At 38.5% G+C, this 46,075-nt stretch carries 37 protein-coding genes and 2 pseudogenes (1 of these 39 cut by a window edge); 6 read left to right on the plus strand and 33 right to left on the minus strand.

All coding sequences use genetic code 11. The features are described from left to right. The 3 genes from B1R93_RS12590 to B1R93_RS12600 all read right to left on the minus strand — a co-directional run. Positions 1-272 carry the beginning of an N-acetylmuramoyl-L-alanine amidase gene (locus B1R93_RS12590; RefSeq protein WP_165763804.1) on the minus strand. 1,474 nt of this gene lie to the left of the window's left edge, so only the first 272 of its 1,746 coding nucleotides appear in the window; the start codon lies at positions 270-272; its stop codon lies beyond the left edge, outside the window. Positions 273-408: 136 nt separating this feature from the next. After that, positions 409-2,310 carry an S-layer homology domain-containing protein gene (locus B1R93_RS12595; RefSeq protein WP_088104298.1) on the minus strand — a complete coding sequence of 634 codons (1,902 nt, stop codon included), beginning with the start codon at positions 2,308-2,310 and terminating at the stop codon, positions 409-411. 131 nt (positions 2,311-2,441) lie between these two features. Continuing rightward, positions 2,442-4,682: a phosphodiester glycosidase family protein gene (locus B1R93_RS12600; RefSeq protein ID WP_088104299.1), complete on the minus strand. Its 2,241-nt coding sequence runs from the start codon at positions 4,680-4,682 to the stop codon at positions 2,442-2,444. A 244-nt stretch (positions 4,683-4,926) separates the two neighbouring features. Between B1R93_RS12600 and B1R93_RS12605 the strand changes: the two genes are divergently transcribed. Then, a complete protein-coding gene (locus tag B1R93_RS12605; RefSeq protein WP_088104300.1) occupies positions 4,927-5,607 on the plus strand; it encodes an S-layer homology domain-containing protein in 681 nt (226 codons plus the stop codon). A 180-nt stretch (positions 5,608-5,787) separates the two neighbouring features. On the opposite strand, the gene B1R93_RS12610 is transcribed toward B1R93_RS12605, so the two are convergent. The 7 genes from B1R93_RS12610 to B1R93_RS12640 form a co-directional block, all read right to left on the minus strand. Then, positions 5,788-9,276, minus strand: coding sequence for a S8 family peptidase (locus tag B1R93_RS12610; protein WP_088104301.1), 3,489 nt, complete (start codon positions 9,274-9,276; stop codon positions 5,788-5,790). Between the two features lie 132 nt (positions 9,277-9,408). After that, positions 9,409-10,107 (minus strand): CpsD/CapB family tyrosine-protein kinase, encoded by a 699-nt coding sequence (locus B1R93_RS12615; RefSeq protein ID WP_088104302.1) that lies wholly within the window; start codon positions 10,105-10,107, stop codon positions 9,409-9,411. Beyond that, positions 10,082-10,813 (minus strand): YveK family protein, encoded by a 732-nt coding sequence (locus B1R93_RS12620; RefSeq protein ID WP_088104303.1) that lies wholly within the window; start codon positions 10,811-10,813, stop codon positions 10,082-10,084. The genes B1R93_RS12615 and B1R93_RS12620 overlap by 26 nt, the downstream gene beginning before the upstream one ends. A 217-nt stretch (positions 10,814-11,030) precedes the next feature. After that, positions 11,031-13,001, minus strand: coding sequence for an S-layer homology domain-containing protein (locus B1R93_RS12625; protein WP_088104304.1), 1,971 nt, complete (start codon positions 12,999-13,001; stop codon positions 11,031-11,033). 146 nt (positions 13,002-13,147) lie between these two features. Continuing rightward, entirely contained in the window at positions 13,148-13,879 is a 732-nt protein-coding gene (locus tag B1R93_RS12630; protein ID WP_088104305.1) for a hypothetical protein, read from the minus strand. Positions 13,880-13,920: 41 nt separating this feature from the next. Next, complete coding sequence (locus tag B1R93_RS12635; protein ID WP_088104306.1) at positions 13,921-14,424, minus strand: VanZ family protein; 504 nt, start codon at positions 14,422-14,424, stop codon at positions 13,921-13,923. Positions 14,425-14,453: 29 nt separating this feature from the next. Further along, entirely contained in the window at positions 14,454-14,996 is a 543-nt protein-coding gene (locus B1R93_RS12640) for a hypothetical protein (RefSeq protein ID WP_088104307.1), read from the minus strand. A 140-nt stretch (positions 14,997-15,136) separates the two neighbouring features. Between B1R93_RS12640 and B1R93_RS12645 the strand changes: the two genes are divergently transcribed. The 4 genes from B1R93_RS12645 (at position 15,137) to B1R93_RS12660 (ending at position 17,558) form a co-directional block, all read left to right on the plus strand. Further along, complete coding sequence (locus B1R93_RS12645; protein ID WP_088104308.1) at positions 15,137-15,532, plus strand: hypothetical protein; 396 nt, start codon at positions 15,137-15,139, stop codon at positions 15,530-15,532. Positions 15,533-15,647: 115 nt separating this feature from the next. After that, positions 15,648-16,478, plus strand: coding sequence for a hypothetical protein (locus B1R93_RS12650; protein WP_088104309.1), 831 nt, complete (start codon positions 15,648-15,650; stop codon positions 16,476-16,478). Positions 16,479-16,579: 101 nt separating this feature from the next. Further along, entirely contained in the window at positions 16,580-16,849 is a 270-nt protein-coding gene (locus B1R93_RS12655) for a helix-turn-helix domain-containing protein (protein WP_088104310.1), read from the plus strand. A gap of 187 nt (positions 16,850-17,036) precedes the next feature. Next, positions 17,037-17,558 (plus strand): competence protein ComK, encoded by a 522-nt coding sequence (locus B1R93_RS12660; RefSeq protein ID WP_088104311.1) that lies wholly within the window; start codon positions 17,037-17,039, stop codon positions 17,556-17,558. A gap of 315 nt (positions 17,559-17,873) precedes the next feature. Here the strand turns inward: B1R93_RS12660 and cysQ are convergent, their stop codons facing one another. The 6 genes and pseudogenes from cysQ to B1R93_RS22725 all read right to left on the minus strand — a co-directional run bounded on the left by cysQ (position 17,874) and on the right by B1R93_RS22725 (position 25,844). Continuing rightward, positions 17,874-18,674, minus strand: a complete 801-nt coding sequence (cysQ, locus tag B1R93_RS12665) for a 3'(2'),5'-bisphosphate nucleotidase CysQ (protein WP_088104312.1) — start codon at positions 18,672-18,674, stop codon at positions 17,874-17,876. A gap of 105 nt (positions 18,675-18,779) precedes the next feature. Next, positions 18,780-21,299, minus strand: coding sequence for an EAL domain-containing protein (locus tag B1R93_RS12670; RefSeq protein WP_088104313.1), 2,520 nt, complete (start codon positions 21,297-21,299; stop codon positions 18,780-18,782). Between the two features lie 285 nt (positions 21,300-21,584). Beyond that, positions 21,585-22,355: an alpha/beta fold hydrolase gene (locus B1R93_RS12675; protein ID WP_245308278.1), complete on the minus strand. Its 771-nt coding sequence runs from the start codon at positions 22,353-22,355 to the stop codon at positions 21,585-21,587. Positions 22,356-22,786: 431 nt separating this feature from the next. After that, positions 22,787-24,514 (minus strand): glycoside hydrolase family 35 protein, encoded by a 1,728-nt coding sequence (locus B1R93_RS12680; RefSeq protein ID WP_088104315.1) that lies wholly within the window; start codon positions 24,512-24,514, stop codon positions 22,787-22,789. A gap of 23 nt (positions 24,515-24,537) precedes the next feature. Beyond that, positions 24,538-25,656, minus strand: a pseudogene (locus B1R93_RS12685) (glycoside hydrolase family 88 protein). Positions 25,657-25,706: 50 nt separating this feature from the next. After that, positions 25,707-25,844, minus strand: coding sequence for a DUF2264 domain-containing protein (locus tag B1R93_RS22725; RefSeq protein ID WP_133058644.1), 138 nt, complete (start codon positions 25,842-25,844; stop codon positions 25,707-25,709). A 502-nt stretch (positions 25,845-26,346) separates the two neighbouring features. Here B1R93_RS22725 and B1R93_RS12690 point away from each other — a divergent pair. Beyond that, on the plus strand, positions 26,347-27,348 hold the full coding sequence (locus B1R93_RS12690; RefSeq protein ID WP_342587524.1) for a LacI family DNA-binding transcriptional regulator: 1,002 nt from the start codon (positions 26,347-26,349) through the stop codon (positions 27,346-27,348). A 175-nt stretch (positions 27,349-27,523) separates the two neighbouring features. Here the strand turns inward: B1R93_RS12690 and B1R93_RS22730 are convergent, their stop codons facing one another. From B1R93_RS22730 to B1R93_RS23210, 17 genes and pseudogenes are all read right to left on the minus strand, one after another. Next, on the minus strand, positions 27,524-27,700 hold the full coding sequence (locus B1R93_RS22730) for a beta galactosidase jelly roll domain-containing protein (RefSeq protein ID WP_133058645.1): 177 nt from the start codon (positions 27,698-27,700) through the stop codon (positions 27,524-27,526). 133 nt (positions 27,701-27,833) lie between these two features. After that, positions 27,834-28,595: an IS21-like element helper ATPase IstB gene (istB, locus tag B1R93_RS12695; protein ID WP_088102892.1), complete on the minus strand. Its 762-nt coding sequence runs from the start codon at positions 28,593-28,595 to the stop codon at positions 27,834-27,836. Next, on the minus strand, positions 28,592-29,851 hold the full coding sequence (gene istA, locus B1R93_RS12700) for an IS21 family transposase (protein WP_088102891.1): 1,260 nt from the start codon (positions 29,849-29,851) through the stop codon (positions 28,592-28,594). Before istA ends, istB begins: the two co-directional genes overlap by 4 nt. A 174-nt stretch (positions 29,852-30,025) precedes the next feature. Continuing rightward, entirely contained in the window at positions 30,026-31,048 is a 1,023-nt protein-coding gene (locus B1R93_RS12705) for a GDP-mannose 4,6-dehydratase (protein WP_088104318.1), read from the minus strand. Then, positions 31,023-32,399 (minus strand): UDP-glucose dehydrogenase family protein, encoded by a 1,377-nt coding sequence (locus B1R93_RS12710; protein ID WP_088104319.1) that lies wholly within the window; start codon positions 32,397-32,399, stop codon positions 31,023-31,025. The genes B1R93_RS12705 and B1R93_RS12710 overlap by 26 nt, the downstream gene beginning before the upstream one ends. Before the next feature lie 241 nt (positions 32,400-32,640). Beyond that, a pseudogene (locus B1R93_RS12715) lies at positions 32,641-33,717 on the minus strand (homoserine dehydrogenase); the annotation flags it as partial. Positions 33,718-34,052: 335 nt separating this feature from the next. After that, a complete protein-coding gene (locus tag B1R93_RS12720) occupies positions 34,053-35,627 on the minus strand; it encodes an asparagine synthase-related protein (RefSeq protein WP_088104320.1) in 1,575 nt (524 codons plus the stop codon). Between the two features lie 102 nt (positions 35,628-35,729). Continuing rightward, complete coding sequence (locus tag B1R93_RS12725) at positions 35,730-37,052, minus strand: glycosyltransferase family 39 protein (protein WP_088104321.1); 1,323 nt, start codon at positions 37,050-37,052, stop codon at positions 35,730-35,732. Further along, positions 37,053-38,417 carry an oligosaccharide flippase family protein gene (locus B1R93_RS12730; protein WP_165763805.1) on the minus strand — a complete coding sequence of 455 codons (1,365 nt, stop codon included), beginning with the start codon at positions 38,415-38,417 and terminating at the stop codon, positions 37,053-37,055. A 162-nt stretch (positions 38,418-38,579) separates the two neighbouring features. After that, the gene (locus B1R93_RS12735; protein WP_088104323.1) at positions 38,580-39,671 is read right to left on the minus strand and encodes a glycosyltransferase family 4 protein; all 1,092 of its coding nucleotides are present in this window, start codon (positions 39,669-39,671) and stop codon (positions 38,580-38,582) included. A gap of 12 nt (positions 39,672-39,683) precedes the next feature. Beyond that, the gene (locus B1R93_RS12740; protein WP_088104324.1) at positions 39,684-40,571 is read right to left on the minus strand and encodes an NAD-dependent epimerase/dehydratase family protein; all 888 of its coding nucleotides are present in this window, start codon (positions 40,569-40,571) and stop codon (positions 39,684-39,686) included. 18 nt (positions 40,572-40,589) lie between these two features. Continuing rightward, the gene (locus B1R93_RS12745; protein WP_088104325.1) at positions 40,590-41,228 is read right to left on the minus strand and encodes a sugar transferase; all 639 of its coding nucleotides are present in this window, start codon (positions 41,226-41,228) and stop codon (positions 40,590-40,592) included. Then, positions 41,212-41,562, minus strand: coding sequence for an LbetaH domain-containing protein (locus tag B1R93_RS12750; RefSeq protein WP_088104326.1), 351 nt, complete (start codon positions 41,560-41,562; stop codon positions 41,212-41,214). Before B1R93_RS12750 ends, B1R93_RS12745 begins: the two co-directional genes overlap by 17 nt. Then, complete coding sequence (locus B1R93_RS12755; protein ID WP_088104327.1) at positions 41,517-41,768, minus strand: PglD-related sugar-binding protein; 252 nt, start codon at positions 41,766-41,768, stop codon at positions 41,517-41,519. The genes B1R93_RS12750 and B1R93_RS12755 overlap by 46 nt, the downstream gene beginning before the upstream one ends. Positions 41,769-42,547: 779 nt before the next feature. Beyond that, a complete protein-coding gene (gene galU / locus B1R93_RS12760; protein ID WP_088104328.1) occupies positions 42,548-43,429 on the minus strand; it encodes a UTP--glucose-1-phosphate uridylyltransferase GalU in 882 nt (293 codons plus the stop codon). Between the two features lie 74 nt (positions 43,430-43,503). Next, entirely contained in the window at positions 43,504-45,336 is a 1,833-nt protein-coding gene (locus tag B1R93_RS12765; protein ID WP_088104329.1) for a polysaccharide biosynthesis protein, read from the minus strand. 465 nt (positions 45,337-45,801) lie between these two features. After that, positions 45,802-46,075 (minus strand): CpsB/CapC family capsule biosynthesis tyrosine phosphatase (locus tag B1R93_RS23210; RefSeq protein ID WP_342587525.1); only part of this gene is annotated, 274 nt, incomplete at its 5' end.

The raw sequence follows: 46,075 nt of genomic DNA on the forward strand, positions 1-46,075 counted from the left end.
GTTGACTTTAGCTGTATGTAATCACTATGCACATACCCTTTGCGGCCTTGGTAATCGATTTCATACCAAATTCCTTTAGTTGCTTGAATTTGAACAGTAGCGCCTTGTTTCAATGACCCAATTCGTTCACTTTCAATAGAATCGGACGCCCGAACAGTAAGAGATGTCGCCTTGACAACCCCTTGCTTCGCATTGGCATGAGCAACCCCGCCGACTGTAACGATGAGGCAGATAACCAAAAAGAGCGAACTCACTAGTTTCATCGCTTTCATACTTAGCATCTCTCCTTTCCCTCACATGTCAATTTCATTATGAAAATTACCTAGACATCCCCCTAGTGGTGGGATTTGGATCGAAAAATGAGTAAGAAGGAGGAGGTAGTTGCTGTACTACCTCCTATGCTTCTAGTTATTTAACAAATTGAACTTCACGAACGTAATCGCCATGAACGTACGCAAATTCATGATCCTTATGATCCGATAAAATCTTGTACCATGTTCCATCTGCTTGTTTTGTTTCCTCAACAATAACAACATAGTAACCTGAACCAGGATAACGATATTGTGGTGCTAGTTTCGTGTTTGGCTGTGGACGGGCATTCAAGGATTCCGTCGTTCTTGCCACCTTGTAAACACCATGATCCTTTTTCCCTAAAAAGGCATCCGCTCGATACATATGACCAGCAATCTTCTGACCCCATAACGGATCAGAGGCATAGTTAATATTCATACCATGGCTCTTATTTCCTAATACTGCTCCACGGTACTGAGCACCCTCAGGCGTTAAGTAACGCTCATTCATTGAGCGAGCAACTCCCATAATCGAATCTTCAAAACTCTCATAATTATAGGCGTTGCCAAGTGGATCACTATCATACGCACGGTAGCCAAATAGATTTTTACGTTGAATCGCAATTTCACTTAACCCATAACTACTTTCGTGAATGGCTTTTGCAAAAAGGTAAAGCGCATTGATGCCATATGTTTCTTGAGCTTTAATGAATACATGACCGAGCTCTCGTAACGGGCTTTCATCCTTGACGACTTTTCCATTGATTTTGGTTTCTACTGATAAAATATAACGGTTTAAATCGTCTGCCGTATAGTTCGTCTTTGAACGCAATGGAAGATAATTAAAATATTGAAAGGCTTGTCCGACATTTTGGCCCGATGCATTCTTAAAATCACGACCATTTAAGCTGTAATATTTTTGTCCAGGCTGCATAAAGGTTGGCGCATAACCATACAAATATGTACCTGAAGTGTTTTTCAATGGGTCAAACACACGATGAACAAGAACTCCATTTGAATTTTCATAATGTGATTTCCCTTGCATTAAAGGCGTTGGGATTAATAGTGCATCCTGTTGGCGAATATAGCCTGTTTGGTCAGCGTAACGAACATGAACCCAGTTTTCATCAGAGCTTATGTATTCTAGCTCCGTACCAGGTGCAACATACGTTTGCTGCGTTGTTTTATTTTCCGCTCGGATGGTAACGGTATATTGTCCAACTGGAGGATTAGCCGCTACCATACCATCCTTCATTTTTAATAGCTTTAATCCCTGGTAGATTAATTGATTTGAGCCTTGATTCGCAGCAGCTTCTGCATATGTCATATAGTAGTTTGGTTGATACGAAACCGACCCATTTTGAGATACAGAGGCCACACGATAAAGCTCTGTCGTTTCGCCGCCTGTGGAAATAACATGAAGCATTCTTTCTATGAATGCCGCTGCATGGGCACGGGTTGCATCATTTCTTGGTCCGAAATTAACTTTGCCACCACCAAGCGGAATCCCGCGAATAATCCCAAAATAGACATTATGAGCAACCGCTAAGCGAAAGCTTGGATTAATCAAATCTAAATCATTAAAGTTTAAAGCAACAGAAGTTCGGGTAATTCCTTTATACGTGAGGGCACGATCTATCATGACTGCCATTTCTTGTCTCGAAATCTGTGCTTCCGGTTTGTAAACATTACCTGGATACCCACCAACGATACCTGCACTCACCGCTCGACTAATATCGTAAAAATGCGGATGAGTCTCTGGAACGTCATCAAAGCTTGAAGACCCTCCTGGTAAATTAAGCGCACGCCCTAAGAATGTTGCAAACTGCGCACGTGTAACAGAATCATCAGGGCCATAACGACCTGGGCCGTAGCCTCGCAGAATCCCTTTTTCTATCGCTGATCTCATTTCTGTTTCAAGGCTGTGTCCAGTCAAATCATCACTTTGAGCAAACGCACTTGAATGATAGGATGGGAAAATTGTGCCTAAGATGATTAAGATAATAAGCAAACTTCTCACAAAAATACCCCTTTCGTTTCCAGTCAGCAATTTTAGATAAAACCGCTGGGAAACATTAAAAATGATGTCGAAATTTCTGAAGTACTTTTATTCTATCAAAGGTCCTTCCCCCCGACTAGGAGGAAATTATGTCATTGTTGACGTGCGCGGTCTAAAAAGGCAGAAAACTCCGCACGCGTCGTCACCTTATTCAAACCATACGTCCCATCAGGTAGCCCGTTAGCAAGCTGATTACTCTTTAACGCATCGATTGCCTTAAATGCCCAATGTGATGGCTTTACATCAGGAAATGGATTATCAGTAGAGCCTGTTAAACGATAGGCTCGCTGTAAAATTACTGCCATCTCTGCACGCGTCAGCTTCTCTTGTGGAGAAAACGTATCACTTGTTTTACCAGTCATAATCCCAGCCTTTTCAACTGCAACGATTGCGTCATAGTAGAATGAGTCTTGCTTAACATCCTTGAGCGCTGTCTTCTGCCCATTTGCCGATAAATTCAAAGCTCGAGCAATCATAATCGCTGTTTGTTCACGGGTAATCGAATCATTTGGCTTAAACGTTCCATCATTAAACCCACTAATTACATTCAAATCATTTAAATTGAGAATCGACTCATAACCCCAGAAGCTAGCCTTTACATCCGAAAAGCGTTGAACCTGATAGCTCTGTTGATAGATTGCTTCAATTTGGTCAAAGTAAACCTGACCTTTTCCTTGCTTTGAAGCAACTGACTGAGCAATGTAAACTTGTTCTAGCTTAATTGGTGTTGGGAGATTACTAGGAAGCTTTGCTCTGACGTATTTCCAGCCAGTCCAATTAAATGCGTGCTCTTGTGTAAAATTAATCGTATGCCGTTGACCCGAACCGTCCATAATCGTTCCGCGTAACCAATGTTCACGTCCATCACCAAATGCCCAAAGGCCAAGCTCCTGTGGCATTCCTAGAATTTCCCGCGCTGGACTTGCCTTTAAATAAGCAGCAGCCGTGCCAGTTTCACCCTTCGTATAATCATAAGTAAGCTTAAGAGCTCCCTCTCCTAAACGAGCCGTCCCCTTTGATTCTGAAAGCGAAACCTCTGCCCGTGCAGCAGTTGCCTGCCAGCCAGTCATTCGATCAAGTGAGGAAATCATTAGCATTGGGTCGTTGATTTCTAGCTTTTTCGGCTTTTCCGTCGAAATGACTTGCAGCGTTGTGGGAACTCCACGTTCGACCCCATCGGATGGTCGATTTATGAGCGTAGCATTTTGATAATATGGCAAACGGGCGACCATCGTCGTTGAGCCGCCACCATCTAAATTAATTGCATTGTGAACGCCTAACGAAATTAAATAGTTTGCAAAGTCCTGTAACGTTGCCCCGTTGCTATATCCTGATTGTCTGCCATCCAACGTAACAAGATACACGCGTGAGCCATCCTTTGACACCCCAATCGCTGTACGCGGATGAGCCGTCGTTGCAAACGAGCTTGTTAGATTCATAGAAATCGACTGGGCACCATTACGCACAAGTGTCGGCCCTGTCGCAAGCATAAACTGGGCATCCTTCCATTCATTATTAATCGAGGCTTGAACCGAAATCGATTCTCCCTCTTTTACGGATAAAAACTGATCAGAGAGCGTTTTCCCTTGAATAGAGAGAACAAAGCCGTTCTCCGGTATCGTTGAATTACCTGCTTGTCCTAATCTCGTCACCTTTGTAACAGTACCTGTTAGCTGTGAACCGAACTTAAATGAATCAGAGCCACTTTCTGCAACGACGACAATTTCAGTTCCCCATTGATTCGTATTTGTTGTTGTACGGTTCTCAGAAGGTGTATAAAGAACAATTTTATCCGTTTCTCTCGTACTATTAACTGAATCAACATTATACGTGGCCCCGTTATGTGTAAAAGAGATAACCGGATTCACATCTGCTACAACCGGCTGACCATCTCGGTTTAGTCCAAACGCTGCTTTATGAAACACAGGACCATCTGCATCCTTAGAGGTCACACCAAAATGTAAAATCTCATTGTTGCGTACAATCATGTTCATCGGCACAAACCCGCCATTAATGGCACCGACGACATAATGATTATCATACGTATTCGCGAATGCCTGGGCGGTCGTAGTCTGTAGCCTTCCTAAAGGAGTCGGATGATAGAGCTCAAGTGATACACTTGGCTTCGAATAGGCAACATCAAGCACTTGAATGGCCCGCTGTGTTGTCCCATTTTGATATGTCTCTTGTATGAGTGACACACCGTCAGCGATTTCCTCCTTTTGTGAACTTAGCTTTGAACCAAAACCACTGTACCCTAACGCCTGTAATGGCGATGACAACAACAAAACCCCAACCAACAATAACGTCGTGACAAATCTATTTTTTTTCAACCATATTCACTCCACCTGTTATTCTCTAAGATTGCGATTCTTTTTTTCACTTATTCTTTTATAATTCTACAAGATCACCTACCAGTTGAAAAGGAATAATGGAAAAGATTATCATAATATGTTGGAATTCGTACTTTATACTTAGATTGTGGGAAATCTAGCTAAAATACTATCGTTATCAAGGAGATTGTATTATAGTTACTAGTAGAGTAATTTGCTATTTTTTACATAATAGGAGGGTGTTATGACGTTAAGAAAAAGAATGACATATGCAGCAGCTGTTAGTATGGCAGCCTTGCTTCTGTCGACTCCCGCTTTTGCAGAAACAGAGGAAACTGAAGCAATGGAAGAGGATATCGTGGAGGAGAACTTAGAAGAGGAGCCTCTCGTCCGCGATGAGTTTCAAGATGTTTCACCTGACTACTTTGCATATGGTGCGATTTATTATTTATTCGATTTAGGAATTATTAAAGGAAAGACCGGGCAAACTTTCGAACCGAATAGCAAGCTAACCCGTGCCGAAGCCGCTCATTTAATAAGCAGCACATTAGGCTTAAAAGCTTCTAGCACATATGAATTAAAAGCAAAGGATGTCTCGAAGAAAAGCTGGGCCTATGATTCTCTACGTGCTGTCGAAGAGCAAGGCTTGATGATCGGAAATGAAGGCAACATCCGCCCAGCAGATTCAATTACCCGGGCAGAAGTGAGTGTTCTGTTGCACCGGGCCTTCTCATACGCACAGCCGACTCGCTTCTATTCGTTCGAAGATGTTAAACGTTCTTCGTGGGCATACGATTCTGTAAATATTTTAGCTGCAAACGGCATCACCACTGAGGCTGGCGGTTTATTTCGACCAAAAGCTTTAACAACACGAGGTGAATTTTCATTATTTCTAGCCCGTTCACTTAGTGATGAATTTAAATAATCAATAATTCGAACCCTTCATTTGAAATGAGGGGTTTTTTTGTGAGCAGAATGCGTTGTTTTTTTAATTTCTTCGGTGATTTTTCACCTATTCCGGTGAATTGCCTGCGGTCAATCCATAGACTGGCGAACCCACGATTAAAAAGACCTGCTCCTACACAGGAACAGGTCTTCCTCAAGCTTATTTCGTTACTTGCACTTTATACGGATGAAGGCTTGTGTTTCCATTACTATCTTGAATATCTACTGTGTACGTTCCCTTTTTCAGCTTCACGGTCATGTGCTCACCATCACCGCTACCGTAATGATCGACCCTTTGTATAGCCTCACCTTCGCTATTGCGAATCGTTACAACACCGTCTAAATCTGATGGAAGGGAAAGCTGAACCGTGTATTCCCCTGCTTCCTTTACAACAAGGCGATGGCTGTTGGTCACTTTCTTACTAGAAGAGGCAACTGGTAAGAATCCGGTTGTCTCCCACATCCCCGTTCCAGATTGGATAAAGCCGCGTGGTTCATCACGGTCTGGATCAATCGTCGAGACATCAAGACGATATGGGGCAAATGACGTTGGCCCTGTTAGAAACGGCTCATTTGCAACGACAATAAAGTAGCCGGCACCTTTTTTCGCGCGGAACGAGCCACGTAATTCAGTCTCGGTTAGCTCCATTGGCATGTGAATCGACACGTTCGACTCCTCTTTCTCTGAAAGCTCGCGATCTCCATCCGTGTCCTCAACAATTAACAACAGTGGAACCGTCTGAGCAAAGAGCTCTTCTGGCAATCCTTGCTTTTGACGATTCGTAGCCTGAAGACTTTCGTAGTGAAATCCAATGAGCTCGTCCTGCTTTGCTGGTTCAACATAGTAAAAGTCTGAACTGCCTGTCATGGCTAGATTCCCGTTAATCGCATAGCTTGGAACTGGCTTCGCATTGTTAAAGCTATCGTTTTTCCAATAGGAATCTTCTGGGTTAGCTTTTACGGACGATAACTCCAATTCATATTCATCCAATGAAGGCTGTCCGTATCCTACTTGATTTGAGGTTAAAAAGATGTACGTTTCCCCTTCCTCAAGACCTAAATATAATTCAGTTTTGTTTACGTTAGAATCATAATACGAATAACCACCACTGAAAGTAATCGGTTGTAATGCTTGCTCTTCGGTTTCCTCATCGATTTCAACTTTGAATACATCAACAAATGGATTCAAGGTAGCTGTTGTATTCCAGTCAAGATGATAGATACCATTCACCTCTGGCGTGAAGTGAAAAACATCCTGGTCCCCTGTATATTGAAATCCTGCTCTGAATGGCTCATCTAGCTCCAATGGCTGGCTAGCAAAAATGATTTCCTCTGCTAAAAACGGATCAACATAAAAACCAGCCCCACCTAGTAACATATCTAAAATTAATTGTTGATGCTCTCTTCCTGCTTCACGATAATCTTCAAAAATATCTTCAACTGCTACATCTTCATCAGCTGGCATATCAACATCAGAATACATCGGGAATCCGTCCTCATCCTTTGAAGGAACCGCCCCTTTTACAGATAATGTGTAAGGGATATGCGATGATTTTGGTTGAACCTCTTCCATTTCCTCAAAATAAAGCATATAGGGATCAAACCAAATATCCTCAGCCGTAGTCAGCTCAATGAGATACTCTGTTTCCGGCATCGTTTCGAACACAAAGGTTTTTGGTACCCCGATTGCTGTTGAGTAATCACTAAACATCGGCATCGCCCCAAAGCCATCATCCTCATAATCGAACGAAAAATCAGCTGGTATATCTGCATATCCATGAGCATGTTCATCTGCTAAATACACATGAATGCCAACATTTATCCCTGGCAAAGCAGACACATCGACCTGAACGCTCTCTCCTTCTTTAGATGTATACCTGAAATAATCGCTATCCCCGCTTTCTCCAGCTAGATAGAGGTTTTCGTCAAGTTCATCTGCTGTTGAAAAAGGAAGCTCCTCGATTTCAACGGGTTGATTCTTTGTAATTGAATCTTCTTTATAATCCTGCTCCTTTGACAGATTTAAAGTAAACGTATGCTTTCCATCCTCGCGGTAATGCTCATTTGGATCCTTTACTGTTACCTTAATACTGCCTGCTTCTTCAACTCTCATTAAATACCCTTCCGCTCTTCCTATCGATGCGTCATTTACAAGAACAGGGTCATCTTGGCCATTTTCATTTTCAAACTGCAGCTCAAACATAAGATCATATGAAGGAGTTCCTGTCAGTTCAAACTGAACGAAATCTCCCGCTTCAACAACAACTTCGTATTGAAATGCTTCGCCTACCTTAGTAAACGCGTCAGCTGCCTTCGCTTCCTGCTCGTCATTCCAAGAAAGTTTTTTTGAAGTTGTTTCCTGCGTAAACTCCGGTAATTTTTTTACATCATACTCTAACGCTTTAACAGGATCGACCATGCCGTACCCCGAGGTTAAATCATAATGACCTGCATTGGATGCGGTCTGCTGAATGATGTATTTCACTTCATATGGTGTTAAATTCGGGTGCTTTGATAAAAGCAATGAAGCAACACCCGCGACGATAGGACTCGACATCGACGTACCGGATAACTTATCAAATGTCGCATGCTTATCAACTGAAAATAGCGGAGCATAAACACTATCACCAGGTGCTACAACGTCAATTGTCGGTCCATAATTCGAGAAAAAGGCCCGTTCATCTTTTTCATTCGTTGCCCCTACACTAATCACACCAGGATAGGCGGCCGGATAAGACGTTATCGACGCTGAGGCATCATTTCCTGCTGCTGCAACAATGACAATTCCTGCTTCAATCGCTTTCTGTACAGCATGCTCAATAATATCGGAAGGGCTGTAGGAGCCTAGACTCAAATTGATGATATCTACGTCCTGCTCTACTGCTTGTAAAATTCCTTCTGCGATATCGTAATCAAACACAAACATGTCGCGATTAAACACATCGATAGAAACAATCCTTGCTTCTGGATTCACCCCGTAACCACCAATGCCGTTCCCCTTTTCCCCGGCAATAATCCCGGCAACATGAGTACCATGCGCATCAGCTAATGGGCGCTTAAGTGGGTCACGTGAATTAACCTCTGTCTTAATTTGATTTTTCAACTCTGGATGATGACGATTCACTCCAGTATCAACAACACCAACTGTGACTTCATGGTCACCAGCAAGCTGCAACGCCTTTTCAATGTTTAACACATCCAAATGATACATAGCAGAAACCTTTGGATCGGCTGTTGCATACAGCTCAAACGGCACACTTGCCTGAACCGATTTGACTTCCTTCATCGCTGCATAGTTTTTTGCCACATCCTTTATTGAGGTATCCTCATGGATCGTGACAACATCATAGCCTAATTCGGCAATTCGCTTCTTTAAGACCGTTCCAGCTTGTTGATGAGCTTTCGCTGAAATCGGAGAAGAATAACGAACCACAAGGGTATCTTCACTCGACATTCGCTTCTCCTGTCCCAACACATTTGCAGAAAGTCGATCGTCTTCTTGCAAATCAAGCTTATCAAGAATTCGACTTTCTGCTTCTTTCCGAACCTCTTCGGAATCTAGCATCGCAAAACCTGTTTGCATAAACGTAGAACCAATCAATAGAATACTAAGTACAAAAATCATGACTTTCGTTATGTAGACTCTCACAAAATACCTCCTTCATTAAATACCAACAATCCCATTATAAAGGAAAAAATATGAAATTAATAGAGGTGGGTCTGACTACGATAAAAAAGGCCTAGTAGCATCATGCGCACGCTACTAGGCAAGTCAGTCTATCTATTTTTCTGTCGTTCCATAGTAATAGTAGTAATTGTCATTCGTTTTTTCTTTGCTATTTAACACAGCACCGACGATTTTTGCTTTTGCTTGTGAGAGCAGCTCCTTTGCCTTTACAGCACCTTGGCGATCGGTTTTGCCACTGCTAACCACGAGAACCGACCCATCACAGAGATTGGCAAGAATCTGTGCATCGGCCACCGCTAATACGGGTGGCGTATCAAAGAGGACATAATCATAGTGTCCAAGAAGTTCAGCAACAAACTCTTCCATCGCTCGAGAGCTTAATAGCTCTGACGGATTCGGTGGAATGGGTCCACTCGTAATCACATCAAGCTCAGGAACTAACGTCTTCTTAATTGCATCTTCAAGCTTAGCCTGACCCGTAAGGACATTTGTTAAGCCTACTCGATTTTCTACACGAAACGTATATTGAACAGTTGGCTTACGCATATCAGCATCAACTAAAACAACAGAATAGCCTTGCTGAGCTAGAACAACGGCTAGATTGGCAACCGTCGTAGATTTCCCTTCCGCAGGACCACTCGATGTTAACACAATACTTTTTATCGCATCAGCTGAAAACTGAAGGTTCGTACGAAGGGTACGATATTGCTCAGAAATCGGTGACTTTGGACTATGGTGGGTAATCAGATTACGAGTATTCCCTATATTAGCTTGCCGACTTTGTTTGGCCATTGCTGTCACGTCCTTTACCTAAATCACTGTCATCCATTTTTGAAATACTACCGATAACTGGAAGCTCAAGAAGCTTCTCAATATCCTCTTCAGTTCGAATTGTTTGGTCAAGATACTCAAGTAAAAATGCTAAACCAACAGCACCCATTAATCCAACGACAAACGCAATGGCCATATTCAGAATCGGGTTTGGCTTAATTGGACTAGGATTTTCCGGTAGCTCTGCATGCGATAACACTACAACATTGTCGACTCGTAGCAAATTCGAGATTTCTCGCTGAAAGACCGCAGCTGTCGTATTTGCAATATTTGTAGCAAGAGCAGGGTTAGCATCTTCTACACGAATCGTTACGACTTGAGATTGACCTTCCTGAGTAACATTAAGTTGATTATTTAATTCATTGGGAGTCTTCTTCAACTCTAGCTCGCTAATGACTTGGTCCAAAATATATGGACTTTTCAAGATAACATTGTAGGTTTGAATGTACTTAGAATCGACATCAAAACCGACCGATTGTAGGGCAGATGCCGCACCTGCCGCCTGCTGACTTACTAGAATTTGTGTCGATGCTTGATAGATTGGAGTAAGAAGGAAAAAACTAACCGCTCCACTCGCACCAACAGCAACTATACTTATTAAGACAATCATGACGATTCTCTTTTTTAACGTATCAACTATTTCTCGTAAGCTAATTGTTTCTTCCATGTATTTAGATCCCCCATGATGGCTGATTTCTATGTTTCATAGGAAGTATACCACATTTTTTTGACAAATTGTGACCGAATCATCGTAAGTTCGTGTTTCTCGCAACGTAATATCTTCCAATCTTTTTACAAATTGTACCACGTTAAAAATATAAGGTATTCACCAAAAAAAAAGGGCAAGCTCTAGCAAATAGAGCTTGCACCAGAAGCCTTACAAATTATAGAAGGTCACCCTTCTTAAGGAGGCGTTGAATCATCGCCGCAACTTCAGCACGTTGAGTATCGCCCTTTGCATCAAATGATCCGTTTGCACGTCCCTCAATGATACCAGCTTGAACTGCTTCTTCAACAGCATCAGTTGCCCAGTTCGCAATCGCTGACTTATCAGAGAATTGATTTAATGATTTAGAAGAATCAAGCGCGCCTTCACGAAGCTCAAATAGCTCAAGAGCACGAGATACGATCGTTGCTGCTTCTTCACGAGTAATTGGTGCATTCGGAGCAAATGTTCCATTTTGACGACCAACAATCAATCCAGCTTCAACAGCAGGAAGAAGAGCACTCACATACCACTCGCTACCTTGAACATCATTGAATTGGTTCGTATAAGCACCAGCTTCAGGTAAGCTTAAGCTACGAGTTAGCATAGCCGCGAATTCTGCACGAGTTGTTACACGCCTAGGCTTCACTTCACCATCTTGGAAGCCTTCAATTACGTCACGGATTGAAAGATCGTTAATTGCATCCTTAGACCAGTGATTTCCTAAGTCAGGGAACACAACCGGCTCGCGCTCAACAACCACATAGTTACTAAAGTTAAAAGTACCAAACGTTACAACTTTCTCTTCAGCCTTTGTTGGAACAGCAACAGGCTCACCATCAACGTTGTATACAACTAGGTTTTTCACGTTCGTTACATTATTGACAGGGATAGAACGGAATACGTAGCTATTAAATGCTTTTACTTCTTCAGACTTGTCACCAGCGTGAACAACGAAAGAGAAGTCAACAATGTCAGAACGAACCTTCAAGCCTTTAGGACTAGCTTCTATACGCTTAGTTGCTGCTGCAGCTTCTTCAGTTGATGCAGAAGCAACGGAAACTTCAACCTCAAACTCTTCACCTTCAGCAAGATCAAGCAATTCACCTAGCTTAGAAGCTGTTAATTCTTTAGCAGAAATACTAACACTACCCTTCGCTACGTCAATATCAACGATAAGGTTATCGTTCGCTGCATTTACTAAAGCTTCCAAAGCTGCCTGTGGAAACTTTAATGAAGAGCTATCTTGAATATTAAAGTTAACACGGTCAGCATTAGCATTATCTGCAATAATTAGTCCTAACTGTCCGCCGTTAACAGTACCGTCGCTAATTGCGCTAGTAGCGTCTGCAGATACACCAGGACGAGTAGGTACAGCTACTTCTGTATCAGGAGCGATTCCACCGCCAACACTACCACTATCAAGTGCTTTGCTAACTGCCTCAATAAAAGCTGCTCTTAGCTCTGATTTTTGAGTTTCAGATAAGCCAACTGCTGTATCTAGTCGTGACTTCATATCAAATAACTCATTAAACGTTAACCCAGTATGAGTCTTAATATTATTTTCAAGAGTAGTATATTTAGAACTGCTTTCTACTACTTGATTAATATTATCTTCCATAAATTTAGAGCTGTCGAAATTCGCCTTACTTAATTCACTTAGTAACTCGGTTATGCTCTTTGACTTCATATGAGCTTCAAACGCTAGGAAGAAATCAAGGAAATCATCAACTGTTACAGTGCCTTCAAAAATCGTATGAAACTCATCGCTATAATCGCTTCTAAAAGTTGTAACAGCCGAGTTTAAAGCCGTCTTCTCTGTTGAATATACAATTTCTGCAACCTTTGTTGCAATTTCACTAGCTTTACCAGTTGTCGTTTTCCCATCAATTGTATCTTCTAAGTCACCTAATACGTTAGACCAGTTTACATCTCCTAATTCACCTTTTAATGAATTAATTGTGTTCTTATGCGTTACATCCATTTGATCATAAATAGAGACTAACTTGTTTACAAAAGAATCAACAGTCACCTCTGACGCCTCAACCACACTTCCCCCAACAGGAACAGTTGCTGCTACTGGTGTAACAACTAATGCTGTTGCGATCATTAGGTTTACAAATTTCTTGCTAAATGGGTACTTTACCAAATCTCTCCACCTCTTTTAATTAGTTTACACTACTAAACTACTAGTATTATGTAATATTCCGACGCTACCATAATACTTTAATATTAAAAGATTAGCAATAAATTTACAATTAAAATCGCCAAATTTACCAAATTTTCTACGTATCCTTACAATCCAGATGCGCTTATTTCGAGCTCCTGTCTTTTTTCTACTTTTCGTTTCTCATACGTGCTCTTAAATTCAACTAACTCATCACCAGAATGGCCATTGTCCCTTAGGTCTTTTTGCAGTTTTTGATATTGTTCGGCAAATTCAGCATCAGATTGAGCTAATAGTTGACTGGCTCTATTACGGTACTTATTTGCATCAATATTCTCTTTGCCATTTTTGATAAAATCACGAATCGCTTCATCAATCAATTGATCAATTTTTACATTTTGCCTAAACTCCATTTGTTGAAATGAATTGGCATATTCATTACGAATTTGTGAAACACTTTTCGTTGATTGCTTTGAATCTGCGTCTCTATCTAAAGAACGTTGGTTGTTTTCCTTTACTCCTCCGTCATTTGTGTTAGGAGAAGTTGAAGATTTACTACTCAAACCATTTGCGGCTGAATTCTCTTCAGTTTCATTTAGGTCTTCGCTGCTAGCAGCATATACGCGGTTCCTATTTTCTAGTTCTTCATTCTCTATACGTTCTGCCGAATCTTCTTCAACAGCATCGCTTTCCTCACCTTGTTCTACCCCATCAGTCGCCACTGAGTCATCATAAGTCTCGTTCTTATCAGCTGATGTTTGTCGGCTTGTCTCCTCCACACGCTGCTGAAAAGAAATACTTCCAATGACAAGTAAAAGCACGAGCGTGACACATCCACCTATCAACCAGCCTTTCTTCATTCTCCACTCTCCTCTTTTATATCATTCTACAATATTTTACATTAGCGCTTCATGCTTCGTCTAGATAAGATCCGTACTTTAATACGGTACAAAATGTGGTAAAAAGCGATCCCAATAATGCCGCCGACTGAATCAAGAATCACATCCTCAATTAACCCTGTTCGTTCTGGATTAAGCGAGTGACGATACTCATCACTCATCGCAAATAGAACGACAAATAGAAATGCGAGCAGCACTTGATAGAATAGACGGATCGAGGTAGCACGAAGAAGTCGACTTGCGAGAAACCCTAGTGTTGCATAGACGACCACATGGGCTCCTTTCCGAATAAAAAATTCAATAAAACCAGCCGTCCCCTTTGTCTCAATGCTGATCAACGACTGAGAATAGGTAAATTCGACCCAACTAAAGAGCCTCTCAACCCAAGACAAATCCCAGCTCGTAAGCATAGGCCGTAAGTCTTGCTGGCTATAAGGCTGAGACGATGCAAACACAATAATCCCTATCCAAGCAATGAATAAACAAGCAGTTACAACAACCTTCATTTTCTTCCCCAAATCATCACCTACATTTTCTAATTCGCCTTTCTTCCACCAAAACTCTGTTCCATCATCATTAACTCATAAAGAAATAAATGCGTCATTTGCTCTACTCGCAATTCAATCTCTAATTCAAACTCAAACGCCTCATCACGGTAGTAGCCGGCTTCTTCCATTCTGTCTTGCAGGCCTACATATTCAACCCAAAACCAATCTCTCAGCTCCTCCTCAGCCTCAAGTGCCTTAGCTTGGTACGTACTAACTAGCTGATAGCTCGTCATATCACCAGGTAACACCCGTTTTACATACTCTTCGCGTGCGGCAAGAAGGAGCTCTCCCATCGTTTCCTCATATTCCACTAAAGCCTCCTGAAATGCTGGTATGAACGCTTCCTTTAGTTCAATTAACGTCGTTTCTCGAGGTGTTGCTTCATGATATTCCCACTGCTTTGGATGGTTTCTTTGAAATTCCCTTGCCTCTTTTGTCGTTTCTGCAAGCTGCTTATGCCAATACCATTGCCCACTTCCAATGACAACGAGGAAAGCAGCAAAGACTAACATCATTATTCTATTTCTCATAGTTGATTGGGCTCCTACACATCTATTCAACCTCTAATCATACAGGAAAAGGAAGATAGATGGAAGAAGAGCTGTGATATGTATTCATTGGGAGGGAAGTGGCGAGGCTTACTACTAGTTTGAAAGCAGGAGGAATGATTATGAAGATTGCTCTATTACTAATGGTGTTAATTCCGATCATAACCGTTAGTATCATTAGTAGTCAGACAAACACGGTGCAAAGGGAAATCACAAACCCTTTTCATCGCGTAAATGAACATCAAACCCGCTCTATTCCCAAAGTGAGTCAAAACCAGAACGAAGAGAGACTAGACGTTGACGGCATCACCTTCTCAACACGTGAAGAGGCGCTCGAATTTGCACTTGAGCACTTTACATTTCAGGAGCTTTTATCTTTTTACGAAAAAGCTCAAGATGGTGTGAACGAAGAAGAAAAACAAGCTATTCATTCCCAACTTGCAGAACGTTTAACGAAGGAAGAAATAGATGCACTGATTACATTCGAAAAAAAAGAAATGAACAAGCTTCAGAAGTAGTTTTATACGAAGAAGATTCAAGTTAATAGTAAATTCCTCACCTCCCTACTCCCCCTTTTCCCTCTCTCAAGTATATATACACGATGAAGGATCGAAAAAAAGGGAGGAATAGAAAATGAAATCAGGAAAAATCGAACAATTTGCCCACCTAAGCCAATTCACAAGCGTGAAGGACTTCAACCAATCAATGAAACGAGCACTTGAGCTGCACGGACATCACTTCACAAAAGGTGAACTCCTTGCTTTACTTCTGCTTACACGCTTTAGCGCCAAATACTACGGGGTATGCAACGCCCGTATTTGTAAGCTCGTCCAAGCCTCGCAATCAGAAAAAGGCGGCGTCTCTCGCTCTACCTTTGAACGCATGCTCCGCAAAGCAAAATCATTCGGCATCCTCACAATCCACAACACCATTCGTGAAAAAGGCGGTCTTTCGCACAGTGTCTACGTCTTCAACCGATTCGATCATCATCCCGCATCTGACAGAGTTACAAGCCAACAATTGACAGACCGCACAGCCGCGAAAAAGCGAGACACACCAACTCCTGAACCCCACTCAAACTCACCTGAAACTAGTCTTCTTAAAACTACTCATTTCAAAAAAGATCTACGTCCAAACACAACCGAACTAGATTATTCCTTCGTTCCTGCATACGTCCCTCAATCGTTTGTTCAAACGTCAAAACCTTTTTTTAATACAGCTAGCGAAATCTGTACTCTTTGGAGTCGTGTCATGATTGCCTACCGCGCGATGAAGTTTGAATGCACGATCGATACCCTCTTACCAACAATCACTAAAGCCTTTAAACATTCGATTTACCGCTACAAGCAAAGCCGCATTAAAACAAGCTTTATTCAATACTTTTACGGGACATTAGCCGCAATGTTTGCAGTCGTCAAACGAAAAGTCACCGCCCAAAAACAGCCTTTACCTAGCTGGCTATAATAAAAACCCGTAAATATCCAAATATCCCCTTTTCCAACACTATAGTTTGTTCTTTCTCCGTTTTACCACTTGGACAATTTAGGTAAAAAGGAGCAAGCCCTTTGAGCATACTTGGACAACTCAATCAAAGTGTTGGGAAAAACATAAAAGCGCGACGACTTCAGAATGGGTTAACGCTTGAAAAGCTGGCCGAAGATGCCGACTTAAGCGTTAATTACATTGGTCAGGTTGAACGCGGAGAAAAAAACATCACCATCTATACCCTCTTTCGAATTGCGAAAGGACTCCATTTAAAAAAGCCCCACGAACTTCTTTTAGAAGCCTCCGAAGACATCTACCCAAATCTACACATGAACAAGGAGAAGGATTAGGGAACGCCGCGGGCACTGAAAAAGGGTCGGTTTCCCTTTTTCAATGCCCTCTCCTAGCGTGACTTTCAAGGGGCTTTTCATTGCCCCCCTTTCCTTCCTCCTCATTTTCCTTAAAAGGAGGTGATACATCGACACTACTGTCCCATCTTGCAACTAAAACTAAAACTAAAAAAGAGAGGCGTATCCTATGAAAAAGATTATTCTTACCGATTACGAAATCAACAAAGACACGATGGCCCTACAACCAGCCACCGATATCGGCTATGAGACAATTGTCGTCGAACGAAACCAAGTCCTCTACGTGAACAAAACGCCCCTTCAGCTAATCGAAGCCGCTTGCTTAGAAGGAGGCGCATCCTACGAGGGGAGACGTGAAGCTGTAAGCTATTTAATTGGCGCAAGAAACAAAGTCCCACTCCCCATCAGTCCCGGCGAGCACATCTATGCCCTTCCGACACACTCACCGAAGCAATTCGAATGCATCTGGTTATTCTACTATCACATTAAAACCTTCAAGCCCGACCCGAAATTCCCCAATCAAACCATCATTATCTTCAAAAGCAACCTCGACCTCACACTAAACGTCTCTTACTCCACTATCGAAAAGCAAATGCAGCGCACCTCTTACTGTATCGTCCGTTACTCGCAAAAGCTCATTCACCTACCACTTGTTGCAGAGCATAATAGCTTAATGACAATAGGCTGGTAAGCGAGTTGGAGAGCAGCGGTTTTTTTCGTTGCTCTCCAATGGAATTTTTTTTAGAAATAACGGATATTTTCCAATCATGGAAGCACACTAAGAAAAAAGGGTGTGAACATGATGAATCCGTTCTATAAAACAACATGGAAACTCATAAGCCAATTCGATAAAAACGGCCATCTGTTTAATAAAACACTAAACTGGATCACCTATCTTCAGCATAGCAGTTCATTTTCATGCAATTGGTTCGTGGTGATGATTGAGCTCGTGTAATCTCAAACAAAAAACCCCCGCCAAATTTGGACGAGGGAGACGATTATACAATTAACGCTTGACGATAAACCAAGGATTCAACAAATTTTCCTTATTATAGAATAGTGGAGTTCCCGAATCAGTCGTCACGACTTGCGCACCAGCCTGTTCAACAATCGCTTGCCCAGCAGCTGTATCCCATTCCATCGTCGGAGCAAAACGTGGATATACATCTGCATGACCTTCTGCAACCATGCATAGCTTTAATGAGCTTCCTGCTGAAATTATATCAACTTCGCCAACCTTCTCTTTTAACTCATTAATATAAGCTTCCGTTTCAGGAGACATATGCGAGCGGCTTGCAATCACCGTTGTTTTTTCCTTCTCAACAGCTAATGGCAGCTTAGACGCAGTACGACTCCACTCGTCGTTAAAACGCGCTTTCGCTTTCTCAAGCTTATAAGCACCAAGACCTTCTTTAGCCGCGAATAGCGTGTCTAAAACCGGTGTATAAATGACACCTAACACCGGGCGCCCGTTATGAACTAACGCAATATTAACGGTAAATTCATCATTACGCTTAATAAATTCCTTCGTCCCATCTAACGGGTCAACAACCCAAAGGTACTCCCAATCCTTTCGCTCATCATAGCTTAGATGATTTCCTTCCTCGCTTAAGATCGGGATTTCTGGATAAAGACGTTCTAACTCGGTTGTGATCGCTTCATGAGAGCGTTTATCCGCTAACGTTAATGGGGAATCGTCCTTTTTACTCTCTACGCCGAAGTCAGGTGAGTTATACACGTCTAAAATACGTTCTCCCGCTTTCATTGAAAGTGCAATGATATCGTCTAACTTGATTTGAGTAAGCATATTTGTACGTCCTTTTTAAAAATTTTCTTTTACACCACTATTGTATAAGAAATGTTCGCTCCTTGTGATCCGTTTCAACCTAAATATCTTAAGTATTACTGATTATTAGAGGAATTGTTCAAACTCCTGCTTACAAAGCGGCTTACTAAACAGAAAGCCTTGCATAAAATAGCATTCATTCTGTATTAAAAACTCTTTTTGGTATTCTTCCTCTACCCCTTCAGCTATAACTTGTAAGCGAAGGCTACGTGAGAGATTGATGATCGCTTCGGGAATTTCAGAATTACTATAGTCATCTCTAATGTCTTGAATAAAGGAGCGATCGATTTTAAGACAATTAATCGGCAACGTTTTTAAGTAGCTTAATGAAGAATACCCCGTTCCAAAATCGTCAATTGAAATAGAAATCCCGAATTCTTGCAAATCTTTTAACGCTTTTATCGTTTCTTTCGTGTTGTAAAGTAACGTACTTTCTGTAATCTCAATTTCAAAAAGCTCCGGTACTAACTGACAGTCAGAAAGAATGTCTTTCACCTGTTTGACCAAGGAGGCAGGATCCTGAAATTGTTTAGCTGAAAAGTTCACAGCAAGATTTAACGGTTCGACTCGGTTCTCATTCCATTTCTTTATTTGCGAACAAGCTTGTCTCATCGTCTTTTCCCATAATGGATAGATTAGCCCCGTTTCCTCTGCAATCGAAATAAATTTCTCAGGTGATACAAACCCAAGCTCCTCATCATTCCATCTCAGCAAAGCTTCTACCCCTGTAAGGGCATCCGTACGGCCATCTACCTTGGGCTGGTAATAGACTTCAATCTCATCATTTTTAATCGCTTTTCTCAACCGTGTTTCCAAACGAAGCTTTTCATTTTTCTCTTTCGTTATTTCCTCATTATAGATGGTGACTTTATTGCCGCCTTGCCTTTTCGCTGCATACATCGCTCCATCAGCACATATCATAAGCGCCTCAATATTCTCTGTATGGTTAGGGTATAAGCTTACCCCACAACTAGCACTGACATTGATTTCATGTTCGTCTAGTAAATAAGGTTGGAAGATCATGGCGATCATAGACTCCGCTAGTCTTTTAATCTCGGCTTCCTTAAGCCCGCTCAGTAAAATAACAAATTCATCCCCACTCTGTCTCGTCACAATACTATTTTCAATGGGCAGACAGTCCTTGATCCGCTCAGAAATTAATTTAATTAAGCGATCCCCTTTCGCATGTCCGAAGGTATCATTAATATCTTTAAAGCGATCGATATCAATAAATAAGATAGCGACCATCTCTCCCGTTATTTGTGCGCTGGCAATTCTTTTATTCAACTCTTCCTGAAAGTACCTTCTATTGAATAACCCTGTTAGCGGATCGTGATAGGCTTGAAATTCAATCACTTCTTGGCTCTGTTTCAAATCAGTAACATAGCTCTGTAACGAGCGTGATAAATCATTTACATTTTCCGCAAGATGACCTAGTTCATCTTTACGTTTTAACGCAATATTCCCACCAAAATTCCCTTGAGCAATCTCATTTACCTTTTCAACGATATAACCAATCGGCCTTGTAATCGAACGTGAGAAAACAAAGCTTGTGAGTAAAACAACCAGTACAAACGGCGCCGTTAACAGGATGTGCCGCAGGAGTTCCCGTTCAAGTTCTTTTTTAAATAAGCCGTAATCGTAGGATAAAGCTATGACATAAGGCTCCTCCGCATCTGCATCGATAGGAACAAATGTTTTTTTAACCGTTTTGCTATTTAGTTCTTCCGTATAGCTCTGTACTTCACCTGTTTGTAAAACCGTTTGAACCATTTCGACATCTCTTGATTGGTTTTGATAGTCATAGGTACCATACATAATCGGTTCGTCTGCTAGCCGAATAAAACTATTTCCGTTGTTATCAAGCGCTTCCGTCTCTTTTCCAAAGTTTTCTGGATTGAAGACGGTCAACTCAAGAACACCATCAAGTTTCGTTCTTAAACGTTCCATAATATTACCTGGGCCAAACCGTTTCTCATACTCCAATACTTTATTATCTCTTAAATATGGATCGATGATATAATTCGTAGATCCATCGTAATAATATCCCCATTTATCGGTATGGTTAGGATTACTTGCCGCAACCTCGATTGGACCTGACCAATAGTTTGGCAATGCCAACCCCTCTTTAACTGTAACTGGCTTTAAAGCGAATAGCTGTTGAAACGCATCATACCAAAATAGCCAATCTTTTGTGGACATATTAATCTCATGCGAATCAGACGATTTCACACCGATAATATCATCATCCGTTTTTGCTAATAATGTAATATGAGAAATCATAAGTTCGTCAGCCAACTGTTCTAGTTGTTCATTTGTCACATCTTCATGGTTTGAAGGCAACGCATTTCTGATCGCAATCGCAGCTGTTCTTAGCTCTCGCGCCAAAATATCTTCTACATATTGTGCACTATTTTTAGAATTTTCAACTTGAGCAGATACTTCCTGAGTAATCAATTCTATTTCTCTTTCATTGTATTCTATCATTTGCTGCTTAGAGCGTACGTAGTGCAATGTACTATTGGCTATTAAAATACATAAAACCAATGACGTAAAAATTAAGGGGAGTTTCTTCTTTATTGACACAGATGACACCTCCGAATACATAAGACAAACTACTTTATCATTTCCCCCTGTTGCTCTTGTCATTCTACCAAAATTAAAGAAAGAATGAAGTTATATGAACAATCATATTATAGCACAATCTACGTCGTTTCTAGCTCTAGCATCGATAGTCATTCTCACACAAAAAAATTCCAATTTTTAAATAAATAACGCAAAAAAACCCTCTGTAATGAACAAATACACGTAGTTCGCTATGTCCATCGTAAAGAGTTTTCCTATTTGGTAAATACAAACAGTACCCTTTTATTATGAATAAACTTTCAAACCGTTACGTTTTCTAAATATTTTATTTTTGTTAAGAAAACGTTGGAAGATCGACATGAACTGTTCATGTTGATGAATATGTGCGACATGTCCAGCATGTTTCAATTCTTTATACTCGACATGTGGGACATACCGTTTCAAATCGAGCAGTGTGCTTTTGTACAATTCATCATATTCTCCCATTACCCATAATATAGGTGTATTCATACCTACTAACGCTGCTTTAGAGTCAAACTCAAGCTGTATTCGCATCGCTTTTTCAAAAACATTCGGATGCACTAAAAGAGCCGAATGAAAGAATATCTCCTCTGAATCTTCAGGTATGAATTCTTTATTCGGATTAAGAACGGTCGCACATCGTCGTAACCATGCTTCATACGGATAATCGTCTTTTTCTTGCAGCACTTGAGTAAGGTTCGTAGAAAATGTAGACGGAACATTACAACAATATCCCCCTACAAACGTCATACTTAATACCATACTAGGATATTTCTTAGCAAAGGCCTGCGCAACGACACAACCAAAACTCAATGCACATAAATGCGCCTTTTCCACTCCAGCTTTCACAAACTTCGCATAAAGCTGATCGAGCAATAAATCTAAAGATAGCAGACCAACAGCCCCTAAATCGTCCGGATCATAAAAGTCATAAGATATGCAATGATAATGAGCGTTTAACGTTTCTACTTCATGCTTAAACACATTCTTATTTCCGACAATCCCATGCAAAAAGATAATCGTTTCTTTTTCCATCACGATACCTCATTCCTTTTTAGGTGGCCTGTCCCTCTTGATATGAACGTTTTATATACTAAAGGTCTCGGAACCTTAGGCCTATCTCCTATATACATAATTCTACACAAGGACGTCATAATCGCAACTAGTTTTTAAGAATGCTAGGGTTTTTTGACTTAAAAGCTCTATGATTAGCAAAAATGGTAGAAGAGTATCCTTTCATAGAAAAGATCGGCGTACTTTTTTCCAGACCTGTTCCGTTAAAATGAGCCTTTATAACGATTTTTGCCTTTCTGTGTTTCATTGGATTTGTCATCGGTGTTTAACGCGCTAATCTACGAAATAGACGTTCTTGCTAAAAGGCAAAAAGGCCAGAGTGAAGTTACACTCGGCCAAATATTAAAAATCTCACTTAACGATTGTGAGTATGATGGTGATGACAGGCACATCTAGGAACACCACTTCGGATCTTCCACCAATCGAATCTCATTTGTCTTCGTCTCCTCGAGCTCGAGCACTGTAATCACGTTCCCCGCTTCCTTTAAAAGCGGACCTGGCAGGTACAGTCGCTTTTGAGGACCGGCTGTGTTCCAGTATCTCCCTAGGTTAAAGCCGTTAATGAACACATTTCCTTTTGTAAATCCTTCTAAATCGACGAATGTATCGTGCTGCTTAGGGGCATCGAACTCACCTTGGAAAAATTTCGGGTAGCGTTCATCCGCGGAATGAGAGAAATCTTCAGGAAGCTGCTCCAATTCAATCAAATGCATTTCCCAATTAAAAAAGTATTGTCCCTCGATCCAAAGATTTTCGGTTACCCCTTTTTTATCAGCTAAATGCTTTCCATAATTCGCTCGTCCCATATTCTCCACTAAAATCTCCAACGTATTTCTATCCTCCGGAAAATCGACCGTTACACTCTTCTCCTCATCATTAATATAAATCGTCTTTACTCGAACGCCATTCACATAGACAAAGGCACGGTCATGAACCGGAGATGTATCGAGTTTCAGCGTTCCTTTTCGGTTAACCTCCGTACGATACAATATATACCCGTACGATTGCCCGACGTCCTCCATGCTTAACGGGGTAATGTGTTCATGAGCTGTACTGATTTCGCCCAACACATCAAATAAACTCACGGACTTATCAAGCGACACCGACCCGTAGTTTCTCGTTTTAACCGTCTCTTCGACGTCCTCCGGCACATCGACAAACCGACTCAGCACCTTTTTTACTTCTCGATATTTTTCGGTCATTTCGCCATGCTCGGTTAAGAGACTGTCATAATCATAGCTCGTAATCGTCGGTTCGTACTTCTCATAGTGATTGGCTCCGTTCATAAATCCAAAATTCGTTCCACCATGAAACATATAAAAATTAACCGAGCTTTTCAATTCCAATATATTCTCAAATACCTTTGCCGCCTCCCTTGGGTCACGAACGGTATGCTTCCCTTCCCAATGGTCAAACCAACCAATCCAAAATTCAGCGACCATTTTTGGCGAACCCGGCTTATAGTTTTCCAACGCTACAAATGCTTCCTCCACTCGCGAACCAAAGTTCAATGTTGTGACCACATCTGGCAACGAGCCTTGTTCGATAAAGATAGGACCATCGGATGTAAACAAAAATGTCTCAAGCTGGTGTTTCGCATATTGCTCTTGGAAAAAACGCAAATAAGCCTGGTCATTTCCGTAAGCTCCGTATTCATTTTCAATTTGCAACGCAATAATCGGTCCGCCATTCTTTAATAAAAAGCGTTTAAGCTTAGGCAGCAGCACATCATAATAGTCCTCAACATACTTTAAAAATGTAGGATGACTGCAGCGCAAAGCGATCTCCTTCTCGGCTAACAGCCATGCCGGCAGCCCACCCATTTCCCACTCCGCACAAATATACGGCGAAGGACGGACGATCACATACAGCCCTAGTTTGTGTGCCGTTTCAATAAACGCTTCAATATCAGCTAAGCCTGAAAAATGGAATTGCCCCTTCTTCGGCTCGTGAACATTCCAAGCGACATACGTTTCAACCGTATTCAACCCTAGCGCCTTTAACTTCTGTAGGCGGTCTTCCCAATATTCTGGTACGGTGCGAAAATAATGAATCGCCCCTGATAAAATTTGAAATGGTTGGTCGTTTAATATAAATTCCCCGTTCTCTACTTTTAGCATAGTTCCCTCCCGATTTTCGCTGTTCACCAAAAAAATTCTGACTTCCCTCTCAACCTAGCAATTCCTTCTACAAAAAAATAATCTCCATAAATAAGAGGAACATCTATGCCCTTTTGCTCCGGATAGTGACTCGTTCCCGCTAAAATCAATCCATCCTCTTTTTCGTTATCCCACGCTCCATAATTTTCATAAAGTGATTTCAAAATCGCATTACCGGCTTTCGCATAAATGCCCGACTCTGTTTGTGACACTTTTTCCGCCAGCAACATTAGGCCTGATCCAGCAATTGCTCCCGCCGAAGAATCACGATAAGGCGTCACATCATCCGGAATGCGAAAATCCCAATGCGGAACAAAATCGTCAGGTAAGTGGGCGATGAAAAAATGAGCGACTTTCTTCGCTGCCTGCAAGTAACGTGCTTCTTTCGTATAGTCAAAGCAAAGCGTTAACCCATATAAAGCCCAAGCCGTTCCCCGAGACCACGCTGAATCTGCGGCATAGCCTTGACCGCCAAGAAACGCTCGGCGCTCGCCCGTTTCCGGGTCAAAATGAACAATATGATGAACCGAGCCATCTTCTTCAATAAAATGCGCTAAAATCACATCGGCATGCCGCATCGCCACCGCTTTATAACGCGGGTCACCAGTCTGTTCAGATGCCCAAAACAATAGTGATAGATTCATCGCACAATCGATAATCGCATAACCTGTGTTTTCATCTCCTTCAAACCACGGATTCCAAGCACGAATATAGTTGCCATTCACATTAAAACGGCCCATTAATAGATTCGCCGCTAATAACGCTCGGCGCCGTGAGTCTTCCTTGCCTAGCAGTTTGTAGCGAGCCACACTCGTAAGCGTCCACATAAATCCGATATCATGATCCAAGTGAATAAAATCGGTTATCACCTGATCCAAGTGGCGCTCACATTCTTCAGCAATGTTCCGAATCGCTTCATCCTTTGTATCCTGATACAACAGCCACAGCTGCCCCGGCCAAAACCCTGCTGTCCACCAATGCGGCGGAGCCAACTCATACGTACCCTCCTTGCTTAGATGAGGAAAGCTCGCCCCGATTGCTTGACTCGTTCACTGTAGCTTTTTCGCAATGTCTCCCCATGCCTCTTCTACCCAGCTAGACATCTCTCCCTCTCCTTTCAAACTGAAATTGCAGCTTTACAGTCATTGATTTGTTATAACCAGTCAACAAGATTACCTTTTTCCTGTTCTGATAGTCGTTCATAAAATACCTCAGGCGCAGGCGCTAACGCATATCCATACACGGCCATTTCGACAATGCGCTGGTCATATCTTGCTCTAATACTCTTCATGAGCCAGGTTCACACCGTTTCTTATTCCGATAAGGACTCGGTCCAAAGCAGAATCATCGCCTCCTCCTGCGATAAGAGGGACCAGTCCCCAAAGCCTTCCGTCCCTCCCTATTAAGTTAGTAAATGTAAATTTTGAGTGTCATTGAAAGCAATGAACCCAAAAGTACAACCTAATTTCACATCAGATTTGGAACACCTTGTAATGAAAGCGCTTTATAGGGATTATAGTAAAACAACAGCCAACTAGAGTCAAGTAAATATTTACTGTTATTCATAGTAAAGTTTAAGTGAATTTCGACAAAACCCTTTTATATGCACATAAATACTGTAAAGATGTACTAGTTTAACGTCCTTTTTACCTCTATAACGATAGTAAAGTATAGTAAAGTACAGTAAACATTACTAACTATTGACTAATAAAAAAAGTTCGTATATTTTTAAGTAAATTAACTAAACAAATATTGGATTTATACATGGAGCGACATGTCGAAGCAAACGGAGTGTGAAAAGCGTGGCCACGATAAAAGACATTGCAGATAAAGTAGGCGTATCAACAACTACCGTATCAAGAGTATTAAACTATGATTCAAGCCTATCGGTTGCCGATGAAACGAAAAAACAAATATTTAAAGTCGCAGAAGAACTTTCCTACCAAAAAAGACGAAAAAAAACACCGGTTTACCGAAGAATCGCGTTCATCCATATCAAAACAGAGGACGAAGAGCTCGATGATGTGTATTACATGGCGATTCGGGTAGGCATTGAAGAACAAGCAGCCAATCATAACATTCAGCTACTCAAATTTTTAAAAGGAGAGTATGATCGGATTCCAAAAGACATTGATGGAATCATTGTCGTAGGAGATACTTTCGAAGAACAAATCAACCTTCTGAGAAACATTACACCGAACATCGTCATTATCGACTCCTACTATGTAGCCGATGATTGCGATGCAGTCTTAATCGACTTTGAACGAGTGACAAGCCAGATCTTAGACTATCTCATTGAAACGGGTCATGAGAAGATCGGATTTCTCGGCGGAGTCCAAACCTTTTTAAACGATCAACCAGCAAGCCAAGAAAAACGCGAAACGCATTTTAGAAGATACATGGCAGAGCGAGGATTATTAAACGAGAACTTCATCTTCGTCCAAAGATTTAACGTCAATTCCGGCTATCAGCTCATGAAAAAGGCAATTTCTGAACTAAAAGACGACCTTCCAACCGCCTTCTTCGTCGGCAATGACCCGATGGCAATCGGTGCCTTACGCGCTTTACAGGAAGAAAACATCGCCGTCCCCGAACGAGTCAGCATCATCGGCATTAACGATATTAGTATATCAAAATACTTATTCCCCTCCCTCAGCACCGTAAGAATCGAAACTGAGCTAATGGGAGAAACTGCCGTCGATTTAATCCTCGAACGACTCACAAACGAACGGAAAATCGCAAAAAAAGTGTACTTGGAGACGAAGCTGATGGTGCGAAGTACGACGAAAGGTTAGAGACGAACTCATATCAAAACTAACGTATAGTAGCCAGCTTGCTTTCACTTAACGCGCTAATCTACGAACTAGATGTTCTTGCTAAAAGGCAAAAAGGCCAGAGTGAAGTTACACTTGGCCAAATATTAAAAATCTCACTTAACTATTGTGAGTATGATGGTGATGACAGGCACACCTAAGGACACCACTTCGGCTCTTCCACCAATCGAATCTCATTCGTCTTCGTCTCCTCGAGCTCGAGCACTGTAATCACGTTCCCCGCTTCCTTTAAAAGCGGACCCGGCAGGTACAGTCGCTTTTGAGGACCGGCTGTGTTCCAGTATCTCCCTAGGTTAAAGCCGTTAATGAACACATTTCCTTTTGTAAATCCTTCTAAATCGACGAATGTATCGTTGTACTAGTTCGTGACCTTTCTGTCATTAATAATATTGTCAACAACGGATTAAAATTCCCCATTTTCAGCGGTTGAAAAATCCCCAATATCATCACTTTGCTACTATCGGCTGAATTCCAGCCTTCTGTTTTTCCTTTAATCGATAGGATTCTCCTTTCATGTTAAATGTAGTGGAGTGATGAAGCAGCCGATCTAAAACAGCGGTTGCTAAAACATCATCTCCAAAGATTTTCCCCCATTCTATATATGATTTATTAGAGGTTATAATAATTGACCCCTCTTCATATCTCTTTGAGATGATTTGAAACAGGAGGTTTGCACTTAACTCATCAAACGGGAAGTATCCCATTTCATCCAAAACGAGTACATTAAACTTAGATAACTTATTTACTAAGCGACTTGTTGTGTTGCGTTCATCAGCTTTCTTACACATTGTGATGAAATCATCACAACGTGTATAGTGGGCTGTATAACCTTTATTTAATGCTTCAAGTGCAATCCCAATCGCAAGATGGGTTTTACCTACACCGGGAGGTCCCAAAAGTAAGATATTATCCCCATTATCAATAAATCTACATGTCATTATTTCTTTAATTCTTCTTTCACTAACACTTGTCTGAAATGCGAAATCAAAATCTTCAATTCTCTTTAAATATGGTAATTTTGCTTTATTAATACGTCTTTCCAAATCTTTGTTTTCAAGTAATTCAATTTCTTGTTTTAAAAGAGTGTCTAGGAACTCAGAGTATGGTACATTATGTTTAGAGGCATCTTCGAGAATTGCTTCAATTTGTTGAGCAGTTATCGTAAAGCCAACAGCGTGTAAACGTTCAGTTAAGAGCTCGTTATTCATTTTGTTTCACCTGCTTTTGACTGTTCTTCATACACTTGAAGGGAACGTTGTTCCACTTTAGGTCCAAGGAGAGAATCGTGATGGGTCGCCAAACCTTTTGTTGTCACGTTTTTCTCCTTTTTTTCTTTCTCTCGGTAATGATCCATTTGAGTTAATGATTGTGCCTTCCCAGTAATAAGGGGATGAGAGGCTATACATTCTAAATCATCGTAAATCTCTATATGATGGTCTAATGTTTGTTTTACCTTTACGTTAACACCTTTAAATCTAATTGGAACAGAATATTGTTTCCCTTCGTACTCTATTAAACCTTGAGGACTTACAGTTGATTGGGTCCACTTATTAATAGGGAACATAGGGCGCTCATTCCAGTTAAGTAAATGATCCTGCTCATAATTAAACCTTTCGATTGGCGCTTCTTTAGTTGTTTGATTTGGTTTTTTATTCGCTACATTGTCTAACCATATTTGTAAGCTTTCATTCATTTTTATTAGAGAGGGCTCTAACTTCCGCTGCATAAAGTTCTTCTTTAAGTAACCAACAGCACTTTCCACTTTGCCTTTTGTTTGAGGTCGAGCTGGTTTACAAGCCTTAGGAACAATCCCATAGTAGGCAAGGAACTCTTCAAATTTACGATTAAAACGAATTTCTGTTGGTGAGTGTTTTATTACAACGGTTTTCATATTGTCATATAAGATCTGTTTAGGGACTCCATTAAAATAGGCAAAAGCATTCATGTGACATTTCATTAACTGTTCTAAATTCATAGTAGTAGTAATCTCCATATACTTCATACGTGAAAAGCCTAATACTATTACAAATACATAAAGTTTCTGTAACTTACCATCAACGAAATGTTCCCCTAATTCACCCCAATCCATTTGAGCTTGTAAACCGGGAGGTGTTTCGTACCTGACACTTCCTTGCTTATTTGGCTTTTGTCGATATACCCTCACAAAATCTCGAAGTATTGTCATTTGGCCTTTGTAACCCATTGCTTGAATTTCCTCTAAGAGAACAACACAATTTGTAGTACCTTCTTTCAACCTGGAAAGTATATAATCCTCGTAGTCTTCTAATTTCCTCTTCTTGTCTACCTTCTTCTGCTTACGAGTCTTGTATTGCGGCAGTTCAGACTGATTAATGTATTTTCTTACAGTCTTTCGGTCAAATCCAGTTTCTTCAGCGATAGCGCTGATTGTCCACCCTTTCTGATAAAGTTCTTTAATCATAAAAAATTCCCCTATCTCTATCATGTCTAATGTCTCTCCACTCCAAGAATTTGTGTATCGAGACCATTATCCGCTAAATTTGGGGAATTTTTAACCGTTTATATTGGGGATTTTATCACCGTTGTTAACAATATGCCATTTTCAAAATTAAGGAATCATTAAATAAACCCACTAAGCCTCTAGCTAAGTGGGTATTCCTTACTTCTTATAATAATCTACATACCAATCAGCAAACTTCTGCAGACCCTCTTCAATCGAAGTTTTCGGCTTAAATCCTACAGCTTCCTGCAATAAATCAGTTGAAGCATACGTAGCAGGAACATCTCCTGGCTTAATTGGTTCAAACACCTTTTCAAACTGCACTTCTCTTCCTAAAGCTTTGCTTAAAGTCTTCTCCAATGTATTAATAAACGTCATCAGCTTTTCCGGATTATTGTTACCGATGTTAAACACCTTATGAGGAACAGCATCAAACGGCGGTTTACCGATAAGTCGTTCTATTCCCTCAACGATATCATCTATATATGTGAAGTCACGATAAAGATCATTTTCAAAATCACCGTTATTAAAGATCTTAATCGGTTCACCAGCAAAGTATTTATCAGTAAAACCAAAGTAAGCCATGTCTGGTCTCCCCATTGGGCCGTACACTGTAAAGAAACGTAGACCTGTGGCTGGAATTTTATATAAATGGCTATACGTATGAGCCATCAATTCATTTGACTTCTTCGTAGATGCATAAAGTGATACGGGAGTATCTACAAAGTCCGTTTCTTCAAATGGTACCTTTTTATTAGCTCCGTAAACGGAACTAGAAGATGCATAAACAAGATGTTCTACTGGATTATGTCTGCAAGCTTCAAGGATGTTATAAAAGCCAATGATATTGCTTTGAATATAAACATCTGGATTTTCAATTGAATACCTAACTCCAGCTTGTGCTGCTAAGTTTACCACCACATTAGGCTTATACTTATCAAAGATACTATTGATTGTAGGCTTGTCCGATAAATCTGATTTAATAAATGTAAACTTATCAAAAGGTTGAAGTTGTTCCAGACGATCCATTTTAAGGTTCACATCATAGTAATCATTTAAATTATCAATACCTATTACTTCGCAGCCACTCTCTAATAGTTTCTTAGATAAGTAATACCCAATGAAACCTGCTGTTCCAGTAATAAGATACACTTTACTAGGGTCTAGCGGTTTGTAACTCAAGATTTCCCGACTCCTTTACAACTTCTCTCTCTACAGCCTTTCTTCCAATAGAGTGATACTCCACCCCTGCTTGCTGCATTTCCGTAATACTATAAATATTTCTTCCGTCATATACTAGCGGTGTTCTCATTAACTCCTGATACTTTCCAGGAGTAACTGCTTTAACCTCTCCCCACTCAGTAAAGATAAAGCAAACATTCGCCCCATTTAATGCATCTTCAATATTCGTAACATACGTAATACTGCCTTTGCCATTTTTTCCTTCTGGATGTACTTTTGCAAAGTTATCAGCACCTACAGGGTCAAACGCATAAATATCTGCACCTTGCTCTAGTAATAATGGTACATTCTCAAGAGATGCCGCTTCACGTAAATCATCAGTTCCTGGTTTAAATGTTAACCCTAATACAGCTACCTTCAGACCATTGAACGTAATAAGTCTTTTACTCGCTTTTTTATATAGCATTGTTTTTTGATCAGTATTTACATCAATTGCAGCCTTAACCGTTCGTAATTCATAACCATGCTGCTTTGCAATGTAGTCTAGCGCTTTTGTATCTTTAGGGAAGCATGACCCGCCAAAGCCAATCCCTGCATTTAAAAACTTACTTCCAATACGCTCATCAAAGCTCATTCCCTTAGCTACATCCTGAATATCCGCTCCAACCAATTCACAAAGATTAGCTATGTCATTCATATAAGAGATTTTTAATGCAAGGAAGTCATTGGACGCATATTTTATCATTTCTGCCGATCTTCTATTTACTGAAACAATCGGTAAATGAAACGGCTCATAAATTTTCGTTAATAATTCCTCAGCCCATTTACTTTCTGTTCCGATAATGATTCTCTCAGCATGAAGAGTATCATGAACGGCGGAGCCTTGCGCTAAGAATTCAGGGTTTGATGCTACTTCTATTTTCACATCTTCGACTAAAAAGTCCTGAATAAACTGCTCTACTTTATCATTAGTACCAACCGGAACTGTCGATTTGACGACAACTAGACAATCTTTTTCTACCGATTCAGCAATTTGTCTAGCAACTGTAGCAATGTATGATAGATTTGCAGAACCATCCGATTGTTCAGGTGTACCAACACCAATGAAAATTGCATCAGCATCTTTATAGGCTGATTTGAAGTCAGTGGTATACTCAATTCCTCCAGTAGCATAATTTTTTTGCATTAACTCTTCTAAACCTGTTTCATAAATTGGAGAAACTCCAGATTTCATTAAATCTACTTTTTTTTCATCAATATCAACACAGGTTACTTGGTGGCCTACTTCAGCAAAACAAACGCCGGCAACTAAACCGACGTACCCTGTTCCTGCTACTGCTATTTTATACATTTTCGAACACCCTTTACTCCTTATTTAATACCATAGATTAATGATGAATTCACCTTTGAATCAGAAACAATCCATTTAATAAATTTTCTTTAATATAATCAAACTTTCTTTAGCCTCATACCTTGTTACTTTTCTCCCTGCTCCTGCAACAATCTAAATTATTGTTATCTTCAAAAAAACATTAATATTTTAATTTATTTTCTGTACTATTACATTAAGCTTGTATTGCTTGTCGCTTTGGTTAGCCATATATTTGATAAAATTCGCAAATTTCACCTTTTCCAAACAAAGTATATATTGTTTGCTCTGTTGCTTGCACTAAGGAAAACAAGTCATTTATATGGTCTATAAAACTTATATTATTGGTATTAAGCACCCTACTTTTATCTTGTACAATTAACCAATAATGAAGAGGATCAATTATTTTTTGTGTATATCCTTTACTACTAACCCTCGGTAATTGATTTTTATCTTCAATATGAATTAAGTCTTCAATTATAGCGCTGGATGTTGGATACATACCAGCTCCAGGACCTTGTAAGCAAATATTTCCCACAATATCACTAGAAATTAGAATAGCATTTTCCACACCTTCCACTCGATAGAATGGATGATTTTCAGAAACAAGAACAGGTTGTACAGTAAGGTTGATTTTTTCTAATCGTTTATCAATTGTAACAACATGCTTGAATCTTAATCCCAGATCATTTCCACTTTGAATAAGTTTATCACTTATATTTGAGTTCCCTTTCTTTCTAACCTTATTCCAGATAGGTTGTGAGCCAAAAACTAATTCACTTAAAATAACACCTTTATAAAAAGCATCTATTCCTTCAATATCATTTGTTGGATCTGCCTCTGCATACCCCATTTCTTGTGCTTTTATTAGTGCTTTCTCAAAGGAGATTTTATTCTCTCTCATGCTTGTTAATATAAAATTTGACGTCCCATTTAAAATACCTTGAATTTGATAAACTTCATTTACATTTATTAACTTTTTTAAGGTTTGAATAATAGGAATACCACCTGCAACCGTAGCTTCAAAGCCAATTGTAACATTATTTTTCTTTGCTAAATTTAATAATTCTAAGCTTTTTTGGGCAAACATTTCTTTATTTGCGGTAATCACATGACACCCTTTTTTAATAGCCTGTCTTAAATATTTAGTTGTATGGTCTACCCCTATCATCGCATCTATTACTACATTAACATTTGGAATATTAATCATGTCATTAAATTTATTACTTAAAGTTACATCCTGATCCGGCGTAATATGCTTTTCAATATTCTTGACAAGGATTCCTACAACTTTAACTTCTTTACCTAATAAAAACTTAAGTTTTTATTGATGTGTTTTTATAGTATTATATACTCCCTTACCTACAGTACCATACCCTAATAAGCATATATTTATTGTAGACAAATAACCATCTCCTAATAAATACAAATTTCCTTACAGAATCTTGTTTATTTCTAAAAGAATAACTGTAATTACAGCTGCAAAATTTACTAAATCTATACAAATTTTTTAATCTAGTTTTCTTAATTCGGATTTTCACTTTAGACAAAAAAATAAAACCTTTCAGCATATTAAGGCTATTAATAAAAAACAGTTTATTATTATTTGGTGAACTAATTTTTTACAACAATAAATTAGAAGTTAAATTCAATATCAATTTCAAAATCAGGATAATCCTGCTGTAAATCAAATATTGTTTCAGTCTCTCTTCGATTCAACCATAATGATAGCACTATCAAATGATGAAGCGCCCCATTAAAAACATAATTATTTTTTCTCTTCCAATAAAATGTAAACACTTTATATATTCCTGGTACTATATTGTCAGCATTTTTGATCTCATTAAAGATTTTTTCTTTATTTATATCTATAAATTTCATAACGTTAAATCTAAATGACCCTTTTTCATTTAAATACCTCAAACCATTGGACATTTCTTTATTAATCATTTTTCTTAGTGAAACTTTGTTCACTCTTTCTTCTATGTTATATCTTAAATCTTGCCTTAAATTAAAATAATAATCTATTAATTTTTCATCTGTAAATGGAAAAATTGTTTTGGATGACATACTTTCCGCTGCTATTCTTCCCTTTTCCATGCAAGAAGCATTATCAAAAAGCCTTCCTCTTACATACGCTCTTAAATCTACTTCGTTTAGATGTTTGTATTTTTTATACAAAGTTTCAAAAAAACTATCATAATAAGTTTTTTGAGGGAACAACGATAATACCTTTGAATGGGCAACATGGCTACCCGAGTTAACCCTTTCTGTAGGTTGCATTAACATTGACTTTAGTAAATAAGTCCCTTTATCCCCAACCGGTGGTACTTCAAATATCTTGGGTAAAACAGGTAAAAATTTTGCAACAGAAACTTTTTTTAGATAAGTTTCTATTTTGGGTGGTATATGTCCCATGTAAATATCATTACCCATACCATCTATTATTACAGAATCTACAGCATTTACTGATTGTAGAGAAAAGATGTATGGAATAAATGCGTAGTCTGCGTTTATTATCGGACTTTTTTCACAGAATTTTTCCAAAGCTTCGTACTCTTTGACTGGGTTTGAATTAACCACTGTATGATTATATCCAAATTTATTTGCAATATTTTTCGCATCTTCTGCTTCTTCTTCTTTATATTTTGGATTATAAGTAATTGAATGAACATTTTTAACGTTAGCCTCATTTAGTGCAATCAGTAAGCCAATAGAATCCTTACCGGAACTCTGCATAAAATATATTGGCTTGTCCATATTAGACAATGAGCTAACTGATTCACTTAAACAACTTTTAAGGTATGATGTAGAGAAGTCAGAATTATTTTTTGAGTTACTACTGAAATAGGGAAACTCAACAAAATACTTAACCTTGTCATTATTAAAGTTTACTTTTAATCTATCACCGTATGTTAGTCGTAAAACATTTTTATAAAGTGTAAAAGGAGGTGGAACAAAACCATTCCCTAACAAAAATTGACAACCCGTTTTAGAAACTTTTAATAATTTTTTTTCCTTTAATGAATTTTCTAACTTAGTCCATTGATCGAATACGCCTACATATGTTTTGTCAATATACACTAGTAGGTCTGAACTCCCTGTATCATCAGCGTAAATCAAACAACCACCATCTATCGTTCTGTGGTTAATACCTTCAAACATATCACCTTTAAGTAAATTAGATTTAACTTTAAGCTCATTTATCATACTCCGTTCACTTCTCCTTGTAATTTTGATTGAACAAATATTACGTATATACAAAACAAGATATCTATTCAATTCTCCTTAGGATAATTTCATCCATATTTACTACTTTCTTTTATTTGATTGCACAATGTGGTTTCTTTTTACGTAGTAGACATATGAGAAAAGAATAAATAACACATGTAAATATTGTAGTTTATGCCTGATTGCTGTTCCAACGTTAGAATCAATAGATGCATTCGCAGCTATCCCAATCATTAAAAAAGCAAGTATAAATAAAAGTTGTATTTTCTTTTCAGTAGAAATAAAAGCCCTTCTAAAATTTAATAGTATAAATAAAGAAATTAATAACAGAAATGAACTTTCTAAAAATGAAAGAAATTGTGTTAAGTCTGTAACAGTCCAAATAAAAGGTGTGTACATAAAATAGAAAATCCTTATCGGTGAATAAAGTAATATATCAAACCAACTATTATAAGTCATCCATTCCAAATATAGTGCTTCTCCTTTTGTTCTCCAACTCATTTCTCTCACAAAATAATCCAAACTAACTTTATCTAAAAATCCACTTAAACTGAGAAATACAAAGATTGTAAAGACGGAAATTATTGATAATTGAATGATTACCGGCACTAATAATTTATTTGACTTTTTAACGGATAAATATAAATAAAAAGGAGCTATTGATACTAAATTTAATAAAGCATTTTGTTCCCTTATTAATGCATTTAAAAGTAATAAGAGGAAGCAGAAAAAAAGATGCTTTAGATTTGAATTATCCATCCACTTAATAAATTCATACATTAATAGTACTATTAGCAACGTACTCAATGAATCTCGCATATGCATTGCTGAAAAAAGAATGTGTGTTGGCCAGAAGGTCATTATTAACAAACCAATAACAGCAACTTGATTATTACTAAATAACTTTAGTGCCATTTTATAGACAAAAACTAATGTTATAGTTCCAAAAATGACATTTGCAAGCATCATATAAATTGGATTATATCCAAAAACAAAATAAACAAAAGTAGTAAGCAAAGTATAGTATTTAACATTAGTCCCAGTATTTGTATCTAAGTTTAAAATCCCTTTTTTCCAATCATCTAACAAATAATAGGATATTTCATGCCACTGAGTATCAAAGGCATATGGGAGGATATCATAAATTGCGATTAATAACAGCACTAATATTCTTAAAACATATCCAATTAAAACTATTTTAAACACTCTTTTAGGTGCAATATAATATACTAATAAAAATCCTAAAAATATTATTAATAATATAAAAAATGCATCTTTTACAGAAGATACCGAGTGCTTATAAAAAATAGAATTATATATAAGATCGATATTAGATAATAATCCTATAGCAATTGATAACGTAATTATCATTAGTAAACTTAAAAGTTTTTTTCTAGTAAACATTTACAACACCTTATTCTTTTTAAATGAAGGTAAATACCATGTTGGAAATTTGAATTTCTTGTATGCAAAATATGAAGATGAGATATCCCTTATGGCGTTACTAACAAAAGTTGCTATGGCCGCCCCAAGTAAATCATATATTGGAATTAAAATTGCATTTGTTAGTATATTAATTACCAATGTTATTATTAGTATTCTATTAGTTATCTTTTCGTGTCCTGTCATATTTAATAGTTGAAAAACAAGACCTATACAACTCCTTATTAATTGGCTAGAACACAAAATAATTAAAACCAAATACGCTTTTTCAAACTCATCTCCGTAGATACCTAGTATATCTTTAGAGAACACAACCAATATAATGAGTATAGGTACTGAACTCCAAAATGTAAATTTCGCAGAATTCTTCACAGTATTTTTAAGTTCAATAATTTGATTATTCCAAAACAACTCTGAAAATTTAGGTGTAATAACAGTGTGAATACCGATTAAGGAAAAATTTATTAAAAATGATAACTGTAAACAAACAGTATAAACACCTACTGATGAAGAATCCAAGAATGAAGCGATCATTAGAGAGTCAGTCCAACCAGCCAAAAACAACATTGAGGATGTAAGAAACATTGGGACAGTAATTTTTAAGATTTCCTTAACACTAAAATTATCCTTTTGTTGAATTAAACCATTCCTTCTTACATTTTTTCTTTTAATTTTCCACCCTATTGGCAAAATAAACAACGAACCAACAATCAATGCTAATAAAAAAGTAAGAATGGAAAGGTTGTCTGTTTTTATATTTAGTGTAATTACAGTTAGCAAAAAAAATAAAATAAGAACCCTGTGTAATAAATTGTCAAATAAAATTGATAATCCAATAGATTTAAATCCTCTTAAAACAACAGAATAGTATTTAGAAAAAATTATTAAAGGAGAAATTATTATAAATAAATAAAATAAAAAGTCTTTCTGCAAACCGCTAAAAAAACTTTCTAATAATATACTAGAAATTATCAATAATATTACTATAAGAATTGCACTCCAAATCCCCAAGACAATAACTGATTTATTTAAAATGTTATGCAATCTATAAATAAGGTGATTTTTATTATATTGGGGAATAAATCTTAATAACCCAGTGTCTAAACCAAGTAATCCAATGATCACTATTAAGTTATAAAAAACCAAAAATAAGCTAAAAATACCAAGTTCTTCAGAACCTAAATTTTTCGCAATAATAAAATTAATAATATAGAGCGAGCTAAAACTAAAAAACTTTAAAATAAAAGTAGTTATGCTAGAAAGGATAATTTCATTTTTCCTTAATAATTTTATGCTCTCCATAAATTTGTAAGATATATAAAACACTCCCAAGTCTTTATATTACTTTGATCTATAACCTAAACGAAGAAATACATCTATTTTTATAGTATTATCATCATTATCCTTATAAAAATTTGTTTTCTCTGAACAAATGAATTTAGGCTAACAACACATCAATCCAAATATTATATAAAGGATACGTATTTTTTATTTTTTTAGCAAATCCATGTAAGCATTTATGACTATGTTTCTGTCAAATTCTCTTTCAACTTTATTTCTGCCTGCTAAGCCCATATGCTTTTTAGATTCAAAATCCAATATTAAGAGTTTCTCAACTTGTGCTATTAAATCAATCGAATTTCCAGTTTCGAACAAATATCCAGTCACTCCATCATCTACTACATCTTTTGAACCATTAATATCTGATGCAATGCAAATCCTGCCCAATGCTGCTGATTCCAATAAGACATTTGGCACTCCTTCACCACCATGTGAGGGCAAGATTGTACAATGACACCTTTTAATCCATGACTTAATATCCTTTTGAAATCCTAAATATTTTATAATTCCTCTTTTACTATAGGTATCAATAATATCCTTATACTTTTCTTCTTCAATAAATCCTGCAATAAAAAAGTTTGTCTTTGGATACCGTTCTTTAATTACCTTAGCGCACTCAAGGTACTGATCTATCCCTTTTAATTCCATTATTCTTCCTATGAAAATAAAATTAACCTCATCTTCAGAAGGCAAATCACACAGTGGATATTGTTCTAAGTTTACTCCTGAACCAGGTAGCATTGCATAATTGTTATTTATCATTTTATTTTCAACAAAAAAATCTTTATCCCCACTATTTTGAAAAAATACTTTATAAGACCTCTTTAGGGAAACTTTATACAGCATTTTTGCTATTAAACTAACAGTATTTGCTTTTAAGAAAGTTGCACCTGTACCTGTAATATTACTAACTTGTTTATTGTTCGTAAGATTAGATGCTATACATCCATATATATTAGGTTTAATTGTATATGAGAAAATAATATCGGGTTTTAACCGTTTCATAATCTTAATATAATTTAAAACAAGACGAATATCCCTTATAGGATTTACACCTCGTCGGTCTACAGGGGTAATAATAATTTTACATCCTAAATCACTAAAAAAAGTATTATCGTTAGATTCTGGGATGGAAATAAATACATCATGCCCATCCTCGATTAATTTAACAATTAATTCCTTTCTAAAGTTATATAATGTAATAAAATGATTTGATAGAATCAATATTCTCTTTCCCATTTTAAACTTTACCTACTTTCTTTTAAGATACTCCTCAACTTCTCTTGCTATCCCAATATCGAAAGGTTCAGGACTATATCTAAAATCTTCTTTTGCTTCTTCGTGTGAAAAGCAGCGATCTTCACTCATTCGTTGGACTTTTTCCACATAATCAACTTTTCCAAGAGTTCCTGTTTTTAAGCATCTAGCTAAAAACACTCCAAAATTTAAAGGGAAACTAATGAAGGTTCTATTCTTTCCAAGGCTTTCATTTATCAACTTAAATGCTTCAAGCATTGTAATAGGCTTCTCTCCCGATAAATTATATTCTGATCGGGCCTTCTCAACAGGAAGCATAAGAACATTATAATATGCTTTCCCGAGATCCCGTGCATTTACGGGTTGTATTAAACCTTTGCCATGATTTATTACTGGAAAGAGTCTAAATCTATCTACCATCTTAATAAATCTACTCATGTTATGATCACATAAATCACCGTAAATCATAGTTGGTCGTAATATTGTCACCTTTATATCAACAGCCTCAAGTAATTTATAAAGTTCAGCCTCAATAATTTTATATTCCTCTGATGCTATTTTGAATTTTGAATAAATACCGGTAGTATGCACACATATAGCTCTCTGTACATTATTATTAATAGCTGCTTTGATAATAGGTATTGTATGTCTGATATTTACGATATGAACTATTGTATCAATACCTTTCATACATTCATCCAGAAACTGCTTATCCCTTATATCACCGACAACTTTCTCTATATTTAATCCGCTGTCATCTAATAATGAAGTATCAGAAGTATCTCTAACAATACAGCGAATAGCACCTTCATATTTATTGTTAATAAGTTCTTGTAAAAAGTATCTTCCTGTATGTCCAGTAATCCCTGTGATTAATAGCATTTCAACACCTCTAATATTCTATTTACTTTCTGAAGAACCGGGCAACTTAGTTCCAGTAATTTCTTCACTTTTTCTATTCCCACCTTCAACAACCCCATCACCCTTCAAAACACTTACGATGGTCAAAAAGAAGCACTTAGTATCCATCCAAAAATTAAGCTTTTCCACATATTCCCCGTCCAACTTCGCCTTCACCTCAATTGGAAGTTCATCTCTACCATTAACCTGCGCCCAACCAGTAAGACCAGGTGGAACATCATTAGCACCATACTTATCACGTTCGGCTATCAAATCATACTGATTCCATAATGCCGGTCTTGGACCAATAATACTCATTTGACCCACAAAGATATTCCAAATTTGAGGTAGCTCATCAAGAGAAGTCTTTCTCAAGAACTTACCCATTTTAGTAATGTATTGTTCTGGATTTTCTAATAAATGAGTTGGAGTGTCCTTAGGCGTATCTATTCTCATAGTACGGAACTTTAAAATGTTGAAGTGTGTCTTGTTAATTCCCACACGTTTTTGCTTAAATAGCACTGGCCCTCTTGAATCTAATTTAATTGCAATAATAAGAATTAAGTAGACAGGCGATAAAACAATAAGTCCGATCAAAGAAAGAATAATATCTATTAACCTCTTAACCCTTAAATACATTCAACTTACCCCCAATTTCATAACTAGTTCTTTTTATTTGATTTTCAACGGTATAAATCATTCCAATATCTAACTTTTTTAGTCGCTCCACATTACTGTGCGCTTTAATAATTGCACCAGTATTTATATGTGAATACTCTCCAACAACACTGTCATGATCTATTAATGCACCTATACTAATGATACAGCCCTTCTCTATTATTACATTGGTATTAACAACTGCTTTAGCACATATTATGGAGCCAATTGAAATGCTAGCGGAAGGACTTATAAAAGATGTTGGATCAATCAGAAATGGAACCTGAAACCCGCTTCCATCAATTCTTCTATCCACTTCAGTCTTAGCTCATTGCTCCCAAATGCAACAAAAGCATAGTTGTAGCCGTTAATAAACTTTTTATAATCATTACACTTTCCAATTTCTGTATCAGAATTGTCATCTAAGAAATCTATTCTTGCAAAATAATCCATCGCAACTGCAGTTTCTTTAACTACTCTTCCATGACCACCAGCACCCAGTATAAGTAAATTTTTATTCAAAGAAAATCAGCTCCATTTTCACTTCTTTAGTAGCTTAGTATTTAATTAGAAACAAAACTTTCCAACCAACTACTAAACCACTAAAATTGTTATCTACTTCTGATACTCACCTCGTAATATCTATTCAATCAATCAACTAAATACGAATTAGATATTCACTTCTTTAAGGCCCTTACAAGTTTCTTCCTATTATATATACCATTCAATCAATCTCTAAATCTCACAAAAAAGCCCAAAACCCTTATCCCTCAAGGTTTCTAGCATTCAATCTAACCATGATACTCAGTTCCCTACCACCATTCAATATTTAAATAACCAAACAACCCACTCCTACTACATCATCGCAAACACAACATAATAAGAGTGGGATAAACGGTCATTATTTTATAGGAACGGAACATCTTCTCCGTCATCTTCATCTTCTGATGGGATGGAACTACATTTAACAGCACCCTCGATATACACCATTTCACATTCAATTTGGCAAAGGACTTCATTATACCCTTCTAAAAATTGAGTGAAAAGCACATCAGAGTGATCAAGTTTTTATCAGTAAATAAATAGATTTTATAGCTTTTATCTACTTCTAACAAATTTGTTTTACAAACTTCTATTTTCGCTTTTTCTAAATGGTGTATCACAGCAGGGATGGTGATCGCTGAGAGGATTCCTACTATTGTAACAACAAAAGTACGACCAGTGTCATTCCTCTTTGGTTTACTTGGGATTTTTACAGTTTCGCTTCATAGCTATACCTACCAAGATTCAGAGGATTTCTCCTACTTCACAGCCATCTTTCCCATTACACTCTCTAAATACTCTAACAACTCATCTCTCAACTCGGGATTTTGCAGAGCAAATTCAATTGTTGTTTTTACATAGCCCATCTTCTCTCCAACATCATAGCGGTCGCCTTCATATGCATAGGCAAATACACGTTGGATTTCGTTTAATTTTTGAATGGCATCGGTTAGCTGAATTTCGCCACCTGCTCCGATTTCTTGTTGCTGAAGGAACATAAAAATTTCTGGAGTTAGGATGTACCGTCCCATGATTGCTAGATTTGATGGAGCTGTTCCTTGTGCTGGTTTTTCGACAAATTGGTTAACACTGTACCGTCTTCCAGTAGCTGTAATCGGATCAACAATTCCATATCGATGTGTTTCGCTATCAGGAACCTTCATGACACCAACGACAGATGAAAGGGTTTCTTCGTATTGTTCGATAAGCTGCTGTAAGCAAGGCTTTTCTGCTTGTACGATGTCGTCGCCTAGTAATACGGCAAATGGTTCGTCTCCGATAAATTTTCGCGCGCACCAAACGGCATGGCCTAAGCCTCTAGGTTCTTTTTGACGGATGTAATGAATGTCGACCATTTTTGATGAGTGTAGTACTTTTTCTAGGAGATCGGTCTTGCCTTTTTCAAATAGGTTTTGCTCTAGTTCAAATGCATGATCAAAGTGGTCTTCAATCGCACGTTTTCCTTTTCCTGTTACGATGATAATGTCTTCGATGCCGGATTCAATGGCTTCTTCGACAATATATTGAATGGTCGGTTTATCGACGATTGGTAGCATTTCTTTCGGCATTGCCTTTGTTGCTGGTAGGAATCTAGTTCCGAGGCCAGCTGCTGGGATGATCGCTTTTCTTACCTTCTTCATCCGTTCACACTCCTAGTTTCATTTAGTAAAAATGGAATACCCCTCTCCAAAAGAGCTATTCCCTCTGTATAAACTTATTTTACTGCAGTTAACTTCCTCAACCCGCCTACTCGAAAGTTCGCAATATCCAATAGCTCTTGTCGCAGCACTTCACGGCTTTGACCTTGAAACCTTTCCACCAAATCAAACGTGACATTAATATTAACGGGTGGTGTCTTCCCGCGGTAAATCATTGGATATACTTGTTCGTCGTGAACCTCGTCTTTGCCGAGAAGCTCTTCAAACATTTTTTCACCTGGGCGCATGCCCGTGAATGTAATCGGAATCTCTTCCTCTGTATAACCTGATAGTTTAATAAGATTACGCGCTAAGTCGACAATTTTTACTGGTTCGCCCATATCAAGAACGAAGACTTCTCCACCTTGTGCAAGGGCACCGGCTTGCAGGACAAGACGGGATGCTTCGGGGATCGTCATGAAATAACGGACCATGTCTGGATGGGTGACAGTTACGGGCCCTCCGCTTTTAATTTGGTCTTTGAATAATGGAATGACACTGCCACGGCTGCCAAGGACGTTACCGAAACGAACAGCGACAAAGCGTGTATCGCTAATCATGTCCATATGCTGAATGACCATTTCGGCAATTCGCTTTGTTGCGCCCATTACACTTGTTGGGTTTACGGCTTTGTCGGTTGAAATCATCACAAAGGTGTTTACGTTTGTGGCACTCGCAGCTTCTGCAACATTTCTCGTACCTATGACATTATTCTTAACGGCTTCTTCCGGATTTCGTTCCATTAATGGTACGTGTTTATGGGCAGCGGCATGGAAGACAGTATGCGGCTTTCTGCTGTTCATAATTGAAAACATTTTATCCCTATCTTGGACGTCTGCAATTTCGGTTGAGATGTTTAAGTCTGGAAGTGTTCTTCTTAGTTCCATTTCAATCGAATAAATGCTATTTTCACCGTGTCCAAGTAAGACTAATTCTTTCGGTGTAAAGCGGGCGATTTGACGACAAACCTCTGAACCGATGGACCCACCTGCACCTGTTACAAGAATGGTCTTTCCCGTAATATAATCAGCGATGCCGTCGATGTCTAGCTTAACTGGCTCGCGTCCGAGTAAGTCTTCTACTTCAACGTCACGGAATTGGTTGACAGAGACGTTGCCGAGCATTAAATCCTCGATACGTGGGAGGATTTGTGTTTTCACTTTTGTTTTTGAGCATTCCTGAAAAATGTAATTAAGTTCTTGGCGGTTAAGTGATGGAATCGCAATGACGATGTGCTCGACATTGTGTGCTTCTACTAGAAGCTTAATTTGTTTTACGTTTCCTAAGACCGGGATTCCCATAATTTCAAGATGGAGTTTATGAACATCATCATCTGCAAATCCTATCGGGTCTAGCTCTGAATCATTTGTCAGCTTTAATTGACGAGCAATCATCGTTCCTGCATTACCAGCACCAATGATGAGGGTGCGTTTTCCACTTGGTTGGTTTGGAACATGAGTACTCATATAGGAATCGCGATAGAGTCGCCATGAAAAGCGTGAACCACCGATGAGTAAAATGTGTATCATCCATGTAATAGCTAGTGTTCGAAATGAAATGTCTTGAATCATCGCAAATTGGGCAAGTGCTGTTAAAACGATTGAAAATGAGACAGCTTTAAAGATAGCCGATAATTCGTTAATACTGGCATATTGCCATACCCGTTTATATAGCTTGTACTTATAAGCAAAAAAATGATGACTTGTTAGGAGAACGAGTGAGCTTACTAATAGCACAAGCGTGAACGGATTCTTTGTTGGCATAAGTAAGAAATAGCTTATGTAAATCGAGAACAGGACGATAAACGAGTCGATAAATATAAGCGAAGCGATTCTTTTTTTATAGGTCATGGATGAACCTCCTTTCAACATGGTTGTTTTTTAGTTGTAAAAAAACAAATCCGCAAAGCGGTTTGTTCCATAGTTTCCTAAACAAGCACAAAAGCCACCCCCAACAAGGAAATGGCTTGAATGATAAACACTTTTTTATCTTTGCTTTAGTGAAAGTACATCTTTTCACCTTCTCTTCTTAAAACATCTTCAAAAAAAAACTTTAACCACCACTCCCCCTTTAAGGAGACCCACTGGTTAAAGTTTTTTAATGGTCATATGGGTTTTACCCCGAGGCATCTAACCTCCCCTCACACTATCCTAACGGCAACGGGTGCCTAAGGAAAACCTCCCCACGGGATAGTCGAGTGCCTCCGACGATAACGGGTAGGAGACATAACCGATGTAGTGCCATTCAAACTGTTGATTTGACTGGAATCAGTTAATTAAAAAGAAAGGTCTAGCAGGTAATGCTGCTACGTGATTTTAAAAAATCCCTAGAAATTTCTTTTTCTTCATTTGCGTTGGCGGTTCCGCAAAGACTGTTTCTCCGTACACGAGTGTTTCCGCGTTTTCTTGATAGTAGTAGACAGTGTTGATGTCGAATGTCTTTTCGATTGTGCCAAAGGCTGCTCGTAAGTCATTTGGTCTTGTTGTTGTGTTATGCGTATCAGAGGCAATGATGTGAACGAGTTGGTGCTCGATTAATTGCTCTGAGAACTTTTTAATTGCTTTTCCGAATCTTCCGGTGATACTTGAT

The organism is Halalkalibacter urbisdiaboli, from assembly GCF_002156385.1.
Classification (GTDB): Bacteria; Bacillota; Bacilli; order Bacillales; family Bacillaceae_D; genus Halalkalibacter_A; species Halalkalibacter_A urbisdiaboli.

What these genes read in the sequence shown, in the direction of transcription:
- B1R93_RS12620 (WP_088104303.1), bottom strand. Translation starts at nt 10,813, where the DNA reads ATGGAAGAAACAATTAGCTTACGAGAAATAGTTGATACGTTAAAAAAG.
- B1R93_RS12710 (WP_088104319.1), bottom strand. Translation starts at nt 32,399, where the DNA reads ATGTATAAAATAGCAGTAGCAGGAACAGGGTACGTCGGTTTAGTTGCC.
- B1R93_RS12645 (WP_088104308.1), top strand. Translation starts at nt 15,137, where the DNA reads ATGAAGATTGCTCTATTACTAATGGTGTTAATTCCGATCATAACCGTT.
- B1R93_RS12720 (WP_088104320.1), bottom strand. Translation starts at nt 35,627, where the DNA reads ATGATAAATGAGCTTAAAGTTAAATCTAATTTACTTAAAGGTGATATG.
- B1R93_RS12640 (WP_088104307.1), bottom strand. Translation starts at nt 14,996, where the DNA reads ATGAGAAATAGAATAATGATGTTAGTCTTTGCTGCTTTCCTCGTTGTC.
- B1R93_RS12615 (WP_088104302.1), bottom strand. Translation starts at nt 10,107, where the DNA reads ATGGCCAAACAAAGTCGGCAAGCTAATATAGGGAATACTCGTAATCTG.
- istB (WP_088102892.1), bottom strand. Translation starts at nt 28,595, where the DNA reads ATGAATAACGAGCTCTTAACTGAACGTTTACACGCTGTTGGCTTTACG.
- B1R93_RS12675 (WP_245308278.1), bottom strand. Translation starts at nt 22,355, where the DNA reads ATGGAAAAAGAAACGATTATCTTTTTGCATGGGATTGTCGGAAATAAG.
- B1R93_RS12735 (WP_088104323.1), bottom strand. Translation starts at nt 39,671, where the DNA reads ATGGGAAAGAGAATATTGATTCTATCAAATCATTTTATTACATTATAT.
- istA (WP_088102891.1), bottom strand. Translation starts at nt 29,851, where the DNA reads ATGATAGAGATAGGGGAATTTTTTATGATTAAAGAACTTTATCAGAAA.
- cysQ (WP_088104312.1), bottom strand. Translation starts at nt 18,674, where the DNA reads ATGCTTACTCAAATCAAGTTAGACGATATCATTGCACTTTCAATGAAA.
- B1R93_RS12660 (WP_088104311.1), top strand. Translation starts at nt 17,037, where the DNA reads ATGAAAAAGATTATTCTTACCGATTACGAAATCAACAAAGACACGATG.
- B1R93_RS12725 (WP_088104321.1), bottom strand. Translation starts at nt 37,052, where the DNA reads ATGTTTACTAGAAAAAAACTTTTAAGTTTACTAATGATAATTACGTTA.
- B1R93_RS22725 (WP_133058644.1), bottom strand. Translation starts at nt 25,844, where the DNA reads ATGAAGAGTATTAGAGCAAGATATGACCAGCGCATTGTCGAAATGGCC.
- B1R93_RS12605 (WP_088104300.1), top strand. Translation starts at nt 4,927, where the DNA reads ATGACGTTAAGAAAAAGAATGACATATGCAGCAGCTGTTAGTATGGCA.
- B1R93_RS12765 (WP_088104329.1), bottom strand. Translation starts at nt 45,336, where the DNA reads ATGACCTATAAAAAAAGAATCGCTTCGCTTATATTTATCGACTCGTTT.
- B1R93_RS12740 (WP_088104324.1), bottom strand. Translation starts at nt 40,571, where the DNA reads ATGCTATTAATCACAGGGATTACTGGACATACAGGAAGATACTTTTTA.
- B1R93_RS12650 (WP_088104309.1), top strand. Translation starts at nt 15,648, where the DNA reads ATGAAATCAGGAAAAATCGAACAATTTGCCCACCTAAGCCAATTCACA.
- B1R93_RS12745 (WP_088104325.1), bottom strand. Translation starts at nt 41,228, where the DNA reads ATGTATTTAAGGGTTAAGAGGTTAATAGATATTATTCTTTCTTTGATC.
- B1R93_RS12630 (WP_088104305.1), bottom strand. Translation starts at nt 13,879, where the DNA reads ATGAAGAAAGGCTGGTTGATAGGTGGATGTGTCACGCTCGTGCTTTTA.
- galU (WP_088104328.1), bottom strand. Translation starts at nt 43,429, where the DNA reads ATGAAGAAGGTAAGAAAAGCGATCATCCCAGCAGCTGGCCTCGGAACT.
- B1R93_RS12635 (WP_088104306.1), bottom strand. Translation starts at nt 14,424, where the DNA reads ATGAAGGTTGTTGTAACTGCTTGTTTATTCATTGCTTGGATAGGGATT.
- B1R93_RS12680 (WP_088104315.1), bottom strand. Translation starts at nt 24,514, where the DNA reads ATGCTAAAAGTAGAGAACGGGGAATTTATATTAAACGACCAACCATTT.